Raw genomic sequence first — 57671 nt, forward strand, 5'->3', positions numbered from 1 at the left:
TCTTCTTGCAGGCGCCGCAAGGCTTTCCTGCTTCGTAAGCTCTCGTCGTTCGCTTCAGCGGCGACTTGATTAATATATCACATCCGCCTAGCTCATTGCAAGTACTTTTTTTGATTTGTTTTTGCAAACGAATTGGTGCTGTGTAACGCAAGGAGTAATTTAACACAAAGCCTGCCTAATGGTCAAGCTATTTCATTCCATGAGCTAGAAGAGCGTCCATTGAAGTCCGAGAACAAGCATAATTCCGGGAAGCCCCAGCAGAACAACAGTACCGATGGTAGCCGGATTAAGCGGAACTTCGAAACCTGATATCAGACCCGAATAATTGAGCAGGTACAGCGCCACCGCCGCTGCAGTGAGATGCAGCGCAAACCGCCGAAACCATATCCAGGATATCTTGTTTCTCAGTATCATGACAGCCAGCAATAATGAAGAGACAATTAATAGGACAAGCCATATGGTCTGCATACTGCCATCCCCCTTACGGATTGGCACCAGTCGCCATTCAATGCTTTGGCTTTTCTGAGAAGCATCTCATATCGTTTCTCGGCCGCTTCGATCGCGAAGATCGCGTAATCAATCTGATCTTTGCCTGAGGCATATTCAAAATGCCGCTGCGCGTTATCCCAATCACGCTTGGCAATCAGCAGCTCATCGTAAAGTTCCAGCATCTCCTGCTTCATTTTGCTTTCTTTCTCTATCATCGCCGCTCTCTCGCGCTGTTTCAGCCATTTATCCCACATTGCTAGTTCCCCTTTCGCTTGTCCATTGTATACATACCTGATTTTGTTTCAGCATGTAGTACAAATTTATGAACCAGCGCCGGAAAACAGAACGGAAAACAGAAAACCCCGCGAGTAAAATTCTCACAGGGTTTCTAAAGCTAGAAGATATGCGAAAAATTCTTTTGCTCCCAAGGGTAAACGGTTAATTCAATTCCCTTCTGCCTTCCAACGCTTTGGACAATGTGACCTCATCGGCATATTCCAAATCTCCGCCTACCGGCAGTCCATGCGCAATTCGCGTAACTTTGATACCAAAGGGTTTGACCAGTCGTGACAAATACATCGCGGTCGCTTCGCCTTCAATATTGGGGTTGGTTGCTAATATCATCTCCTGAACGCGCTCATCGCTAAGACGCCTCAGCAGCTCGGCAATCCGAATTTCTTCGGGTCCAATCCCTTCAATCGGCGAAATGGCTCCCTGCAGCACATGATACTGGCCCTGGAATTCTTTGGTTCTCTCCATCGCTACCAAGTCTCTGGATTCCTGCACCACACAGATAACCGAATTGTCTCTGCTCTTATCCTGACAAATCCGGCATGGATCGATATCGGTAATATTGCAGCAGACGGAGCAAAAATGAAGATTGCGTTTGACGCTGACCAGCGATTTGGCAAAATCAATAACATCGTCTTCCTTCATCTTCAGAACATGAAAGGCTAGCCGGGCTGCGGTTTTGGGACCGATACCCGGCAGTCGGCTGAAAGCATCAATAAGTTTGGCTATCGGTTCGGGATAATACAAAGCGCAGCTCCTTTACTTCAATACATCAGATTTAACCCGCTTATCTATAATCAAGAAGAAACCTGCATCCTCTTACGACGACACAAGTTTCTTCCCTTTGGATTATTGAAATATGCTTTAAAGAACCGGTTGTCGATTAGAACAAGCCTGGAATTTTCACGCCGCCGGTGTATTTGCCCAGATCTTTATTGGCCAGCTCATCGGCTTTGGAAATTGCATCATTGACTGCGGTCAATACAAGATCCTGCAGCATTTCAATATCATCCGGATCCACAGCTTCAGGCTTAATTATGATGCTTTGCACATTTTTATGGCCATTTACGACTACGGTGACAACACCGCCGCCAGCTGTTCCTTCAATGGTTTTCGTGCCCAGCTCTTCTTGAGCCTTAAGCATTTGTTCCTGCATTTTCTTCACTTGCTTCATCATTTGATTCATGTTATTCATGGTCTACACTCCTCGTGTTTGCTTAAATTGGAATCATTACGTCAGGAAGCATACATGTGAAATCTATGCTATAAGATATTTCAAGAAGAAACAATCGGCCAAGCAGCGGTTATCAACGATTATTTATCTTTGATGACCACGAGATCCTCACCGAATAACTTGACTGCCTCTTCGATCCATTCCGGTTCGGAGGGCGGGCCGCTCTGCTCATCAGGCTGCAGGAACAGAGGCTCAGCGGAAGATGCCGGTGCCGAGTCGGAGGCTGACTGCCAGTCCTTGAGCATGACTGTCGCGAGCTTCACAGGGCGGGAAAAGGACTCCTCCAGCACCTTCTCGATGACCTCCCGGTTGGCCGGCTTCTCTGTCGTTTCGCGATGCATCGTGTTCTTGAAAGCAATAAGCAATGTATTGTCTGCAGCCGATACCGGTTCCCCATCAACCAGCCAGGCGTGCACTGTAATACGCATCTCCTTGACCCGCTGCAAAATCTCGCTCCACTTCATGCGCACCTGGGCAATTGCTTGCCCTTCAGCAGCTGCAAGAAAGGGTTCCAGCTTCACATTCGAACGAACGGTTCCGCCTGAAGGTGAAGCAGCACCGCCGCGATTGCCGAATGCTGCGCCGCGTCCGCCTCGTGTCTGGCTTGAACCCGCCGCTTCTGCAGCAGCGCCTTTGGATTCATCGCCGGCAGGCTGAACACCGGTGCGCAGCAGCTGCTCCAGTCTGCGCTCCAAGGCCTCGACCCTTTGCTGCAGCCTCAGCATTTCCGGGGGAGCCGCAGCAGCGGACGCTTGAGCGGGCGCCGCGTTCGCTCCCCTGCCAGCATGATCGTCCGACGGACCTGAAGCCGGTGTCTCCGGAAGCGTGCAGATCTTCATCAGAGCGACTTCAAAGATCGTTTGAGGGAGCGTGGCATGACGGATCTCCGTTTGATATTGATTCAGTACATCAATCATTCGGAAAAGCCGCTCGGAGCTGAAAGCTTCAGCCATAGCTTTGAACTGCTCCTGATCTACAATCCGCTCCGTTGAGGCGCGGCCTTGCGGACCCAATTTTATAACGAGCAGGTCCCGAAAATAGTATACTAAATTCTCGAGGCATTTGTCCGCACTTTTGCCTGCCTGCATAAGTCCTTCGACTAACGGCAGTATTGCCCCGGCGTTACGGTCGCGTACGGCCTCAGCCAACTGGGCAAACTGCTCTGCCGCTAACCCCCCGGTTACTTCGACGGCATCGATAAGCGTAATCTGCTCTGCCGCATAAGCAGAAACCTGCTCCAGCAGGCTGATGGCATCACGCATTCCGCCATCGGAGAGACGTGCAATATAGGCCAGCGCCTCATCCTCCGCGCCAATCCCCTCTTCATCGCATATTCGGCGCAGCCGTTCTGTCTGCTCAGGCAGTGAAACCTGGCGGAAATCGAAGCGTTGGCAGCGCGAAATAATTGTAGCCGGCAGCTTATGCGGTTCCGTAGTCGCCAAGATGAAAATGACATGGCCCGGCGGTTCCTCCAGCGTTTTGAGCAGCGCATTAAACGCTTCTGTAGTAAGCATGTGAACCTCGTCAATAATATACACCTTGGTACGGACTTCAGATGGTGCGTATCTGACCTTGTCACGGATATCCCGAATCTCGTCAATACCCCGGTTGGATGCTGCATCAATCTCCACGACATCCATAACAGTTCCTGCAGTGATTCCGCGACATGCGTCGCATTCATTGCATGGCTCCGGCGCCGGCCCCCGCTCACAGTTAATTGCCTTGGCCAATACTTTAGCCGCCGTTGTCTTGCCTGTCCCTCGGGGACCGTTAAACAGATATGCATGCGACACCCGGTCTTCCCGGATCGCATTTTGCAGCGTCTGGATAATATGCTGCTGGCCGACCATGTCCTGGAACGTCTGTGGACGCCAGGCGCGATATAAAGCGATATGTGTCACACGGAACGTTCCTTTCGGCTCATTATGGGCATTGCCCGGTATTCTCATTATACACGAACCCGTCCGCCAAAAAAACCGTTAACCTGCGGGGTTTCTTTCTTTTCCCTCTATGCAATCGCTGCTGCTCCGCTGTTTACAGCGGTTCGGCGGGATAGACGTTAGATAAAAACAATTCCGCAAGAGAGCACCGCAGCCGGGGCCGGAGCTTTCAACAGGGCAGCATAATGGTAAAAAGAGCGCCTTCCTCTGTCGTATCCGCCCGGATCGATCCCCCGAAATCATGCAAAATCCGTTGGCAGACCGAAAGACCGAGTCCGGTTCCATTAGCCTTCGTCGTGACGAACGGATCGAATATTTTATCCAGCATGGACAGAGGAATTCCCGGTCCCGTATCCTGGATTTCAATCATCAGCCATCTCCCTTCACTGTTATTCTCCACTTGTGCATGTACTGTCAATGTCCCCCCGATGCTCATAGCTTCAATACCGTTTTTGCAAATATTCAGCAGCACCTGCTTCAACATCTCCGGATCAGCCTTAACAACGGGAAGCTCCGCCCCCCATTCCCATGACACCGATACGCTGTGAAGCAGGGCTTCGCTGGCAACCATCGGCATAATTTCACGAAATACGGCATCAATTTGAATAAGATCCTGGGTAACATGCCTGGGTTTGCTCAGCATAAGAAATTCACCGACGAGACTGTTGATCCGATCGAGCTCTGTGAGCATAATCTCCGTATACTCCACTTCTTTGGTCATTCCGCGCGCGGTCATTGTTTTTTGAAACATCTGCATAAATCCGCGTATCGCGGTGAGCGGATTGCGTATTTCGTGAGCGGCTCCAGCGGCAATCTGGCCAATCATCGCCAGGCGGTCGCTGCGCTGAACCTGCACCTCCAGCGATCGTAAATTGGTGACATCCTTGAACAAAATATAAGCGCCCTCCACCACGCCCCCGGAACTGTGAAAAAGTCCGACATCCATCAACAGTTCTGTCTGCTCGCTGCCCTGAATCCAGGTCATGGGATAATTCCGCACGGCCGGACCGCCTGCAAGTGCGCTTTGAATGAATTTGTATTCCTTGGAGGAGGCAAAGAAATGATGGAGCGGCTCATTCACAATGGCGGATTTCGATGCGCCAAGCAGTCTGCATGCCAGCGGGCTAATATCCAGAATGATCGACTCTGACGGGTGAAGCAGAATCACTCCAATGTGATCGTCCCGCAGCATCGTTTCTCCAAAGCGCTGGATCAGATTCCCTTCCTTTACAGGCTCCTGGCTGAAAAGAAGCAGCAAGTGGTGCAGGGCATGCCCGTTCTCCATTCTTAAAGGCATCACATGGAGGATGAGAGCTTCACCGTTGGCTTTTTTCAACTGCGTGGGAGCCGGTTTAATAATATTCCGGTTGCCGATGCTCAGCACATCCCCGCCCGTTTGTGTATTAAATAATTGGCTGTCGGAAAGAGATGATATGCTGCGATTGAGGATCGTCGAGGAGGTATAACCCGTTTCGCTTAAAAATAAGGAATTGCATTCCGTTATCATACCTTGATCATCCAGCACTAAAACCATAGTTCCGGGCAGATGACTGGAGTAATCATCAAGCATATCCATACTTATTGAGCCGGTTGGCAAGGATGGCGCTTTGTACATGGTGATCCCCTCTTTTTTAGTTTGCTGTTTCTTCCTTTCGTTCCATAATTACCAAATTCCTGCAGAAAAAGAAAAAAACATCCACACGAAGTCATATTACGCTTCGCTTGGATGTTTATGTTTTACTTAGGTGGCTGCTATAAAGTTAAACCGCGCACCTGTCTTCGATACATGCGACCCGGGCGGCAATTTTATTCCCAGCTCTGGCCAGGCACTCCCCCGGCACATGAACGTACCCGCTTACGGCTGCTTCCTTCCGGACCTGACCGGGTTCACAAGCGTCCATTGCGGAGGACCAAACCGTCAACACTGTTCCTAAAAACCAGCCCCGCATCGGCATAACCTCGGACAGGAATTCAACCTCGCTACAGCGGATTGCGAGTTACAGGGCACCGCTACCTCCCCGTCTAGCACGGCAGAAATAATTATAGCGTGTTCTGTCTTAAAGTGCAACTATAAGAAGAAATGACAGGTCCATTGGGAAACGCTGCTATGCCGTCTTTTTACAACCAGTCACAAAAAGAGGAACTCCCCCTACTTCTTCGAGGTAACAGATACCTTATAGCGCGGCATGTTTTTCTGCAGGGTGGATAATACTTTCTCCTTCAATTGCGCCTCATCCACATTCGGGGCAGCCTTGACCGACACCTTGAGCCTTGGGCCTTGAATCATAATGTTATAATCCGCAACTCCGGGAATTTCCTTCAGCTTCCGTTCCGCGAAATCGCCATCCGATCCATAATTGAGATCATTGCCGTTGCGATTGGGCAAATGGGGGTTGCTGTTGGAAAGGCCCATATAGCCGTCATGACCGTAAGAGCGGGTGTTCATATTGTTGCTGCCGTCTTTCTTCACCCCACATCCGGCGAGCGCGGCAAGTACGAGAAGCAGCGCCAGCCCGGCGGCAAGAACTGTAGATTTGCGTGAAAACTTCATAAAAAAACCTCCCTTTAGCCATAGGATGGCTAAGGGAGGCTCTTGTATTCTGCTAATTAAAGGCAGAGACGGTTCAATGGAATTAGATACCGTATTTTTTCTTGAATTTGTCGACGCGGCCGCCGGCATCCAGGAACTTTTGCTTACCCGTGAAGAACGGGTGACAAGCGGAACAAATCTCTACACGCAGGTTCTCTTTGATCGAACCTGATTCGAATGTGTTCCCGCAAGCGCAAGTAACCGTGGTGACGTGGTAGGTCGGATGAATACCTTGTTTCATCGTACACACCTCTTTCTGCCCTGAGTCACAGGCGGACCCAGAGTTAAAATACACACTCAGGCTAGTATAGCATGGCTTACGTGAAACGCGCAATGAATTCCTTTTGCTTACTAAAGCGGTGAATTCCCTATTTAACCGGCATAGGCGGAACATGCGTGTAGGAACCAATGACTACGTCAGGAAGTTCCTCCGCGAAGATGTCCAGCATTTGCTTCATTCCGTATATCTCGCCCTGCGGCTTCGGAATCAGCTCCAGGTAGCTCTCGGGATCAATGTTCAAGTTGCGCATTTGGATGAACTTCAAGCCTGTCCGTTTGATGAAGCCGATCATGGCTTCCATCTCTTCCTCACGATCGGTAACGCCGGGGAAAATCAAATAGTTGATTGACGTATATACCCCTTTGTCTGCCGCGTAACGGAGTGACTTTTCTACATTCTTCAGGTTATAGCCGCGCGGTTTGTAATACGCATTGTAGTGATCGTCCAAAGCGCTGATCGTGCTTACCCGCATCAGATTTAATCCGGCATCCACGATGCCGCGGATATGATCGGTCAATCCGGCATTTGTATTGATATTAATAAAACCAAGCTGCGTCTGATCGCGGACTCTCCGCATGGCATCTATAATAATCTTGGCTTGGGTCGAGGGCTCGCCCTCACAGCCTTGGCCGAAGCTGATGATCGCTTCAGGCGTGCGCAGATGCTCAAGCATGATGTCCACGATTTCATCGACAGTCGGCTTAAAGTTCATCCGTGTCTGCGGCGCCGGAAACCCACTGTCGTCCGGCTGTTCGGAAATACAGCCGAAACAGCCTGCGTTGCAGGAGAACGATACCGGTACCGCCCCTTCCCACCGCTGTAAAAATGTATTTGATGCCGTCAGACATTCATAGCCAAGGGCACAATTGGACAGATGCTTATAAAGACGATTGTCGGGATATTTGGAGAGCAATCGTTCCACCTGAAGGTTCAGCTCATCCGTGTCGCAGTTCAGAGGATTCCACCGCTCCGGATCGTCAGACTTATGTGCCGCTACATAGAAGCCATCATCCTTCCAGACGACAGCTGAATAGCCGAACAAGGGCAGCTTCTGCGTCTTGTCTGTCTTCATGTAGCTCGGAATGCACAACCGTGTAAATCCTTGCGGCAGAAGCGCTCCTACTGCCTGTACATCGCCAGGAAGCGGCCGCATCTCGCCGGAAGCCGCATGTATGCCGATTGGCCGCGTATGCGGCAATCCGACCAGTGTGGCTCCTTCCGGCAGCGGAATCAATTCATCTTCCATTAATTCTATAATCATGTCACCGCTTCGTCCAAGCGCTAACCAATCCGGATGATCGAACAAATTACCCTGTTCGTCCGCATATACGAGATTCATGTTGTCCTCCTTCTTCCCCTAGGAAACGGGGGTTGAACGGGTCGTTGGACGCCTTGCAGCGCTCGTTCCCGTGCTGCTGCTCCCTGAATTCGACGAGTGGCTGCTTTGCGGCCGTTTAGGCGGCTGTATCATCGCAGAGGTATCCAGCGAAGCCAGAAACTCTTCGTTCGTTTTTGTATCCGCGAGCTTCTTCAGGAACCCGTCGACAAATTCGATTGAATCATTCATGTTCTTACGAATCGCCCATACTTTATCCAGTTCTTCTTTGGTAAGCAGCATTTCTTCGCGCCTTGTTCCCGAACGGCGGATATCCATGGCCGGGAAGATGCGGCGGTCTGCCAGCTTGCGGTCCAGATGAAGCTCCATATTACCGGTTCCCTTGAATTCCTCATAAATAATATCATCCATACGCGAGCCCGTTTCAATAAGCGCCGTCGCCAGAATCGTCAAGCTTCCGCCCTCTTCGACATTACGCGCGGAACCGAAAAACCGTTTGGGGCGATGGAACGCAGCAGGATCGATACCGCCGCTGAGCGTCCGTCCAGAAGCCGGAACCACGAGATTGTAGGCACGTGCAAGCCGCGTTATGCTATCCATCAAAATAACAACATCTTTCTTGTGCTCTACCAGCCGCAGCGCCCGTTCCAGAACCAGCTCCGTAACCTTGATATGATTCTCCGGCAGTTCATCGAAGGTTGAGGCTACAACCTCTCCTTTGACCGAACGCGACATATCCGTTACTTCCTCCGGCCGCTCATCGATCAGCAGCACGAATAATTCAATTTCCGGGTGATTGGTGGAGATGCTGTTGGCAATTTCCTTGAGCAGCAAGGTCTTGCCCGCTTTCGGCGGAGCAACGATAAGTCCCCGCTGACCAAGTCCAACGGGTGCAAGCAGGTCCATAATGCGCGTGGATAGTTTGGATTGGGAAGTTTCAAGGACTAGCTTCTTTTCTGGATAAAGAGGAGTAAGGGCAGGAAAATGCAGACGTTCTCCGGCTTGTTCGGGGCTTTCTCCATTGACCGCGTTGACTTGAAGCAATCCGAAATAACGTTCGTTCTCCTTGGGAGGACGGCATTTGCCGGAAACCAAGTCGCCTGTTCGCAAGTCAAACTTGCGGATCTGGGATGCAGAAATATAAATATCTTCTGTGCTGGGCAAATAGTTGATCGGGCGGAGAAACCCGTATCCCTCTGACAGGATCTCAAGTACACCCTGCATAAACATGAGTCCGCCCTGCTCGGCTTGAGCGCGCAGGATGGCAAAAATCAATTCTTTCTTCTTCAATGTACCGTAATACGGTATCTGAAACTGTTTAGCCAGCTTGTACAGCTCGGTCAGCTTCAATTCTTCAAGATCGGCGATCTGAAGATCGGACATATTATCACCACTTCTTTTCAATGATCAAAATCCATCTTATTCCATCCATCATTGCCGGAATCGGCCTTGTCTATTCCAAAGCCGATTCTACTCTCGCATCCTACTCTTCTTTACTCTTGTCCTGCTCACGCCAAACATCCGCGCCAAGCATACGTAAATTATCCACCAGATTGTCATAACCTCTGTCTATATATTCAACTCCGGTTATTTCCGTCACGCCCTCAGGAACAGTCAGTGCCGCCACAACCAGGGCAGCTCCTGCCCGCAAATCGGCAGCACGTACTTTGGCCGCGGTAAGAGGTCCGCCTTCGACAATGGCCGATCTGCCCTCTACCCTGATATTGGCGCCCATTCTCGTTAATTCGGGAACATGCTTGAACCGGTTGCTGTAAATATAGTCGCTCAGAATACTAACGCCTTTCGTTTGGGTCAGCAGACTGGTCATCGGAGATTGCAAGTCGGTGGCAAATCCGGGGTACACAAGCGCTTTGACATCAATCGCTTCGTAGTCGGCCTGACCGACGATACGAATGGATTCATCCATTTCATACACATGAACGCCCATTTCCTGGAGCTTGGCTGTAACGGCCTCCATATGCTTGGGAATCACGTTATCAATAAGTACGTCGCCGCGGGTCGCCGCAGCGGCAATCATGTAGGTTCCTGCTTGAATGCGGTCGGGAATAATCGAGTGACGGCAACCATGCAAGCTGTCTGCTCCCTCAATACGGATCGTCTCTGTCCCGGCTCCTTTAATTTTCGCGCCCATGGCGTTAAGAAGAGTGGCAACATCTATAATTTCAGGCTCTTTTGCCGCGTTTTCGATAATCGTGGAACCTTTGGCCCGGGAGGCCGCAAGCATAATATTAATGGTTGCTCCAACACTGGCTACATCAAGATAAATTTTTGCACCCCGCAGCTCTTTGGCTACGATGCGAACCGATCCATGGTCATTCGTCACTTTGGCGCCAAGTGCTTCAAATCCTTTAATATGCTGTTCAATGGGCCTGGGCTCGAAATTACAGCCGCCGGGAAGACCGATTGTCGCTTCGCCAAAACGGCCAAGCATGGCACCCATCAAATAATAAGAGGCGCGAAGCAGCTTTACTTTTCCGTTAGGCATCGGGATGGATTGCATTCCGGATGGATCGATCGAAATCGCATCTCCGCTTCTTGTAACCGTTCCGCCAAGCTCACGCAGTATTTCACTGTAAACCGCTACGTCACTGATCAGCGGCAAGTTATCCAGAACAACTGTTGACTCCGCCAGGATGGCAGCTGGCAAAAGCGCGACTGCGCTGTTTTTTGCCCCGCTGATCTGCACGGTGCCCCGCAGCGATTTTCCGCCGCGTATCATTAATTTTTCCATCAGCCTCATTTTCCTCCCACTCGGAAGGGAGCAAAGGAAAAACCGCCGCATCCTTTGAAGAACGCTCGACGCCATTACTCACACCTTAAATATTACGGGACATTGAGTGAAAGAGGACATCGATTTTCATCAGGTACTATGTGGCGGTTTATACCATGCTCCGGATGTTACGCTTGATTGCTGCTGCCGAACAGCCGGATTTTTTCTTGAACAACTGCTTTCATAGCGTTACGGGCAGGTGTCAGATATTTACGCGGGTCAATCACGGAGGCGCTGGCGCCTAATGCTTCGCGGATTGCATTGGTGCATGCAACCTGATTCTCGGTATTAACGTTGATTTTGCCTACGCCGGCTGCAATGGACAGACGAATGGCTTCGTCTGGAACGCCCGAACCGCCATGCAAAACAACCGGTACCGGAATGGCATCAGCTACTTTTTGGATAATATCGTAGTGGATTTTCGGCTCGCCTTTGTACATACCGTGTGCGGTACCTACAGCAATCGCCAGACAATCAACACCGGTTTCTTCGTAGAAACGGATGGCTTCCTCAGGCTTGGCCATCGTAGCATCGGCTTCATCAACACTCAGATCATCCTCAACGCCGCCGATTGTACCCAGCTCGCCTTCAACGGAAACGCCCATTGCGCGTGCAGCTTTTACAACCTGCTTGGTCAATTCGATATTTTCTTCCAGTCCATAGTGGGAGCCGTCGAACATAACCGAGGAGAATCCTGCGCGGATACATTTCATGGCAACTTCAAAGCTGCTTCCGTGGTCAAGGTGGAGCGCGATCGGCAAGCCGGATTGTTTCGCGGCTGCTTGTGCGATGGCAACAGTGAATTCAATACCCATGTATTTCAGTGCGCCTTCGGATACACCATAAATAAACGGTGATTTTTCCTCCATTGCTGCTTCGACGATCGCCTGCGCGAACTCAAGGTTGTTCATGTTGAACTGGCCGACTGCGAATTTGTTGGCTTTGGCTTTCGGTAAAAATTCATTCATTGATACGAGTGGCATAGATTCTCTGTTCCTCCTAAAAGTTTTTGGCCCTGCTCCATCAAGCAATCAGCTTGCAAAAAGCCGCGAGCTTAAGGGTGTGAAGCATGGCTCTGACATGCGGTGCTTCTCTCTCCTGCGCGCCATTCTCCACAAACAAACACCCCTGAAATGAAGCAACGCCCCGCCACCTCCCGGTGATGGGTGAAAATCGTTTCTTCCTTCAAATCTATAAGAGAAAGCATTACGAAAAGCTGGACGTTTCCTATAGATTAATAAGATGGAGGTTATGCCTGCTGCGAGCTGCTTGTCGCTAACTGCGCTCTGGCGACCCAAGCATCTTCCCGCAAAAATACAGACAAGGAACGTAAGGCTCGTCCTTTTCCGGTATTTCCAGAAAGCTTGCAGCGGGAGCACTCTGCGGTAAAACGGAATAAATCACGGTTCTGCTTGTTATACCCCGCTAGTATACCACAACCGTTTATTGTTTGGTACAGGTCTTTGAAACGCTTGGCTCCGTGGTCAGCAGGCCTTCCACCGCCGCAGAAGCATTCCTCTCAAGCAAGCCAGCTGCTTAACCTCTAAAGAAAAAAGGCCCTGAATAATCAGGACCCTACTGCGTACCAGTTGTTGGATTCACCGCCGCGCAGCTGCAAATTAACGGCCATTCTCATCTCATCGATATCGAAAGGCTTGGTAAAATGCATCAGCGCACCGTGGTCGGTCGCCTCCTTGATCATGTCGAGCTCGCCATAAGCGGTCATCATGATCACCTTGATGTCTTTGTTAATGGCTTTGATGTGCTTCAAAATTTCCAGTCCGTCCATGCCTGGAATTTTCATATCTAGTAAGACAAGATGCGGCACGTCATTCCTTACGATCTCCAGCGCCAGTTTGCCGTTAGAGGCTTGAAAGGTCACATAACCCTCACTGCTAAATACTTCCATCAGCAAGACTCGAATACCGTTTTGGTCGTCGACGATTAACACTTTCTTCTTATCCAACTCGAAACCCTCCTACGAATGCGCTAAAATCCTGCCGCACGATTTGGTCAACTCTCCCATAATCGTTAATTTATTCGCGAAGTGGCATTCAATATCCTGCTTCATGCTGGAAAAAAAGTGAAAAACTACATCTTTCCTTCTAAACTCTCGGATCTTAGCAAAGCTGCCCTGACAAAACCGCGGAAAAGCGGCTGCGGGCGATTTGGTCTGGAGGTAAATTCGGGATGGAATTGTACGGCCAAAAACCAAGGGTGCTCCGGCAGCTCGATCATTTCAACCAGACGGCCATCCGGCGAAGTCCCCGAAATGCGCAGTCCGCCCGATTCGATGCGTTCGCGGTATTCATTATTGAATTCATAGCGGTGACGATGGCGCTCATATACAAGCTCGTCATTATATTCACGTTCGGCCAGCGAACCGGCAGCAAGCTTGCACGGATACAAGCCAAGGCGCATGGTTCCGCCCAAATCCTCGATATCCTTTTGTTCCGGCAATAGATCAATAACCGGATAGCCGGTGGAAGGGTTGATCTCCGAGCTGTTGGCATCGGCAAGCCCCGTGACATTGCGGGCAAACTCGATAACGGCTACCTGCATGCCGAGACAAATGCCGAAAAATGGTATCCGGTTCTCGCGGGCATAACGGATCGCCGTGATTTTGCCTTCAATCCCCCGGTCGCCGAAGCCGCCCGGCACCAGAATGCCATGAACGCCATCCAGCAAATCCGCTACATTCTCGCTTGCCACATCCTCCGCGCTAACCCAGCGCAGCTTCACATCCGCATCGGAATCAAAGCCTGCGTGGCTGAGCGATTCCACGATGCTCAGATAAGCGTCATGCAGCGCTACATACTTGCCGACAATGGCAATTTCCGTGGTCCGGCTGAGCTGCTTGACACGGGTGACCAGATTCTCCCACTCCGTCATATCCGGCGGAGGGGTGGTCAGCTTAAGGTGGTTGACGACGATCTCATCCAGACCCTGCTCGCGCAGGTTAAGAGGTACCTCGTACAAGGTGGAGGCATCGCGGCATTCCACAACTGCACTGGCATCGATATCGCAGAATAGAGCGATTTTACGCTTCAACTCGTCCGCAAGCGGGTATTCCGTCCGGCACACGATGACATTCGGCTGAATGCCAATGCTTCTGAGCTCCTTGACGCTGTGCTGGGTGGGCTTCGTTTTCTCTTCGCCCGCAGCTTTGATGAAAGGAATCAGCGTCACATGGATATACATCACGTTATCGCGTCCGATATCGCTTTTAATCTGGCGGATCGCTTCCAGAAACGGCAAGCTCTCAATATCCCCGACCGTACCGCCGATTTCTGTGATCACCACATCCGATCCCGTCTCCTTGCCAGCACGGAATACGCGTTCCTTGATTTCATTGGTGATGTGAGGAATGACCTGAACAGTGCCCCCAAGATACTCTCCGCGCCGCTCCTTGGTTATAACGGAGGAGTAAATTTTGCCTGTCGTGACGTTGCTGTTCTTGGACAGGTTGATGTCAATAAATCTCTCATAGTGGCCAAGATCAAGGTCAGTCTCCGCACCGTCATCGGTTACGAATACCTCCCCATGCTGATAGGGGCTCATCGTTCCCGGGTCCACGTTAATATAAGGATCAAACTTCTGAATCGTTACTTTCAAACCCCGGTTCTTGAGCAATCGGCCGAGCGATGCTGCCGTTATGCCCTTACCCAAAGACGACACGACACCGCCGGTTACAAAAATGTACTTGGTCACTGATGATACCCTCCACGCTAGGATGTTAAAGTATAGGATTGCCCAATTCCTTAATATGAAACGAATTCCACTGCCTTGCTGAAGGCGAAATTAGTTTCTGCAATTCAATGAAGTTCAGAGAAGAATAGATGAAGCTTGATCCTTCTGAACTTTCAGGAAGATACGGCTGGCGCCGTCTTCGGCGGCGAGACAAGCTTCTTCTCCCAAGAAATATAAGCAGAGCATGGTCGAAACCAACCTTCTTATATTTTGAAAAAAGGATAAAAAAAAGAAAAAAGTGACACCCGTATAGACGGGGCACTTTCTGGATTGGCTTATTACTTGCATGTCCGAACTTAAAGCCCATGCAATAGTTTACTCTTCGCGGCTATCCCCTGTCAAGACAAGAAGAAGGGTCTTCCGCCCCGTACAGAAGAATGGCTCGCCGTCGGTTAGCGGTTCGTCGGGATTTTCGCCAAAGCCTTTCTGGAATTGACAAGCGCTGGAGAATTATCTATTTATCGTCGTCCTCGTCGTCATCCTCAAAATCATCCGCTTCCTCGGAATCCTCGTCATCCGACGCCTCATCCTCATCCACGTCATCGGTATCCTCATCGATTTCTTCGTCGTCGATCAGTACCTCTTCGTCAACCTCAGCTTCCTCTTCCGCCTCGTCGAAGATTTCCTGATCTTCGTCATAGCTGTCGAAATCCTCTTCCTCGGCGGTGTAGGTTTCTTCTTCCTCGTCCGGATAAACCTCGTCATCCTCATCATCATCATTGATAATGCGAGGGCGTTTGGCGTTGCCCACCGGATCTTCGGAACGTTCCACCGGATACCAGCGTTTGAGGCCCCAGGTATTGTTACCAACACAGGCAAAACGACCGTCAATATTGATTTCCGTATATACTTGCGCAATCACTTGGTTGGTTTCATCTTGGGACAAGCCACGGATCTTGGCAATTTCCATCATGATATCCCGATAATAAAACGGCGTATTGGCCGCTTTAAGCAGTTCAAAAGCCAAATCAACCATTGGCATTTCCTTGACGCGTTCAGGATCGATCTTCAAGGTGATTTCGCTGCTCATTGGACACTTCCTCTCATGTCAATCTACTACAAAACTACGCAAACAATCCATTATCAACTTTTAGTAAAACCTATTTCTTTCAAAAAAGCAAGCGGCAGGCCTTTTGTATGTAAAAAGAAAAAGCGAAGGACAACCCTTCGCTTTGACTGTATCCTTCCGGATGATCCGGCTGCTGCCCACCCGGGATGCAAGAGCCGTTAAAGGACTCCTGATTTATTCTATGTACCTCAGCGGCGAATGACACGGTTATTCAGCCTAATTATAGGAAAAAAGGTCACTTGCTCATACGGCTTGCCGCTTGCCGTCATACAATACTGCAGCATAGTCCACCCGGGAGGAGAGGCCAGCCTTGGACAGAACCGCAATTCTCCGCCTGCTGCACAGTTCGCAAGCCCAGTCCTCGTCTCACGTTAAGCGCCGCATCATCCGCTTTGAGCAGCGCAGCGACTATCGGCGCTTCCTCCAGGAATGGTCGGAGCTGCGCGAGCCTCTTGCCGAAGAGCAGGCTCCCAGACATCTTCCATTAATTGAAGCTTTTTCACTTCCCATCCCCGATGAGCAGTTGAAAACCCGTTCCCGCGACGGCATCCTGATCGAGGATGACCCCCTGCTTCGCGTTCACGCCACGACAGTCAAGCAGACCGCACGCGAAAAGGGTATTCCCTGGGGTGTCAATGAAATTAAAGCTCCGCAAGCATGGGGCATGACAACGGGATACCGGGTTAGAATCGGCGTAATTGATACCGGTGTGGATTTCAGCCATCCCGACCTTAAGCATTCGCTTGCCCGCGGCATCAATTTGTTGAACCCTGCCGCACTTCCGCATGATGATAACGGGCACGGCACACATATTGCAGGAACGATTGCCGCGGCCAACCAGCTGCGCGGCATGATCGGGGTCGCTCCAAGATCCATCGTTTACCCTGTAAAAGCCTTCGATCATAACGGCAGCGCTTTTGTATCGGACATCATTCTGGGCATCGAATGGTGTGTCCGCAACCGGATGAATATTATTAACATGAGCTTCGGCATGAAAACGCGCAGCAAGTCACTGCTCCAAGCTGTGACCAATGCGTACAATGCCGGCGTTATTGTTGTCGCTTCTTCCGGAAATGACGGGAAAAGAAAGTCCGTCGACTATCCGGCCAAATATCCGCAGACCATTTCTGTCGGAGCCACTAACCGCCTGCGCCGTATTGCACCGTTCAGCAACCGTGGCATCTACATTGATATCTATGCTCCCGGAGATAAAATCATGTCGTCATGGCTGCGCGGAAAATATCATGAGATGAGCGGAACCTCCATGGCAACCTCGCATGTCAGCGGCGCCATTGCGCTGCTGCTGGCCCACCAGCCGGGACTTTCGCCGTCCGAGATCAAAGCCATATTAAAGCGTTCCATGCTCCCGCTGCGGGGCACAAAAGCTCCCCGGTTAACCGGGGAGCTGGATGTAATGCGCATGCTCGCATCCGCGGACCGGTAGGTCTGCGGTTTGCTTGCGATTCAACGCGCGGCAGCTGCCAAATCTACATACGTTCCGGCGCTGAGACGCCAATCAGGCGCAGAACCGTCGATAGCACTGTACGAACTGCGGCCAGCAGCGCCAGACGGGCTTGCGTCTGGGCAGCATCCTCGGTTATAACCCGCTCCGCCTTGTAATAGCTGTGGAACAGGGATGCCAGCTCATAGACATACCGGACAAGCCGGTGAGGCGCATACTGCTCGGCCGCTTCCGCGATTTCCTGCGGCAGCTCGCCCATTTTGCGCAGCAGATCGAATTCATGCTCCGTCGCAAGCCGGGTCAGATCCACCGATGCGGGCGACTGAAGCTGAATGTCCTGCTCCTGCGCCTGACGGAAGATGCTGCAGATGCGCGCATGGGCATATTGGACATAAAATACCGGATTTTCGTTGGATGTCGAAATAGCCAGATCCATGTCAAAGTCCAAATGCGAGTCCATGCTCCGCATGGAGAAAAAATAACGAATGGCGTCGATGCCCACTTCCGCCATCAAATCCTCCATCGTGACCGCCTTGCCGGTCCGTTTGGACATTTTCATCTTCTCGCCGTTCTGGAAGAGGCTGACCATCTGGGCAATCAGCACAACCAGCTTCTGCGGATCGTTGCCCAGCGCAGCCATCGCTGCTTTGACCCGGGGGATATAGCCGTGGTGGTCAGCGCCCCAAATATTGATCATCCGGTCGTAGCCGCGGGCGAATTTATCCCGGTGATAGGCAATATCCGGCGTCAGGTAGGTATAGGAACCGTCATTTTTCACCAAAACGCGGTTCTTGTCATCGCCATAAGGCATCGTGGACAGCCACGTGGCGCCTTCCTCTTCAAACACTTGCCCACGCTCACGCAGCGCCTCAAGCGCCGCTTCGACCTGTCCGCTCTCATACAGCTTCGTCTCACTGTACCATTCGTCGAATTCGACGCGGAATTCCGCCAGATCACGTTTGATCTTGTTTAACTCCCGCTCCAGGCCGTACGCGCGAAAGAATGCAAAACGCTCATCGTCCGGAATCGACAGCAGCCGGTCGCCTTCCGACTCGGCCAGCGCCTTGGCAAAGCCAATAATATCTTCGCCATAGTAACCGTCTTCCGGCATTTGGGCTTCCTGACCGAGCGCTTCCTTATAGCGGGCTTCAATAGAGTAAGCCAGGTTCGCTACCTGCTTGCCGGCATCATTAATGTAATATTCCCGTGTGACCCGGTAGCCGGCGAAATCCAGCAGATTACAAAGGACATCGCCCACAGCGGCGCCGCGGGCATGGCCCAGGTGCAGGCTGCCCGTCGGATTGGCACTGACGAACTCGACCTGGACGGACTGCCCGCCTCCTGCTTTCACACGGCCATATTCATGGCCTTGGCCCAGCACCTGACTGATCACAGGATAGAGATAGCTCTTGTCGATCCGGAAATTAATAAAGCCCGGTCCGGCAATCTCCGCGGACTGTATGGATGCCTTGCTTTTATCCAGATGGGCGAGTATGGCTTCCGCAATCTGGCGGGGATTCTTCTTGGCCAGCTTGCTGAGCAGCATGGCCGCATTGGTCGCCAAATCGCCATGCGACTTATCCTTGGGCACTTCCAGCACGAAGGAGGGAAGCTCCTCGCGTGCCGCCAGCCCGGCAGCTACCACCGCATCCGCTATCGCTTCTTTTACGAGTATATCCAGTACATCAATCGCATTTGCTTCCATTAAAAGATCCAGCTCCTCTTCATCATTCGCATTACTAAACAGGTAAACTTCTATTCTTCCGTCAGGACGGAAGCATGCCCGTCTTCCAGCTCTTCCGCACGCAGCCGGATGACAAACAACCCGGATGGCTGCTCGTCTACCCACAGTCTGTAATGCCATTCCAGCAGCATGGGCAGCGTCGGCGCCAGCGGTTCCTCCGCAGGCTCCGCCTGGGCCATATCTCCGCACTGCATCCACAGCAGCGTAGTATCCGTCTCCAGCTGGAAACGGATATGCGTCGAGGCGTAATGCCCCGAGCGGCGCGCTCCGGCCGCAAAGGACTGGTCCGATTCCACATCCCCGTGACGCTTGACGCTGAGCTCGCCTTCGCGCCAGCGAACGACCGTCCGCACCTGGCCATTCTCATCGGATTCGTCGTAGCGGACATAGACGGTGCGGTCTTTGCGGAACCATTCGCCGATGAAAGCATGCTTTTGCTGTTCTCCGTCGAGCTCGCTCGTTAGTTTGATTCGCACTTTCGCTCTGCCTGTCATCGTCGTTAGTCTCCTGTCCTGCTTCTTATGATACCTACTATATACAGGAGCAACAAGGATTTCAATGCCGCCGGAAGCAGCGGCTAAATCTGGCGGGGCGACTGGAGACCCAGCACAGTCAGCCCGCTGCGGATGACCTTGGCGCAGGCAGCCACAAGCACAAGCTTCGCCCGAGTCGCTTCCGGCGTCTCCGATAGAATCCGTTCCTGATGATAGAATCGGTTGAAGTCCTTGGCTGCGTCGAGCAAATATCTGGCCAAGATAGAAGGCTCATTCGCCTTGAGCGCATCGCGGATGGCATCCGGATAGGCGGTCAAGGTTTTGAGACAGGTCCATGCGGCGGGAAGGGATAAGAAGCCTGCCTCCTTTTGCAGAGCGCCATCCTTAACTGCCTGCATCGCTTCATCGATGGTCAAGCCGCCCTTGTCCAGCAGCTTATACGCCCTTGCCGCGGTATATTGCAAATAAGGACCGGTCTCCCCCTCAAAGCGAAGCGCCTCGTCCAGCGAGAAATTCACTTCCAGCTGCCTGCCGTGCTTCAAATCGCCGAAAATAATGGCGCCGATGCCGACAGCCTCGGCAATCTCCCGCCTGCCGGCAAGCTCCGGATTCTTATCGGCGATGAGCGCTTCCGCTTTGGCGACCGCTTCATCGAGCACCGTGTCAAGAAAGACCACTTGCCCTTTGCGTGTGGACATCTTGCGGCCTTCGAACTTCATTAATCCGAAGGCGACATGCTCGCAGCGATCCACGCCGTCCATTCCCATCCGCTGCAGAACGGCAAACACCTGCTGGAAGTGAAGCTTCTGTTCTGCACCAACCACATAAAGAAGGCGGTCGGCTCCCATCTCACGCTTCCGGTACAGCGCGGTGGCCAAATCGCGCGTCGGATAAATCGTCGAGCCGTCGGATTTCAAAATGAGGCAGGGCGGCATACCCTCTGCATCCAGCCGCACCACCTGAGCGCCGTCGCTCTCCTCAAGAAGCCCCTGTTCCGTGAGCTGACTCACAACCGCCGCCATTTTATCATTATAGAAGCTCTCTCCCAGCGTATGGTCAAAGGCAACCCCAAGACGCGTATACATCCTGTCGAATTCCTTCATGCTGAACGATACGAAAAACATCCACAACCGCTTTGCTTCCGCATCTGCGTTCTCAAGCTTCCAGAACCAGAGCCGCGCCGCATCCTCAAGCGAATGATCCCTCTCGGCCTCCTCATGAAAAAGCACATAGAGACGCAGGCTCTCGCGGATCGGCTCCCGTTGAAGCGCCGCTTCGTCGCCCCAGCGCGTGTAAGCCTCCATCAGCTTGCCGAACTGCGTTCCCCAATCCCCGATATGGTTGACCGTCATCACCTTATACCCCGACAAACGGTAGAGATTGGCGAGTGCATGGCCGATCATCGTTGAGCGCAGATGCGCCACTCCAAACGGCTTGGCGATATTGGGCGAGGACAGGTCGATGACGACCCGCTGCCCCTCTCCTTCCGAAGACTTGGCAAAATCACCGTCCAATAGGGTCTCAAACAGCTTTGGAGCAAAGCGGGCAGGTTCAAAAAACAGATTCAAATAGGGACCCTTGGCTTCTGCGAGCACACCGGCAGACGGATCCCGGACAAGCGGCGCAAGCTCCCCAGCGACGGCTGCAGGCGGACGCTTCCATTGGCGGGACAGCAGGTAGCAGGGGAACGCCACATCACCAAGCGCCGGATTCGGGGGAAGCTCCAACACAACAGCAATCTCCGCCTGCGAAAGCCCGGTATGAGGCTGCAGGAGCTCTGCCGCCCATTTCAGCAAAAGATTCATCTTATTCTCCTCCTTCGGATTTTTAACGGATGCTTATGTTGAAAAACACAAAAACCCCCGTCTCTGTAAAGAGACGGAGGTCTGGTCCGTGGTACCACTCTTCTGGCTCCCGCCTTGAATAGAAGGGGCCGGCCGGTTGGCCGGCTGCCTCTCCTCGTTAGCGGGGCCGCTTGAACACGGTAACGGGGTGACCGGATTATCCTACAGCGGCAGGCGCATTCGGACAATCAACTCCCGGGCCCGCTTCCCATGCCTCGCTGCACCGGCTTTCACCGCCCCGGCTCGCTGCTTGCAGCGCTTTGCAAAGTACTGTCCCGTTCATCGCTTGTAAGCTGTTATTTGTTTATTATATGCATCCGAAGAGAAATTGCAAGGGGAAGGTATAACCGCCCATTCATGCGACTTGCTGCCGGCTTCATGAACAGCATATACTAAACTGAACTGAACCAAACGGGATTTTCAATTTTATTTGGAGGACGGCAGGATCAATGAGCAAAGGAACCGCATTATTACGGCAGCGCAATGAAAAACGCACCCTGGCGCTGCTTCGCACCGGGGAACATCACTCCCGGCAGGAGCTGTCCAAGCTGCTCGGCTTAAGCAAAAACACCATTTCGCTCATAATCGACAGCTTCATCAAGCAGGGAATCGTCGAGGAAAAAGGGCTGGACGAGCAGAGCGGCGCAGGGCGGCCAAGAATCCAGCTGCAGCTGATTCCGGCTTTTCATACCGCAATCGGAATTTCCATTGCCCATTCAAGCTGCCAGTTTGTCGTCACCGATTACCGCTCCACCATTCTGGAGAGCGGCGAATGGACGATCCGGTCCATGCAGGCGGACCTTGTTATCGGGCAGCTGATCGGCTTGTGCGGCGGGCTTCTCGACAAATACCCCCAGACGCTCGGCATCGGTGCGGCGATACCTGCGCTGGTCGACCCCCACTTGGGCCTTGTGCACTTCTCGTCCCATCTGGACTGGCGGGACGTTCGGCTCAAGGAGCGGCTGGATGAGGGCCTCCCGGTGAAAACCATCGTCATGAACAATGTCAAAGCGTCTGCGCTGGCGGCTTCGTCTGCTGTCCCCCTGCCCCCTGGAGGCTCCGGCAATCTCTTCTATCTGCGGGTGGATCAAGGAGTGGGAGGAGCCCAGATTATTGACGGCCGCGTCTATGAAGGCGCAAGCTTCACTGCGGGTGAAATCGGTCATCTGTGCGTGCAGATGGACGGACCCCTGTGTGCCTGCGGACAGCGGGGATGCCTGGAGACGCTCGTCAGCATGCCTGCGGTGAGAGAACAACTGTTCGCCAGCTGCCCCTCGGCGAATCCGGAAGAAAGTCTGCTGTCACTGGTGACCAGACTTCAGCATGAAGCATGCGTCCTTGATCTGCTGCGTGCATCCGGTGAACATATCGGCTTCGCGCTGGCCCAAATCGTGAATCTGATGAACCCGCAGAACATCATCATCGACAGTCCTTTTGCCACACTCGACCCCTTCAAGCTGGCGGTCCAGCAGACCATGCAGCGAAGAGCGCTGCGAATTCCGCTCGCAAAGACGAGCCTGCAGTTCATCCGTAATGAGTTCTCTGCAAGCATTGGCGCCGCATATGCGGTCGTGCTGGATTTCGAGAAGGAGTAAACGGGTCAAGTTGTTCAGGTGCTCACTATTCTTAATTGGAAAGAAGGTCCCTTGCCATGTTGATCAGCGGAGCTGCAGAAAGTCCGTTCTCCTCCACTACGGGAGTCGTCGTAGCCGTCATCGATTCCGGGATTGACCCGGATCGGCTGCACCACGGTACCGCCATGCTGCCCGGAGTCAACCTCAGCGGCGACGGCGGCAGCGGGGACACCCGCGATTATGCCGGACACGGTACCGCCGTAGCGGCTACGATTGCCCGGATTGCCCCCGGCTCCCGGCTTCTGCCGGTGAAATTGATGAACCGGCGCGGCGTATTACGCGATACGGCCATGATTGAATCTGCCCTGGCGTGGATCATAGAGCACAGGGAAGAGCTCGGCATCGGCGTCGTCTGCGCCGCCTTCGCCGATTCGAGTCACCGCATCTCGGATGAGCCGCTGCGCGGATCGACGCTGCAGCGGCAGGTTGCTGCTTTGCGCGAAGCGGGCATCCCCACGGTAACCGCCGCAGGCAACTGGTACCCGGAGCACCGCGGCCGCAGCCTTCACGGCATGGCGTGGCCTGCCATTCTCCGTGAAACCGTCAGCGCAGGCGCGCTCGACAACGGGGAAGAAGGCGTCCGGCTCGCAAACACGAGCCAGCGCCTTCATCAAAGTCTTCATACAGGCTGCAGCACAACCTTGTTCACCCGGCCCGGAGATCCGGGAGAGACAAGCGGCGCTGCCGCTGTTGTCTCCGGATGCTTTGCCGCATTGCGGCAGGCTGATCCGGATGCTTCGGTCGATGCGCTGGTCGGGCGGCTGCTCCGTTTCGGCCGGGAAGCCGCTGACGAGAACGGCCTTCTCTGGCCTGTGATCGATCCTGGCGAGCTGTTCCTGGATTAATTTAATTGGTCAGGAGCTGCTGCTTCTGGGCTGTAATCGGCACACGGATCAGATTAAGCACGAAGGAGAGGCCTTTACCGCCCTCGCCCGCTGCGAGCAGGATCGCCTTCGTTTCCTCGTCGTCGTCCAGATTGGCGGACGATACGAGCGCCGCTCCCAGGTGATCGAACAAGCTTTGGATCCATGCCAGCGATTCCGTCGACTTCTCGTCGCCCGCGGAAGATGAGCTTGATTTGCTGTCATCATCGATAACCTTTCCGAACACGGCCGTGCGCATTATGAAGTGGATGACTTTGCCGACGACCTCGATGCCGGAGCCGGCTTTTTGCAGCTTTTTGCGATCAGGAGCCTCTTTCTTATTTCCCGCAACGAGGAGCGCAACCGTCTTGACCGACAGGATGCCCGTAATGGCCAGCATCGTCCATTCCATGGCCTCAACCTCCTCGCCCTTGTTCACATGCATGCCCAGCGCTTCCGTTGCCAGACCCAGCACGCCTAATCCTGCGCCAAGCCACAGCTGCCAAGCTTCAGCCGGCTTCGAACTGCCTCCTTCGCTTACAACATTGCCCTGCACGTATAACTGATATCCCGTAAGAATCATGCTCATGAATGAACCTACAAGTCCGCCCGCCCACGAAAATTTGCGCAGCCCGTCAACCCCCGACTGAACGGTTACATTCCCGAACGAAAGCGGAATGATATCACCTTTCTTGAAAGGCGCCTCTCCCAGCATGAGCTTGTAGGCTATGGTGGCCGGAATGGCGCAAAGCATCATCACGCCGTCAATCATCCGGAACGAGGTGTCGATATGGGCGCCCGGCGCGACGAACTCCACCAGCTTCTCGATAAACGGAAACCTCACTTTCGCGAACAGCGCGTCGCGGGCGACTCCGATCAGATTCTGCATCAAGTCGAGGGTCCGCAGAACAAAATCGCGCAAGCCCGCCAGTACGCCCTCGAGCACATCCGTTCCCACTGCAACAAGCACCTCTTTAACCGTTCCGAAACTGAGCTCTCCCGGCTTCGGCATCGCACCGTCGAACAGCCGGCCGATGTCCGTCTGCAGCTTATCCCACATGGTCAGAAGATCACTCATCTCATCGCCCAAGAGCCCCTCCACGAACTGCTCCGCCGCCGCCATCGCCTCTTCCGTCACGTCCGGACCTTCCACATGGACGATATCATCGGCGAGCTTTCCGATTTTCTGCGTGACCCATCCGACCACGCTGTTGCCGCTCACCTCGTCCAGCAGCTTCTGGATCGGAGCGGCCGCTTTGCCAATATCGTCGATAATGCTTTGTCCCGGACCTGGTCGGCTCGGCTTCACCGGAGCGGCGCCGCCCGCCGCCCGCCATTGTCCGATTTGCGCAATGGCTTTGTCGAAACCGCCCGCCGCTGCCGTCTTCATGCGGCCGACGGATTGTTTCAGGGATGTCAACGCTTCATCCGCCGCCTCCACCATTGCTCTGCGGACCAGCACGATATCTTCCCACTCGAGCAGAAATTTCAAGTAATCCCACAGCTTCTCCAGCCCCGTCTTTACCTGCGCCCATAACCATTTGAAGAAAGCACCCGCTTCCTCGAGCGTTGCGAGCACGAATTTCTTAATCTTGTCGCCGATGGCGCATATGAATTGGAACGCGCCTTCCGCTTTATGAAGCACGAAGGTCAAGCCCTCCTTCATTTTCTCCCCGATCCCCTCGAAGAAGTCGGCAATCGTATGGCCAAGATTGACGAAGAAATGCTCGGCGCTTTCCGCGGCCCCGATCAGCTTCGAAATGGCGTCGTCGTGGATAACGCGCACGCCCTGCGCATCCGATTGAATGCCCCAGCGGTACGCATCGGACAATGCATCTGCCCGCAGCACAGAGCTGAATGGGGCGCCGGCCGGAGCTGTCCGCACATCCGGAGCGGCTCCGTTCGAGGAGAGGGCGAGTCCGGCCGCCTGATTGAGCGAGGCGGCTACCGCATCCACCTGCCCCTTGTCCGGGCCGGTCCGGAAGTTGTCCGGCAGCAGCGGCATGTCGCCGCTTGGCGTCTTCACCGTCGCGGCGCGAAGCTCATCCGCTGTCATCGATTTGAACCGGTCGAACACCCCGGATGCCGGATTGACGTCGATGTGGCCGTCGACGCCGTCAACGGAGAAACGATAGACGGCCGGAGTCAGCGACTTCACCCGGTTGAACAGGCTGACGCCGCCGTTCAAATCGGTGAGCGTATCGACAGCCGCGCCAGGGCCGAGCATCACGGCATCTCCATTGAGCGAAACGCTGGACAGCACGGATGCCGTCACCGAAACTTTAACCGCCCGCTTCGGCGCACCTGCGTCATCCAGGACGCGAAGCGAGGTTCCGTAGCACGTTACCTGCATCACCTGGTCCGGATCGGATACATGCAAGGGGCTTTCCTGCCAGACGCCGGTTCTGTTATCCTGCCAGATGTATCCCGCATGGGCATCGGTATATACCGCCAGAACCGATGCCGTCGTATGTCGGTCTCCCGGGACCGGCGCCATTTCCTGCACTCCGCTCCGCAGCCGTAAGGGTGGTTCCCAATCCGTGTCCGCATTCGGACGCTTGACGACATTCAAATCGCCATTTTGCAGCAGCGCCCACAGGGAGACACTCCCGTCCGCTGCCTCGCCGACGATCACATCCTGTACATTCGCCGACGCCTCCGGAGCGACAATCTGTCTGACCCTGGCGTCCTCGGCATTATCCAGCTCCGCAGCAGGGATCAGGTGCAGGCCCTGTCCGCCAATATATAAATTTGTGCCGTTCTCCGTCATGACGCCCGTCTCCAGGACATTAGCTCCAGCCGGGCAGGGCAAACCCACGACGGGAGGTATGGTTGCAGGCTTGCCCCCGCCGTCGTATTCGGGGAATGGCCGGAAGGCCAGCACGCGGTCGCCGCTGCCTATGCCCAGCACATGCAGCCCTCCTCCGTATGTCGGATGAACGCCAGCCTCAAAATCAAGAACTTCTTCCAGCGTAACGGCCGGATTAAAAACGAGCGCGCCTGCGAATGATGCTGCTCTGTCACTGCGCAGCAGATACACGGCCTCGCTTGGCCCCCTGCTGCCTGCCAGCACGACCGTCCACAAATTATCGCCTTCATCCAATACCCGAATCCCTTCAACGCGGACATTTTCCCTTGTCCCGCAGTCCGACCAGGCGATCTGCTCCCAGTCGCTGCTTGCGCTGGATAAGTTATAGGCTGCGAATATGCGGCTTTGCGTCTGGCCGGGACCGGCATCGACCGCTACGGCGATCGTGATGCGGTCGTCATCGGTCCAGCCGGCGCCGACGGCCCGCACCTGCGGCGCCCCTCCCACAGCGGAAGCAAGCGACGCGCCAAGATCGGCCAAGCCCCAGCCGCTGTCCGCCTTATGGTCTTGACGCACAAGATAAAGCCCGTTCTGATTGCCGATCGTCAGCACCATCGGCGTCACAACGCCGGATTTGCGGTCGGGCAGCGCAATAACGCGCCGTTGAAATCTCCCGTGTGCAGCCGGATCGGCCAAGTCCTCGCGGCCAAACGTGCGGGCCGCCTCCATATGATCGATAATATCGTTCGAAACGGTAAACTGTATGGAATTCCCACTCACATCATTAGCGGATAATCGTACCACTCGCGGTTTGTTCATTGCGAGACTCCCTTCCTGTTCAAGATTATCAATCGGTTCATCATGGCGCTTTATAAATGACGTCCAGCAGCAGATCGCCGGTTTGGCTGGAAAAACGAAGATTCTGGAACGCGAACACGCCGCCGCCCGGTGGGATGAAGTGGCTTTGCGCCATGTCGACTTCCACATGGCCCAGAGCATTTTGCAGCGCGGTATGCAGTACGCTCACTTTATCGGCGACGATTCCGCCCAGCATCTCCAGCATGGTTCCTTTGCTGATGCCAAGCAGCTTCGGTATCCAGGATACGCCGTTCTCCACGACGCCGAAGCCGCTGGCATCGTCTTTGGTCTGCTTGAAATCGCCGATGCTGTAATTCAGCTGCGAATTCACGGAAAAATCGGATGTTCCTCCCGGAGTCGTCAGCATAACGGACCCGCTGACAGGCTGATTTCCCGCTGCTTCCAATCGGGCCGTTTCCGTGCCGAGAGGACCCAGCGTATGCTCCGTATACGAGAACGATCCATCGATACTGCCCGAGATATCCAGACGGTTCGTCCCCGGGACGATTGCGATTTCGAGCCAATAGCTGCGGGACTGCTCCACCTTCCGGTCAACGAGATCCCGGCTCTTATGGCTGCTGGAATCCTGGAAGACAAAGCGCCGCTTCAAGCCGTCGACAACGGGACTTGCGCCAAGCTCCTTCATAAATTGCGGCATCAGATAATTGTCCAGCAGCACTTCCTTGCGTATCGCCATGATGCCGGATACGAGTCCCTGCGTACCGTCGATCATCGCCGGATTGATCCAGTCATCTGAAAGCTTGATCCGCGCCGCATTACTATCATCCGGCAGATTCCGTCCCGAGAACATTCCGAGATAACTGAGCGTCGCAGCGTCAGCCGCCTTCCAATTGGCATGAACGTCAAACACGAAGTCCGTCATCGCAAACGTCGGGGTCTGATGCTTGGTGTTGCGCCGCACGACGGTACCGAGCATAAATTCGCCCATTTCGCCTTGAAGCAGATTGTTGAGACAGCTCAGCGTTCTGGTGCGGGCATATTGGGAGACGGCGGCCGGTATGGAGACGTTCTTGTTGTCCGACAGGAGCAGATCGACTTCCATCAGCTTCATAAATAAATATTCGATGGAAAAGACATCATCCGGCAGCCCGCTGGCATCGATCGTTTTCTGGGCCGTTTCGTACGCGGCCGGATCAATCGAGGCGATCGTCTCGAGATCGACCGGCTTTTTGTCCAAATCCGTAATGAACGATAAGCTCCAGTTGGAAATCGCTTGATCCGCAGCCTGCTCCTCGTCCTCGTCATAGTAATGGACATTGCCCGATTTCAATGTTAAAGTCACCTTCACCTGGCCGAGCTTCCCGTCCTCTACATTCAGGCTCACCTCGAGCGGAGCGATTTCGGCCGTCAAGCCGAATCTGGATGGAGTGCCGTCATTCTTCTTCGGATAAATGTCCAGCGTGTCGCTAAATTGCTTCCGCCGCTTCCACGCTTTCCACGCATAAGCCATTTGGCTGTTGATCGCCTTCTGGGAAATCGCCAGGCACAAATCGAAGTCCGTAAGCAGATTTTTACTGTCGTTCATATTCAATCTCTCCTTTGCAAAAGTTAGGGTGTGCTCTTCGTCCGGTCAATCGTTTTGCTGGTCAAATATCCGGCGTGACTGATGCCCAGCAGTGCCAGCAAGCCTTCGCTGACGGCCGGAAATTCAGTGAGACCACCGGGAGCCCGGCTGTTGAACAGCTGCAGCAGCAGCGCGGCATAGCTGGCCGCGGCAATGATCGTGAAGAAAAACATCTGCAGCTTCGCCATGTCGACAATATTCACGTTCTTCACTTCTTCCCCCTTGAACATATCGGTCCATGACGCATCGGAAAAGTTCGCATTGGCGTACAAAATGCCATCGCTTCCTTCGAGGTCCGCGGGCTGAAGCTTATCGGCCTCGTCAGGGGAAATCGTCTTGGCCTGCTTGGTCGTATGAATGAGCGGCGTTGCGACCAACGAAGTGAAGCTGATGCCCATAAGCGCCCATAAGTGCCAATCCATCGCGATATTGAGGGCGTTCCCGATATCCTGCAGCCCGTATATGCGCAGCGATGCTGCGGTGTAATAAGCGGACAGCAGCACGATCGTCCAAAGCACCGTCTGAAATCTCGACAAGCTGATTAAGTTGCGTTCATTCACGAGCAGACCCAGCGGTCTCCCCGTTATGCGCAAGCTGACGATCATAAAAAAGCAGGAGATGAGCGCGACCGATCCGATCCACAAAGCGCCCTGGCCGCGGCTTACCTGCTTGCTTAGATCAGCCGCCTGTTTCTGCGCCGCATGGGCAGCGGCTGGCTTCGGGTCGGCCTGGAGCGCGGCCAGAATCCGGTTTACTTCGGTTTTCATCAATGGGATATCAGAGAGTTCCTGCATCGTCAGCTCCCTGCCGAAGAGCTGCTGCTCCAGCTCGATAACGAGTGTTTTGGTCTCCGGTTTGGCCAGATTCACATAGGCCAGGACGCCTGGAAGAATGAGCAGCAGCAATAAAATGGCGAGCAGACCGGCAGCTCCGGTGAAGCCGATCTTCTTCGGCGAAGGTGCAAGCCGCACTTGTGCCATCGTTCCGGTCACTCTCCCTGCACCTGGAAGCCGCCGCCGCGGCCCGAAGTTATATTCGTGTCGACCGGTATGCCCGCTACCATAGCGCCCGCCAGCTGCTTGATATTCCAATCGCTGAACGAATCATAACCGCTCCAGCCCCTTGATTCGGCCAGCCAGGCGTATGCAATGCCGCCGCCAAAAGCATCCCGCATATGCCGGCAGGTAAGACCGGACCCGTAGATGCCGATGTCATACGACGTTCCAGCCGCTGCTTCCTCACGGAAAGATTCGATGACACCCTGCATATACCGGCTTACAGCACCGGACAGCTCCTCCTGCGAGGCATCGAAATCAACGGTAAAGTAAATCGGCGTGTTCGCAGGCTGACCGATGGAACGGGCATACCGGTGGGCATCGCAGCCGTCCCTTTTCCCGGCATCATACGAGAAATAGTCCGGTGAAGCGGGAAATCCGTTCTCCCATACCGCAACGAGATGCAGTCCCGCCCCGGACAAAGCCTCCGCCTCCTTGCGGGTCACATTCTTGCCCGGGTTGTTCCGGTTGTAATACCTGCATACAAAGTCATAACCCGCTTCCTTGATGGCAGCGGCGAGCGAATGGCAGTTGACCGTCGTATCGACGCCTTTTCCCATTGACGCTCCTCCCTTCTTCCTTTGGATTAAATAGTCTTTCTGATTCAGTTATACAGGGAATGATTGTCATCCCGACAGTTACGGATGTCGGGATTCTTGTCATATGACAAGAAAAAAACCGGCCCTGATAAGGGCCGGCGTGTCTATCGCTATTTATAATTGCAACTGTTTCAGCACAAGCATCGCCTTCGCCCGGTCGCTTACCCCGATCTTCGAGTAAATGACACTGACATAATTGCGGATGGTGCCCTCATGCATATACAGCGCTTTGGCAATTTGCTTGTTGGTCAGCCCCTGCGCCATAAGACTTGAGATTTCCGCCTCGCGCCCGGTCAGGCGGATTTCGTTCTGAATGGCTTGAAGAGAACCGCTTGTAAGCTCCGTGGCCGCCGAAAGCCTGGTCAAATTCGCAGCCAGCTTGGCGGCGATAACGGCAGGCATCATCAGCTGCCCGGCTGCGGCGTCGCGTATCGCCTCGATCAGGCGCCTGCCCTCCATGTCCTTCAGCAGGTAACCGCTGGCTCCGTGGCCGAGACCGTCCAGGATATATTGATCCTCGGCGAAGGTAGAAAGCAGAAGGATCACGGTATCCGGCGATTCTTCCTTCAACCGCTTCGTGCATTCAATTCCGTTCATGACAGGCATCTGGATATCGAGCAAAACCACATCCGGCTTCGTCGCACGGGCGGTCTCAAGCGCCTGAAGACCGTTCTCCGCCGTGCCGACCACCTCCAAATCAGGCTGGAGCTCCAGAATCGTCTGCAGGCCGTCCCTCATCAGCGCCTGATCGTCGACAATCAATATGCGCAAAGGCATCATGTTCCCTGCCCCGATTCCGGTACCGGCAGCCGGATGCGCAGCTCCGCGCCTTCATCCGCAGCCGCCTGCAAAGCTAACGTGCCATGCACAAACTCCACCTGGTTGCGCAGCGCAGTGAGGCCGAATCCGTAGCGGAAGCCATCAGGATCCAGACCGTTGTTGCGGAGAGTAAAATCGATGAGGCCGCCGCCGCAGGTCAGCCGGAAATGGAAGCAGGTGCTTCTCCCATGGCGGATGCCGTTCGTCAGCCCTTCCTGCAGCGCATGGCAGATCAGCTTGATTTGATAGAACGTCAGCTGCGGCAGCGGCTCGATCCGGCAGTTGATTTGAACGCCCGCGTACGCCTCGGTCTCCCGGACAAGCCGTTCAAGGTCCTTATGCAGATCGATTGTCTCCCGCTGCTCGGCCAGTTGATGGACAGAGCTGCGGATTTCGTCCAGACCTTTGCGGACGAGCTGCTGCGCCAGCTCCATTTTTTCCGAAGCCCGCAATGCGTCGATTTCGATCAGATATTTGCCTGCTTCGAGCTGCACCACAGCCGTCGTAAGCGTATGGCCGACGACGTTGTGAATGTCTCTGGCGATGCGGTTGCGTTCCTCCAGCACCGAGATTTCCATCATCGCCTCGTAAGCCTGCCGAATGGATGCCTGCAGTTCTCTCGCCCGCAGCTCCAGTTCCTGCGTCCGCTCGCGCACTTTCTCCTCCAGGGTTTCCTTGTCGGCGACGACTCCGCTGAGAAACTGGTAGGTGCGGATCGAGGTGTACACCGTGCTGAACAGCTTGGTGCTGGTCAATTCCGTTTTTTCCTTATAATCGCTGATATCGTAGGCTCGAATGACCGTATGCTCCGGCGCCTGCCCCGGCTGACCCGTCCGCAGAATGATGCGGACAAGCTGATTGCCCAGCTCCTCGCGCAAAACCCTGACGAGCGTCAGTCCGGAATCGTCCCGCTCCATTACAACGTCAAGCAGCACCACGGCAATATCCGGATGCTTCCCCAGAAACCCGATCGCTTCGGAAGCGGAGTACGCGCTGATAAACTGCAATTTTCTGCCCTCGAACATATGTCTTTCCAGCACCAGCTTCGTTACCCTGTGAATATCCCGGTCATCGTCGACAATCAAAAATTTCCAATAGCGGACCGCCTCCTGATCCGCCGGCTCTTCATCAGGCAGCAGCAGCATATCGGAAGCCTCTAAAACCGTATCGTTCATCCCGCTCCCTCCATCTGTACGCTTTGTAATGGCAGCACCATCTGAAACGCTGTCCCATAGCCCGGGACGCTGTCGCACACAATCGTACCTCCCCAGGTTTGCACCACCAGGTTGTACACGATGCTAAGACCAAGACCGGTCCCGCCTTGGCCGCGTTTGGTCGTGACGAACGGATCGAAGATCCGCGGCAGTAAGCGGGGCTCGATGCCCGTGCCGTCGTCCGAGAAGGTGACGATCAGCGACTGTCCATCGGATTCAGCCCGAATGACAATCGTTCCTTCCTGCGATTCGTCGTATGCATGCAGCAGCGAATTCAACAGCAAGTTCGTGATGATTTGGAATAAAGCGCCCGGGTACCCGTCAATCTCCAGCGAGTCGTCGACGTTCAGGACGATCCGGTGACGGCTTTGCTTTATTTTTGGCGAAAGGCTCAGCAAAATATCACCGATATAGGCCTTCACCCGGAATGAACGCCGCTGCTCGAACGTCTGATCAACGGCAACCTGCTTGAAGCTGGAAATCAGCTTCTCGGTGCGCTGTAAATTATCCAGCAGGATGGATGCCGTCTCCCCGCACTCGGCAAAATACGCTTCCAGATCGCTCCGCCGCAGCACTCCCTGACTGTAGCTGTCCAGCAGCTCCTTCGACCTCTCCACCAAATGGGATGATGCCGTCACGCCAATCCCGACCGGAGTGTTGATTTCATGCGCAACGCCCGCCACGAGCTCGCCAAGCGAAGCAAGCTTCTCCGACTGGATAAGCCGGTTTCTCGCCTGCCGGAGGGAGGCCAGCGTCTCCTCGAGCTGCTCGGTCCGCTCCTTCACCCGCTGCTCCAGCGTCTGGTTCCATTTCGCGAGCTGCAGATGCAGCCGAATTCGCGCCATCAGCTCGCGCTTGACGACGGGCTTCGTCACATAGTCGTTGGCGCCGGCGTCGAAGCCTTCGATTAAATCGCTGTCCAGCGGCTTGGCCGTTAAAAAAATGACCGGCAGCTCGTTGGCCGAATACAGCCTGCGAATGCGCGAGCATACTTCGAAGCCTGTCATTTTGGGAAGCATGACGTCGAGCACCGCAAGATCCGGCTTATCGCCGCCCTCGATGAGATGAAGCGCCTGGATCGGGTCTGACGCCTCGATAACGGTATAGCCTGCCATCGTCAAATGATTGCGCAGCACTTGAAGATTGACCGGATCGTCATCCAGGATCAGGATCCGTTCCGGGCGTCCGCTTTTGCCACCTGCCGTTGTCTCCCATGACTCCTGCGGCGTTACGCCGCTTGCTTGAACGGCGGCGATGTCTGCCGGCAGGCTCTCGAAAGTCTCAGTCCGCTGCGGCTGAGGGTGCCGGGACGGCCTTTGCAGCGTGAAGACGATGCTTGCCCCGCCGCCGGTCGGAGAATCCACGCCGATCCTTCCCCCATGCAGCTCGACGAGCTTCTTGGTAACGGAGAGACCAAGCCCCGTGCCTTCGTGCGCAGCGCCCTCTCCCTGTTCATAAGCGGTAAAAATACGTTCCCGCAATTCATCCGGAATGCCCATTCCCGTATCCGTCACCCGTATTTCCACTTCATCCCCAAGAGCCGAGGCGGTGACCGTAATGCTGCCAGATTCCGTAAATTTGACCGAATTCCCGATCAGATTATGCAAAATTTGCTGCAGCCGGTTCCCGTCGGCCAGCACGGCAAGCTGCTCCGGCACTTCGTTGACCAGCTTGACCTTCTTCCCGGGCAGCGTCGGTTCATTCAGCTGCAGCACCGTGCCGACGACGCTGCGCAAATCGATTTCCGCCCGGTGCAATTTCAGCTCTCTGTTGTTTAATTGGGCATAATCCAGCACGTCCCCCACCAGAGTGGCCAGCCGCCGCCCGCTCGCGATGACAAGCTGCAGGTTGCGGACAGCCTGATCCGGCAGTTCCCCGGCCACCCCGTCGATCAACGACTCGGATAGTCCGATCATGCCGTGAAGAGGAGTTCTCAGTTCATGGGACGTTTGGGCAAGAAACTCGTCCTTCAGCTTATCCATAGCGAGCAGCCTGCTGGACATCTGCTCGACTTCGGTGAACGCCCGGACAAATCTGCGTGCCAGAATGAGCGACTGCATCGAGATGAAAACAAGCAAGCCATAAGGAGCCAGCGATCCCAGATGCGTCTTCTCGCTCATGTATAGAAAATCATGCAGAATGGTTCCCGCCAAAGCGGCATAACCGATCAGAAAAACCAGCGTGCCCGCCTGCCGGTCCCGCATCGCCCGAACCAGTACAAATAAGGTATATGCGATCAGGGCGCAGGTGAATAACTCGAACGGTATCAATATTTTGTCATACCACCGCTGCGGGGTCAGCAAGCAAAACAGCGTCGCGCCGCCGCCCGCCGCCTGGGTAACCGTAACCGCCCTGCGGGCAAAATACCGCGGATATAACGTCTGTACGAACATGGCAATCATGACAAGACCAAAGAAGAATACGGCATAAGGAACTTTGCAAAACAGCTCCCAATTCAGGCCCGGGAACCAGTTGTAAATGTACCGGTCATTGACAAACAGAATGCGGATCGCCACAAGCAGCGAAAAGATTCCCAGATACAGGGCGGAACGCTCACGCCTCCGCAGAATGAACAGCACCAGATGGTAAAGCGCCATAATGGTGCAGGCTCCGAACGAGACAAATGTCCCCTCCATATTCTTTCTGTATAACGTTTCGATCTGTGCCGAAGTGCCGAGCTGTATATTGTTCTGGAAGCCGCTCTTCGTGTAGCTGTAATTCGACAGCTGTACTACAATTTCCAGCATATCTTGACCGGAAGACAGGCGAATCGGCGCCGTTTGCACGATTTGTCTGGCAACCGCGCTCTTCGCATCCGTCCCGACTGTCCCTGCAGACGCAAGAGGCTCGCCGTTAACCCATATCCGGTAAGCCGTAAAAATATTATTTATCTTAAGCGCCAGGGCGCTTTCTTCCGGTTTCACATGAACCTGCAGACGCAGCGTCGCATAACCGCCGGCAGGGAAGCTGAGATCCTTCACCGCCTCGCGATTCCAATATCCTGGTGATGTAAAATATCCGGTAAGTCCGGGCTTCCTGGGCTCCCGAAAATCATCCGGCGTCAGCAGCTGCGACCAATAAAATTCCCACTCTCCGCCTAGGGAAACCGCCCCTTCCCGCTGAAAGTCCCAGCCCGACAAGTCGAGGGTGCCGGCCTTCGCCCGGGAATCCGGATGCGGCTCCCCGCCGCTTGAAGCCATACTGCAGCCGGCCAGCCCGATAATGACAAGGGCAAGCAGCGTCAGCAGCCGCATGGTTTTAGACATCATTGAGGAGAAGCAGCTCGTCGCTTAACCGATAGCCGGCATTCAGCGGCAGGTCGGTTCTGTTCGAGAAATCGATCGGCTGATAGCTGTTGGACGGCTCAGAACGGTCCATGATGCCCAGGCGCATATAGGTTTCAGCCACCAGCTCGCTGCAGAAAAAGCTGGATGTGCCTGCCTGGATATGGAGCTTTCCTTCCAGCAGCTCAAAGGCCATCCGTTCGAGCGAAGGGAACGACGCTCCGTGCACCTCGTTGATAAACTGCGTGAGCTTATCCGGGATTTGCGCGTTCCGGTCCCCCTCCAGCAGGCGGAAGGCGAACAGGGCATCGTATTGATCGCTGACATCCGTCGCGATGCGCTCCCGCAGCAGCACAAGCATCGGTCCTGTCTTGATATGGTGCAGCTCCACATCCGGAAGCGTCTGTGTCGTGGTGGATTCCCAGAACAGCAGCTCTTCCACGTCCGGCAGCTTGACGACCATGCCGATATGCGACCAGAGCGAGCCCTCGACCGCCTCTACCTGGATCGCTTCGGGAAAGATTCCGTGGCAAAGCAGCAAATCCCCCGTTTGCAGTTTTCCTTTGATTTCGTCATAAGTAACGCGCCTGCTGTTCATAAATCCCCTTCCCTTCGGTGGAAAATTTTAGCTGTCATCCTATTCTATCAAAACATTGATTGACCGTGGAGAGGGAACTTCCAGCAGAGAAAAAGGATTGACGGGCAGAGGCGCGCATGATACTTTAATAGCAATTAGTCCTAATGTAGGACAAATTGACGGACAAGGGAGGATGATCGGAATGAGCTTAACTAAAGGGCTTGTAAAAAACCGGACTGTCGAGCTGTTGAAGGTGGAGGTTTATGAGAATCGGCTGGCAATGGGCCACTCGGCCGCTGAAGCGGCAGCGGCCAAGATGAAGGAGCTCCTGGCGAAGCAGGACGGGATTCGCATGGTTTTTGCCGCGGCGCCTTCCCAGAATGAATTCCTGCAAGCGCTCCGCACGACCGACGGCCTGGACTGGTCCCGCGTTACCGCCTTCCATATGGATGAATATATCGGATTATCTCCAGAGGCGCCGGAACGGTTCAGCGCATTTCTGCGCAACGGGCTCTTCGATCTGGTTCATCCCGGCACGGTTCATCTGATTGACAGCAGCTCCTCCGCAGTGGAGGAATGCCTGCGTTATGCCTCTTTGCTGCAGCAGCAGCCAATTGATATTGTCTGTCTGGGCATCGGGGAGAACGGGCATATTGCCTTCAATGATCCGCCGGTTGCCGACTTTAAGGATAATGTATTTGTGAAAAGCGTCGAGCTGGATGAGATCTGCAGGCAGCAGCAGGTCAACGACGGCTGCTTCCCCAATCTGGACGCTGTTCCCACTCACGCCATTACTCTGACGATTCCCGCCCTGTTCTCCGGAGCCCACTTGTTCTGTATGGTGCCGGGCCGGACGAAGGCGGCAGCTGTCGCAGCGACCTTGAACGGCCCTGTCACGACGGATTGCCCTTCTTCCATTCTGCGCAGGCATCCGGACTGCACCCTTTATACCGACACCGACTCGTATGGAAAGCAGGACTGAGAGATGTCCTATCCAGAAACGACGGTTATCCGGGGAATTCATTATATAAGCGGCGAGCCATTTGCCGTGACCATGAAGAGCGGCGTCATCAGCGGGATTCATCGGGAAGAGCGGACTGCCGGCGACGAGCTGCTGCCCTGGCTTGCGCCAGGCTTCGTCGACCTGCAGATCAACGGCTGCAGGGGACTGGACTTCAACACGATTCCCATTGCAAAAGAGACCACCATGCAGGTGACGAGGGCTTTGTGGGAGGAAGGTGTTACTTCGTATTACCCGACGGTCATTACCAACGGGGACGACGCCATTGAACAGGCGGTCCGCAGAATTGCCGGGGACTGTCTCGAGGATCCCGTGTCTGAGGCCGGAGTTGCGGGGATTCACCTGGAGGGACCTTTTATATCTCCGGAGGACGGCCCCCGGGGCGCACATGGCCAATCACATACCAAAGCTCCCGACTGGGAGCTGTTTCAGCGCTGGCAGGACGCTGCCCGGGGGAAAATCAAACTGATTACGCTATCGCCGGAATGGCCGGGTACGGCAAGCTTTATCGAGAAGTGCGCGAAGACGGGCGTGCAGGTCTCCATTGGCCATACAGCGGCTGCGGAGGAACAGATCAGAGAGGCTGCCGCAGCCGGCGCCCGCTTATCGACGCATCTGGGCAATGGCGCGCATCTGATGCTGCCCCGCCATCCGAACTATTTATGGGCGCAGCTGGCCGAGGAGGAGCTGTGGACATGCATTATCGCCGACGGATTCCATCTGCCCGATTCCGTGCTTAAAGTCGTCCGCAGCGTCAAAGGAAAACGAACCATACTCGTCAGCGATGCTGTTTATTTATGCGGTATGGCCCCAGGAACATATGAGAACCATATTGGCGGAAGGGTTGTCCTGACGCCGGAGGGAAGATTGCATCTGGAGCAAAATCCCCGCTTGCTTGCAGGATCGGCCCAAATGCTGCATCGCGGAATAAGCCATATCGCGGGAAGAGGGATTGCCCCCCTCTCCGAGGCTTGCGATATGGCCTCGATTCACCCGTCTGCCCTCATGGGACTTGCATCAGCGGGCGGCTTGACGATTGGCGCCCCTGCGGATCTGGTGGCGTTCGAATGGTCGGGCCATCAGTTGAATGTCCTGCAGACGTATAAGCACGGCAGCTTAGTCTATACACGTCCGCAAGCGGACCATTAAGTGCTGCACGCGGCGACGATGGCGGCGGCTCAGTTCCGGCTTCGTTTCAGAGGCGCGGCGACGGCCGCCCGTCCAGCTTCTCGATTTTCTCGCAAATCTCGTGCTGCCACTGTGTATCTCCCGTCATGGACGCAAGCAGCGATAGATTGTACAAATTAGCCAGCTGCCTGCAGTAAGAAGCATTGACAGCCATGCAGTGCTCAAAATCAGCCTGCTCCTCTTCGCTTAAGCGGCGCCGCCCTTTCAGGGTCCACAGCTCCGCCAAGCGCTCATGTATCGGAAAAATTCCCATCTGCTTTTCGCCTCCTCTACCAGCCATTATGGCCAAAAGAAGAACAAAATCTTCCTGCCCGCAGATTAATGAAGGGAAGAACCTGGCAGAAGCCTTCATCCAGAGGATATATTGATGCTGGTATGATCACTTTATACAGAGACGGCCTGCTGCGTTCTCATATTCGGCATCTGTCATGGCATCCGCATATAGTCTACGATGGGCTGCCACGCTTCAATTCTGTCCTCTGTCGTCCGCATCCGGGCTGTCGGGATCGGACTTGTAGACGGCAGGCGCAGCAGGCTCACTCTGTCGTTCATGGCATGCCCGGCAAAATGCTTCTTGTACGTGTCATATGACTTGTTTCCGTTGAAGGCGAGCGCGCGGATAGCGGGATATTCAGCCAGCAGCCCCGGCAAATCATTGGGAACGGCTTCGCGGATGCTGGAATCCAGACTGCCCTCACGCTCGCAGGCTGCGATCACATCCCACAGCGCAACGCCCCGCTCCTGCGCAAAAGCCAACCGCTGCCCATAATCCCCGGCAACCGCAAGCCCCGCCAAACCATACAGCACCGGCCAGAAATGATTGCGCGGATGGCCGTAGTACTGATGCTTCGCCAGCGAAGCGGTGCCCGGCATACTGCCCAGCACCAGCAATGTCGATTGCCCGTCAATAATCGGCGGAAACGATTGAACCTCCATTCACACACACCTCCATTTTTGCATCTGAAGCATCTGAAAACAAAAACAACCGATAGCCGGGTTCAATACCGGAATATCGGCTGCAATAGCACGTTTATAAAAGAATCTACTTGATAAACCCGAGCAGAATCTCGCGGATCACTTTCGCCGCCACGATCTGGGTTTGCTCGGTCGGATCATACGCCGGAGCCACCTCAACGAGGTCGCAGCCCACGATGTTAATGCCCGCGCGCGCGATGGCATGTACGGATTCAATCAATTCCTTCGACGTGATGCCGCCCGCTTCCGCGGTACCGGTACCCGGCGCGCAGGAAGGGTCAAGCACATCAATATCGATCGTCAGGTAGACCGGACGGCCCGCAAGCTCGGGCAGCACCTTCTTAAGCGGTTCAAGCACCTCGAACGGATGGAAATTGATGTTCTCGCGGGCAAACTGCCATTCCTCGCGCGAGCCCGAGCGGATACCGAACTGATAGATATTGTTGCCGCCGATCAGGCCAGCCGCCTTACGCAGTGGAGTCGAGTGGGACAGCGGCTCTCCTTCATACTGCTCGCGGAGGTCGGCATGCGCATCGAAATGAATGATAGCAAGATCCGGATATTTGGCATAAACCTCCTGAAAGATTGGCCAGGATACGAGATGCTCGCCGCCAAGGCCCACCGGCATCTTGCCGTCCTTCAGCACATCGCGAACGAATTCGCCAATGATATCAAGGGAACGCGCCGCATTGCCGAACGGCAGCAGCAGATCGCCCGCATCGAAGTATTCGATATCCTCCAGACTGCGGTCCAAATAAGGGCTGTATTCCTCCAGGCCGACGGATACCTCGCGGATGCGCGGCGGTCCAAAACGCGAGCCCGGACGGAACGAGACGGTAAAGTCCATCGGCATGCCGTAGATAACAGCCTTGGAAGCGGCGTAATCCTCGGAGCTGAGAATGAACACATTGCCGGAATATTTTTGATCCAGTTTCATATGGTTGTTATCCTCTCTGCCCTACTTAATAAGGTCTTCCACGAATCTAGGCAGTACAAAAGCCGCTTTGTGCAGGCGCGGGGTGTAATATTTGGTGTCGATTTCCGGAATTGCGGACTCGTCCACCTCAAGAGGATCATATTTTTTGCTGCCCATTGTAAAGGTCCACAGACCGCTCGGATAAGTCGGCACATTCGCCCAATATACGCGGACGATCGGGAATACTTCCTTCACATCGCGGTTGACGCTTTCGATCAGATCCGCTTTGAACCAAGGGTTATCCGTTTGCGCAACGAAAATGCCGTCTTCCTTGAGCGCATCGTAGATGCCTTGGTAGAAGCCGCGGGTAAACAGGTTGACAGCCGGACCAACCGGCTCGGTGGAATCCACCATAATGACGTCATATGCGTTCTTGTGATCATGAATATGCATGAAGCCGTCGTTCACGATAACCTCTACACGGGGGTTGTCCAGCTCGCCTGCAATGTTAGGCAGGTATTTCTTCGAATATTCAATAACCTTGCCGTCAATATCGACCAGTACAGCCTTCTCCACCTTCGGATGCTTCATGATCTCGCGGATTACGCCGCCGTCTCCGCCGCCGACTACCAGCACATTTTTAGGATTGGGATGCGTAACCAGCGCGGGATGCGCAACCATTTCGTGATAAACGAACTCGTCCCTGTCCGTTGTCATGACCATGCCGTCCAGAACGAGCATCGTGCCGAATTCTTCGGTTTCGATCATGTCCAGCTTCTGAAAGTCGGTTTGCTCGCTAACATAGGTTTCTTTTATTTTCGCGGTAATGCCATAGGTTTCGGTTTGTTTCTCGGTGTACCACAATTCCATAATGGTTGTCCCTACCTTCATTTTATATACAGGCTCAAATGATATCCTCATGGTTCATACGGCCCATTCTACCTCGTCAATGGTTCAATCTGTATTATAGTAGAACCCCGCGAAAATGCAACCTTTGCAGCAGCCCCTCACAAAAAATTAATGTGACATTTGCCGATTGATGAATAGCCCGTCCTACTAATTTCCATACTAAGGGAAGAAGAAGATGCATAAACGGTTTTCACATAAGGGGACCAATTGGATGAAAATAACAGGTTCAGGGCAGGGTGGAGCAAAGCGCCGACTGCCCTTTCGTATTCGCCTCGAAAAATGGATGCCGCTGCTGCGCCGCGTAAAACGCCTCTTCATCTATGCGGGCGCAGCGTTCGCGCTGCTGTTGGTCGCGGCCTTCGCCTTCCTGTTCTATTTGCGCACGCAGGCGCTGCCCGTCTCCTCCATCAGCCAGACCTCGCAGATGCTGGACCTGCAGGGCAATGTGATCGATACCTTCCACGCGGAGGAGAACAGGCAGTCCGTTCCGCTTAAATCCATATCGCCCTATCTGATCGAATCGACATTGGCGATCGAGGATCAGCGGTTCTATGACCATCTCGGCTTCGATATCAGAGGAATGGCGCGCGCGGCTGTCGTCAATATCGAGCATTTGAAAGCCAAACAGGGGGCCAGCACGCTTACCCAGCAGCTTGCCCGAAATCTGTATTTGTCCCATGAGCGGACTTGGTCGCGCAAGCTGAAGGAAGCGATGTATACGGTTCAACTGGAAATGACCTACTCCAAGGACGAGATTCTTTCGCTTTATTTGAATCAGATTTATTACGGTCACGGTGCTTACGGAGCGGAAGCCGCAGCGCAGCTGTATTACGGCAAGCATGCTTCCGCGCTGACGCTTGCGGAGAGCGCCATGCTTGCGGGCATTCCGAAGGGGCCGAAATATTATTCGCCCTACAGCGATATGAAGAATGCCAAGGACCGGCAGAAGACAATTCTGGGCACGATGGTCGATCAAGGCATCATCACGCGCACCATTGCGGACAAGGCCGGCGCCGAGGTGCTGAAATTTCAGCCGTTGGGCACAAGCAAGCAGGATGGAACCGCGCCGTATTTCCGCGATTATGTTCATCTGGTTGCCGTTGACAAGCTCGGGATTGACGAGCGGCTGCTGAGCGAGGGCGGTATCCGCATCTTTACGACACTCGATGGGGATGCCCAGCGGGCGGCCGAGGACGCCGTCGCGGCAGGCATTCCCGCAACCTCGGAGCAGCAGGCGGCGCTCGTATCCATTGATCCGAGGAACGGCTATATCAAGGCGATGGTCGGGGGCCGCGATTACAAAACCAATCAATTCAACCGCGCTTTCGCCAATACGCGCCAGCCCGGATCCTCCTTCAAGCCGGTGCTGTATCTGACGGCGCTTCAGGAAGGAGCCATGACGCCTGTATCCCGCTTCAAAAGCGCGCCGACGGTCTTTACCTACGATGAAGGCCGTAAAACTTACGCCCCGAGCAACTATAACGACAAGTACACCGGCGACTTTATTGATATGCGGCAGGCGATCGCCAGCTCCGACAATATCTATGCCGTGAACACCATTATGGCTGTGGGACCGGAGAAGGTTATTGCGATGGCGCGGCGGCTGGGGATCGACAGCCCCATGCAGCCTCTCCCTTCGCTGGCGCTGGGCACCTTTCCAATCAGCCCCTTCGAGATGGCTTCGGCCTTCGGCACCTTTGCCAATGCCGGCGTCCACGTGGAGCCGACGGCGATCCTGCGCATCGAGGACAGCAAGGGCGAGGTGCTGTATCAGGCCAAGCCGGAGTCCGCGCAGGTGGTCTCCCCGGCGCAGACGTATGTGCTGACCAGTCTGATGGAGAGCGTATTTGACACTGGCGGCACAGGGAGCCGCGTCGCGGCAATGATCAAGCGGCCCGTCGCAGGCAAGACAGGAACGACGGCGACCGATGCCTGGCTGGTCGGCTATACGCCGGAGCTTGCCACCGCCGTCTGGGTCGGCTACGACAAGGACCGCAAGCTGACCACGGCTGAAGCGCACCGCGCCGCGCCGATCTTCGCCTCCTATACGGAGAAGGCTCTTGAAGCCGTGCCGCCCAAGCTGTTTCCGATGCCAAGCGGCGTCGTGTCCGTCTATATCGACCCCACCAGCGGCAAGCTGGCCGCGAACTCCTGTGCCAGCAAGCGGCTGGAGACCTTCGTCAGCGGCACCCAGCCGACTGAGGTATGCGGCGACCACGGGGATACCGCTCCTGCAGCGGCCGGCGACGGCGCGGCGCATGAAGAGACCTCGTGGTGGAAGCAGCTTAAGCGCTGGTGGACGGATTAGGATTGGCCTGTCTTGGGGATTTCCGACTGGTCAGTCCTAGATGATTGCCGCCGTTCCTGGGGATGGCGGCACAACGCGCAGGTCGAAGGTAGTTCTCAAAGGGACGGGCGTATTGCAGCAAGGTTTTTCCGGCTTCTATGGCCGATTTCCGGAGCTGCTGTTCGTGTAGGCGGGATTTTCCTAGCTGCGAGAGGTCGTTGGAGCTCTGTGGTCGTATTACCGGCACTGCAGCAAGATTTTTCCGGCTTCTATGGCCGATTTCCGGAGCTGCGGTCCGTGTAGGCGGAACTTTCCTTGCTGTAGAGGTCGTTGGAGCTCTGTGGTCGTATTACCGGCACTGCAGCAAGGTTTTTCCGGCTTCTATGGCCGATTTCTGAAGTTGTGCTTCGTGTAGGCGGGATTTTCCTTGCTGCAGAGGTCGTTGGAGCCCTGTGGGCGTATTACCCGCACTGCAGCAAGGTTATTCCGGCTTCTATGGCCGATTTCCGGAGCTGCGGTTCGTGTAGGCGGGATTTTCCTTGCTGCAGCTGCAGTTTGGGTTTTTCGGGTAATAGGCCAGCACCGCAGCTATGTATCTGAGAACATAAGATTGGAAAGTCTATTGAGAACTGCCATCGTTACCGTTTAGATGAATGCTGACGACAAGTCGGCTGACCGAGAAATAATTTTGAAGCTGGGCTGCAAATCACCCGTAAAATATTTCAAAGGCTCTACTGGCTGACTCCATCATCTACAGGCACACACAGGCTTCTCAAGAGTATAGGCAAAATTTGTACTGGTGAATTCAAAAAAGGTCTCCTGCCTAAGGAGACCTTCTTCAAGTTCAGGAGCAGCGAAGCGGGCGGGCGCATGCAGTAACCTATAAATCGAACGGTCAGAGCATACTTTGCAGGAAAACTGCCATAAGCGGGAAGCCTGCTTCGGAAGCAACTGTCCGCCGTCCCGTGTCAGCGGAATCTCCGCCATTACATCTGCATTCAAAGATCAAAGCGACAATAACGAACGAAGAGCACAGCCGGTTGTCAACCGGAGTTTTAGATGCTTCTGCCAATATAGATTGGGTTGGTCAAACATGTCATAACCGTGCGTTCCATTTCCTTAATATAACGCCTGGACTCCACCCGGTAGAATAAACGGTCAGCCGATCCCTCGAAGGAGAAAACAGCCTGCTCATCATCCGTTGTCCATTCGGCCTCAACGCCCCGGTCGGACCAGAGACTGATCCGGTCTCCCTGCAGCTTGCTGGCTTCAATAAGCAGCGGCACAGCTGCCGCAGGACTTACCGGGGCAATCGTATCGCCGATACCCTGCATGCCCGATGACAATGTGATGAAGCTGTCATCCGGATCCGCGGACAGCACTACGCGGCCCTTGCGTATGCCATTCAGCAAGCCCTCTACTGTCTCCGACTCGGTCCAGATCGAGGACACCGGTCTGCCGTGCATGACCAAGCGCTCGGCGCGATGCGTATCGCTGCCGCCAAGGGCCACAATCCGTTCTCCCCTGCTGAGCTGCTCCTGCCACCAGCGCACGGCCCTCTCATTCAGCTCGCGCCAGGGCCCATTCCACACTTCAATGGCGTCATAAGGAACATCGAAGCCTAGCTCCCAAGGGCAGAGGTCGCAGAACGGATGATTCAGGGATACGAATGCGCCCATATCGCGCGCCTTCCAAAGCTCAGACGCAGCGGCATCCGGCGTCAGAACGCGAAAATCGCCGAGCGCATCAAGCTGGCCGAGCAGATTGGCATGCCCTCTGTAGCTTGTCAGCTCTACGCCTGGAATCAAAAGCAGACGGTCGTCATTGGCGAGCGTGAAGCGGTTCTGCGATGCCGTATTATGATCCGTCAGAGCGATAAATTCAAGGCCGCGCCGGGCGCATAGCTCGATCGTTTCGGCAGCGGTATAGCTGCCGTCGCTGTGAATGGTGTGCATATGCAAATCACCCTTCATCCATCGGCTGTAAGCGGGCACGGCGGTTATTTCCACCGTAACCCTGCAGCCAGCCTCCGGCACGCGGTACGCTCCAAGCAGTACCGCCCACGTTCCGGCAGGCAGCGGCCCCGCCAAATAACCGGGGGTCGCTTTCTCCACACCGGCGAAGAAGGAATCACGCGCGCCTCCGCTCCAGCCCACAATCCGCTCCGGTGATTTCAAGCCGATATCGACAACGGAACCAGCGGAACGGTTATCATAGTGGTAACGGATTTCTATCCGTTCAAACCGCTCATTTGCCACCTCGAAGGGAACCTCTATATAAGTCTGCTCCTCTTCCTTCGTGATAAACCGTTCTTGAATCAAATGAAGGGTTCCCGGCTGCGCTTCATGCTGCGTGAATGATTTTGCCACTATAACCTCTCCTCCTTTATTCCTTGTTCGCTCCAAGCATAATGCCCTTCATGAAATATTTCTGCACAAACGGGTAAACCGCGAGCAGCGGAATAATGCTGATCAGAATGCCCGCCATCCGCACATTGGTCGTCACCAGATAATTGCTGGATACGGAGCTGGTATCGATAATCATCGATTTCAGCGCCACCTGCAGCGTATATTTCATATTGTCATTAATGAACATGACTGCAGGGGTGAACATATTCCAGCGTCCGACGAACTCGAAGAGGGTGACCGTAGCCAGGCCTGCCGTTGCCAGACGCATATACATCGTCAGAAAAATACGGAATTCCCCGGCGCCGTCGATCTTGGCCGATTCGGACATCTCATAGGGAACATTCATAAAGAAATTACGCATAAGCAGGATGGAGAAGCCGGACACGAGGCCCGACAAAACCAGTACAGACAATGTGTTTATCAAATGCAAATCCTTGTTCACGACATACAGCGGAATCATCACGGCTTCCTGCGGCACCATCATGGTGATCAGAATAAACGTAACCATTACCTTCCGGCCGGGCACATGCGGATGAATCAATACATAGCCCGCAAGCGCCGACAGCAGCACATGCAAAACAGTTCCAACCACGGTAACGATCGCGCTGTTCATCAGCGGCCGCCAAATATCAAGGCTTTTCCATACTATGGTGAAGCCTTCGACGCTGAATTCTTTCGGAAACAGGATAATGTCCGGCTGCATGGACGCAAGTCCGGAGGAAAACGCCAGCGATATGACGTTCAGGAACGGAATAATCATTGTCAGCATCAGAACAAGCAGAAAAATAATATTCAGCGCGTCAAAGCATTTATTTTTCCAGCCCAGTCGGTCAAATCGTTCTCCATTCATGGTTTACACCTCATCAAAACGCGTTAGTCGGCGGACAATTAATGTGAGCACAAGCGTCATCAGGACAACAAAGAAGCTCGCCGCTGCCGCAGGGCCGATCTTGATATCCAGAATCCCTTTCTGGAAGGTATACATCATCAATACATCAACCTTGGTCGCAATCGACGGGTTGCGCAGAATAAATACCTGATCGAAAATACGCAGAATACCCAATGTGTTGAGCAGAAAAATAACCTTCATCGTGCCGCTCAACTGGGGCAGGGTGACATAACAAAGCTGCTGCCACCTGGAAGCCCCGTCCATCCGGGCCGCCTCATACAGTGAGGGACTTATGGAAATGATACCTGCAAGGAACAAAATACAGAAATAGCCCATATCCTTCCAGGTGGCAAGCACGATCATAATCCAGCGGGCCCAGCTCGACTCCGCCAGGAAATGAATCGGCGCAATGCCGGCCAGCTTGCCAAGCAGCAGATTAACCAGACCGTTATCGGGAGACAGCAGGAAGATCCAGATGCCCCCGACGACGACCCATGAGAGAAGGTGAGGAATATAAATAATCAGCTGCGCCAGTTTTTTGTACCAGGTTTGCAGCACTTCATTCAAAGATAAAGCGATAATCAGCGGAGCGATGAAGCTGAGCAGCAGAATACCGCCGCCGATGATGATCGTATTCCAGAAAGCCTCCCAGAAGGAGGGGTCAGCCCACACCAGCTTATAATTATCAAAGCCGACGTAGGGCCGGACACCCATCAGTTTATAATCCTGGAAGCTGATCTGCAGCCCTTTGATGAGTGGGTAGTAGCCATACAGAAGAAAGTAGACCACTACCGGCACCATCATGAGATAAAGAGCCCCATATTTTCTGATGTTTCTCATCTCTTTAACACGTCCAATCCTTCAAACCGGCTTTATGATGATTGCGGTGTTATGTCTATCAGTCGATTAATTTTTTGGCTAACAATTCATCGTGCATCTTCTGGACTGCTTCGTCTGCCGGCATTTGACCCGCCATCGCTTTGAGCGCATAATTCTGAATGATTTTCTCCGCGTCCGCCCAGCCCGGCTGCGCCAGTTCAAGCGTCGCATACTGCTTCACAAGATCCTGCGCTTCCTGCACGCCCGGCAGCTTAGGGAAAGCCGGCTTCACATTCTCGTTGTACCAGAACGGCACGCCGTGATCCATGCTGTGCTCCTTGCCCAGATCCGTCAGTGTAATCGTCGAACCTTCCTTCGTATAATCCAGGCCCTCGACGCCAAGGCTGCCAAGCGTAATGCCCTCCTCCGAATTCCAGTACTCCAGGAATTTCTTGGCTGCATCCGGATGCTCGGCATTGCTTGGGATGATCCAGAAATCAGGGTCGCCGCGGCGCATCATGATCGTTCCATCGGGACCGGGAATGCTCGCGATCCCTTTTGCTTCGAATGTTGTATTCGGATCTTCCTGCTGGCGCAGGTTGTTGAATGTGCCCACCCATGCATCCCAGTATGTGACCATACCGACGCGGTCGGCGAGGAACAGGTTGCGCATTTTACCCGTGTCATTCGTAATGAAGTTCGGATCCATAATGCCTTCCTTGGTCAGCTTCGCGAACCACTCATACATCGGAATTGCCGCTTCTGTCGCATACGGAATCGTGCGCTTGCCATCCTGCATCACATACCGGTATTTGAGGCCGGCAGCGCTCATGAAAGCTTGAATGTCATAAAGTCCCGACGTGCTGAGTCCATACGTGTCATCCTTGCCGTTGCCGTCAGGATCCTTCTCCTTGAAGGCCTTGAGCACGTTATAATATTCATCCAGAGTCTTCGGTTCGGACAGCTTCAGCTTGTCCAGCCAGTCTTTGCGGATAATCGGCATCGTCCCGCCCTGGAACTTGGAGAAAACAGCTACGATTTTGCCGTCTTTATCCTTTAATTGATCCCATTCTGCTGCAGGAATTACCTTCGGATCGGAAAGGACGGGAGATGATGTAACGAAGTCCGTCAGATCGGAGACCACGCCCTGATCGACAAACTCGCTTAATTTGCCCAGATCGCTTAGTTCAATCAGATCGTATTTCTCGCCGGAGCCCAGCGCCGTCAGCACCTTCTGGTCGTAGTCGCTCGCCGGCTTCTCCAGAGTAGCTTCAATGCCTGTTTGCGCCTTGATGGTTTCTTCGAATTTCACGTTCTCGTCCGGCGTTTTGCCGCCAACATTAGCGGTCAGAATACGCAGCTTCATGTCCCCGGCAGGGGGTGTTGTTGAATTGCCGGCTGCACTGTTATTTGCTGCCGCATTTCCGGATGAATTGGAATTGCCGGCGGCGTTATTCGTTGTATTGGCGTTTCCGCAGGCGGAGAGCAGGAGCGTGCTTGCCAATGCCAGTGCAGAAGCGGTCTTCATCATCTTGTTCATTTTGTTTTTTTCCTCCTAAAAGTTTCTGTTAAACGGAATGGAACCTTCTTTATCGCAAAGCATTTAACGGGCTTTGCAAGCTTGCATTTAAGCTATCTGTCTATATTGGCTTGCGGGCCGCCGCGCAGGAACCGCGCAGTATCAGCTCTGTTGGCACCAGGACCCTCTTCGCTGTTTTCGTTGGCTTCGTCAGCTGTTCAATGAGCAGGCGGGCCGCTTCGATGCCTAGCTGCTCGGAATGGAGTCTGGCTCCGGTTAAAGGAGGGGAGAATTCCGGGGAAAATACGGAATCATCGCTAAACGCCAATACCGACAGGTCCTCCGGTATGCGCAAATTCAGTTTCTCCGCTGCCTTATAAACGCCAAGCGCCATAACGTCCGTATCGGCGATGACCGCCGTGATGGAAGGAAACTCCTTCAGCTTGGCGAGCGTCATTCGGTAACCGAACTCATAAGATGTTGGCCCTGGCACCGGTATGTTGAGCAGTAATCTTGGCACGGGAGTGAGTCCCTTTGTACGAAAGGCCGATCTGTATCCAAACTCCCGGTCCTCTGCAACCGTCCGCCCCGGAGCAGCATTGAGGAACAAAATATCCTGGTGCTCCATGGACAACAGGTATTGGGTAACCTGGGCCGCCATGCCTGCATTGTCATTATCCACGTAGCTTACCTGAGCCTCGAAAGAAATCGGTGGACGTCCGACAAGGACAATAGGCACTCCTTCCGCCATTTTATCTTCCACGCGTGTATCTCCGACGGACGGATCGAGTACAATTTCCCCATCCACGGGATTCGACGCGATGTTCTCCAGCTGGCTTGAGTAATCCGGCGACAGCGTATTGACCAGCAAGCGGTAGCCGTGTTCATAGCAAATTCGTAAAACACCATTCAATAAGGACAGGTGAAACTGGCTGAATTTGGCGGATTCTCCCATCATATTGAGTCCAATAATCCGTGTGGAGCGGTTCGCCAGGCTTCTCGCCCAGTAGTTCGGCTTATAATTTAATTCCTTGGCAGCGGCCAGCACCCGCTCGGATACTGCTTTGCTGATGGGCCGTTTCTTGCTGAAGACGTTGGACACAGTCCCTTTTGAAACTCCCGACGCCTTCGCAACATCATCTATTGTTGCCAACCATATCCAGCCTCGCTTTCCCTGCAGCATTCACGCTGTACATGTTTTCTTAACGATGAAGCAGAATAATCTTTCGCTTCGGACTGCTTAAGATTAAACCGGTTTTGTTAGTGGGGTTTCAATTAGAGATGAATTTTATGTAAAGGACCTGAAAATTCTCTTTAAATAGTGGCTTTTTCTTCTATACGAGGGGTAAACGGGTAAAATAAAGGGAAAATAATCATTAAACCGTTTTAATGAACCGGTGATTTTCCCCATAAAAAATGCCATCTATCCTGCCGCAATAGGGCATAATAGATGGCTTTTATTCAGGTGAAGATATAAACTTAGCCGCCAGAAGAGCAGCGAATTCCGCTTTTTCACATAATAAGTATAACCGGGTTTAACGGCTGTAATTGTTGTACTTGTGGGCATTTAAGGAGTTATGAGTACGGAATGTATCATACGCGCGCAAGTCCCGCTGAGCATCCGAATCGACCATGACGAGGGTTTTCCCGCTGTCCACGTAGTCATTGTACTCCTTCGCCTCGTCCTCCGGAATTCCCAGTCCAATCAGGCCCCCTACGATTCCGCCTGCACCCGCGCCAACGGCCAGACCCGTTAATGTTGCGGCAATTGGGCCAGCGGCGAGGATTGGGCCGATACCCGGAATGGGAATCAGAAACAGCCCTGCCAGGAGTCCGGTCACACCGCCAACCACGCCGCCCGTAGTGGCACCTGCTGCAAGTCCGGTCTCCGCATTGGTAGCCGTCTCCTCAGAAACCTCCTCCATGACCTCGTTATTTTTGGCTACGATTGAAATATCATCAGAGGAATATCCTTGGCTTTTCAAATCGTCGATCGCTCTTACCGCTTCATCGTGGGTACTGAACACGCCTACAATTTTCTTATCCATGATTATAACGCCTCCTATTCATTAGTCAACCCTAAATCTGGTAAAGCCTTTCTATTTCCAATTACACGGGGTGGCAGGTTTTCAAACAACCGCCGTTTTTTAACAACCAAAAAATCGCGCACCTCCAGGAAGCCTAAGCGGAGGTGCGCGATTGTTCATGATCGATATCTAAGATATAACGATTATCTGCAATCCTTGAGAAAAACTAAAGTTTGGCAATCATCTGCGCCGCTTCTGCCCGGGTTGCAGGGCTTTGGGGAGCAAATCTGTTTTCTCCCTGACCATTGATAAAACCCCGATTATAAGCCGCATCCACATAATCCCTGGCCCATTCGCTGATCGACATCCTGTCGGCGAAGCCAGCGGATTGCCCCTTGCTGATAGAATCGCCTGCTGCAATCTCATAGGCTTTCATGAGCATAACAGCGCCGCGGAGCGTTACGCGTTGGATTGAAAGCCAAGCGACGATGCCCGCCTGCAGCTGTTGCTTCAATTAAGCCAGCCCCTGCTTCAGCTCTTCCGGCGAGCGGTCCCACCACTCTTCGTTGTTGGCGATCAGCAATTTGCGCAGCGCAGCCTTCTCCTCGGCTGAGAGCTCACTCAGCACGAAGCGCCGCTTGATTGCATAGTCCAGATTGTTCACATGCTGGGCGAGGATCTTCCACCCGCGGCGCGCCTCCGTATCCACGAGCATCGGGCAGGCCGTCGCTCCCGCATAATAAGAGCCTTCCTCATTCCGGTCAACCGCTACCCACACAATCCAGCAAAGACGACCGTTCGGTACCGTTTCTTTATCCGGGCTGAACTTGATGCCCTTCTCCACCTTGCTCTTGGCGTGCATGGCGCCTACATCAATATAAGCCTCGCCCTGATCGATAATGACGCATGACACCGCGCTGAGGTCGATCGTTCCCGCCCCGAAGCCCCGATGCTCCTTATTGCTCACCACATTGAGCGAGAGCTGCCTCTTCTCTTTCTTCTCCGGCGCAGGCGCCGCCTGTTCCGGGTTCTTATCCTGTCCTTGATCCTGTTCGGTCATCTGTGGTTCCACTCTCCTTCTCTGCAAGCCCGTATATGCCGCCAGGAAAAAACGGCTGCCGCCGCCCTCTGGCAGTTAAGCCAGGTTTCTTCCCTCAGAAATATAAGCAAAGTATGATGAAATCTTATACTTTCTTATATTTTAAAAGCATCGCCCGTTTATTGCCGCGCATGCTCGCCAATGATTCCAAATCCCGCGTCCGACAAGGCTTCTTCGCCTGTCCACACTTTAATTCCATTTTAGCTAATAATCCGGGAAAAGCCAACATATACATGCTGTAGATGCTTGTCAACGGGAGGGAATGGTTCAATGACGCCACGTCACACCAAACGTTTGCTGCTCCTTGCAATAGCTGCCGTCCTGCTCGGCGTGAGTGCCCAGTATGGATTCGGGGATGCCTGGGCTTCGCAATATACGTATGCTTTTGCCCCCGACAAAACAGATACGTCGCCCAAGACACCTCCGCCGCGCATCAATATGCCGGAACCCGACCCGGTGGTGCAGCCCGGGCCGGATGCGCCGCTCAGCAAGCGGGTCGTCGAGTACCAGATTGATGTCCGGCTGCAGGAAGATACGCATACGCTGCAGGGTCTGCAGACGATCACATGGACAAACCCGGGCAAACAGCAGGTGTCCGAGATGTATTTTCACCTGTACCCCAACGCATTCCAGTCCAAAGACTCGACGTTCATGCGCGAATCCGGCGGCCAGCTCAGGAATGACAAGGCCACGGAAGCAAGCCTCGGCTACATGCGGATCAATTCGCTGGTCACCAGCGAGAATGACAGCCTTCTGCCAAGGCTTCATTATGTGCAGCCCGATGACGGCAATGCGAATGATCAAACGTTGGCCAAGCTCCGCCTGCCCGAGCCGGTAGCGCCCGGAAGAAGCGTCACCCTCAAAATGGCCTTCGAGGTCAAGCTTCCGGAAGTCTTTGCACGAATGGGCTACATGGGGGATTTCGTTATGGCCGGCCAATGGTTTCCGAAGCTTGCCGCGTATGAGACGGTAGGCACCAGGGGGAGAACGACCGAAGGCTGGGATGCCCATCAGTACCATGGCAATTCTGAATTTTACAGCGACTTCGGCATTTACAGCGTAAAAATCAATGTGCCCGCCTCCTACAAGGTTGCCGCAACCGGATTCCAGACGAAGCCTGCCGCAGCTGACAACAAACGGAAAATCTTCTCCTTCTATGCGGACGATGTTCATGATTTCGGCTGGAGCGCCTCTCCCGACTTTGTCTATGCGGAAGAACCGTTCTCGACCGACAATGTCCCCGGTGTCCGCATCAAGCTGTACCTCGACCCGCTGCATGCCAAGTTCAAGGACCGCTACATGCATGCCGCCAAATCAGCGTTGGCCAAGTATTCCCAGTGGTACGGGGCTTATCCCTATTCCACACTCTCGATCGTCGTCCCCCCCAAAGGCGGCAACGGGGCGGGAGGAATGGAATATCCGACCTTGATCACTTCGTTCGCCGCCGAGACGGACAATCCCGGCTACGATCTGGAGCGCACCGTCGTTCACGAGATCGGCCATCAATATTGGTACGGCATGGTCGCATCCAATGAGTTCGAAGAAGCCTGGCTGGATGAAGGCTTCACCTCCTACTCCGAGGACAAGGTGATGGAGAGCGAATACGGCGTAGCTCCCAATCTTCCTGTGGAAGCCAGCTACATGACCGATCCCGCACCGCTCAAGCAGCTTTCCTGGTCCTACCACAGCCATAATCATTATGCGGAAAATGTGTACATGCGGGCCAAGCTCGTCCTGTTCGGCATCGAGAAACAGGTCGGTCCGAAGATCATGAGCAAGATCATGCGGACGTACTTCCAGAAATACAAGTTCAAGCATCCGTCCACGGCGGATTTCCAGCATGTTGTGGAGCAGGTCACCAAGACCAAGTGGAACGATTATTTCAGCCAGTTTGTCTACGGCAATCAGATGTCCGACTATTCGGTTGAATCGATTGCGGTCAAGCCTGTGAAGGAAAACGGCACTGTGAAGTATGAGTCAACCGTGCTGATCCGCAAGAATGGCGGCAGCTACGGACCTGTCCCGATTGTTTTCCAGTTTGCCGACGGGACGACCCTGCCGAAGGTTTGGGATGCGGCGCAGATGCACATTCAATATAAGCTGGTGCATTCCTCTCCTTTGCTTTGGGCAGCGATTGATCCACAGAATGAGAACGTGCTCGACAACAAGCATATTAACAATTTCATGAAAGCCGAGCTTCCGGAGAAGGTACAAACGCGCTGGAGCATTGGCGTCGCCAAGCTGCTGGAGGGGATCTTCACTTCCCTTGCCTGGTAGCCTGGCGGCCTGGAGCCGGCAGGTACCCGCCAAACAAATGGAGAAAAAAGGAGGTGAAGGCTTGCATGAACCATCATGTGAAGCAAGGCTGGCATCTGACGATGAAGCATTTTTACATCATTATTATGCTGTTCCTGTACGAGCTGCTGTGGGGCTTCTTCCTCTACCGTTCGGTTGAAGGAATTATGGTCCCGCTGCTGAAGCGTTACCCGGACAGCGCACCCTCGGACGGAGCTGTGGCGCTTTTCCTGACGGAGGCGCAGTTCCAGCTGCTCAAGACCGATCTCATTCGTCCCTATATCTGGCTCTTCGCAAGTCTGCTGCTCGGGCGCATGCTCCTGACCCCGTTCCTGAACGCCGGGCTGTTCCATTCCCTGCATCATGCCCAGGATGAGAACGGCACAAGATTTATCAAAGGAATCCGAACGGCGTGGAAGCCGATTGCACTGCTTTACGGCATCGAAACGGCCTTGACGCTGGCTCCGGGCGTTTGGCTGCTGCCCAAAGCGCTTGATGCCCTGCTCAGCAGCGGCAGTCTGGCGGACATCGCCAACAAGGTCGGGCCCTGGGCCGGCGGTTGGCTGGTGTGGGCGGCTCTGCTCCACCTGCTCTTCCTCGCCATGCAGTTCGGCGTTGTGTCCGGAAACGGCGCGCTTCGCTCATTCTGGGGCGGGGTGCGGCATCTTATTCCGCTGGCCGGCATCTCGCTGCTAATGTGGGCCATTGGAATGGCGCTCAGTCTGACCATGGCCTCGGCCTCTATGCTCTGGGCCGGATTGATTGCACTCATTTTGCATCAAAGCTATCATCTGGTTCGTACGGTTATGAAAGTGTGGACAGTAGCCTCGCAATATGAAGTATGGCATTCCAAGCAGACCTGACCACCGCTCTTACTAGCGAAACAGGCAGCAGGCAGAAGTCGGTTCAGTTGCCGGTGAGAACTTAAAAATATTAAAGAGGGATCAGCCGTTTTGATGCGGTTGGTCCCTCTTTGTTTTGAAAATATGACATCTGAAAGGCGAATTAGAGAAACAGGCGCAGTCAGATATTGTCGATAATGCGGGTGAAATTGGAAGCATTCATCTGCCGGTATGGACTTAAGTCTCAAGTTTAGACCACAAAAAAAAGGCTCCTGCAAATGCCGGAAGGCCCTTTCGCATTTTTTGCAATAAGATAACGAGACGAGTTGTCAAAAAGTTTCACTCTAATAATTCTAATTTGTGAACAAATTGTGAATTTGGAAGGAGATTCGCTAAAAAAACAGAATTAGTATGCCAGCATGAAAAAATTGCCGAATTCTCTTGGATGAGAAGCGGGGGAACCATCTTGGGTGAATTGATCCCGACATTTGCTGCAACGAATGTCAGAGGGTATCATAGGGAGCCTTCAACCGAACCCCACAGCTAACCTCGCAGGCAACCGGAAGGGGTCACATTTTTTGAAAAAAGTTTCTGCACTACTCATCGGTCTAGCATTGGTACTCTTGTTCCAAGTTGGGAGCGCACTAGCAGACTCCAAAATGGACGGCGTTATCAGTGATGTGATCGGCACTCCTTACCGCACGGCAGGGACGACTACCAAAGGATTTGACTGCTCCGGATTTACGATGTACGTGTTTGACAAACTCGGCGTCTCGATCTCGCATTCATCCTCCGCCCAGTCCAAGCTGGGCAAGAAAGTAGTCAAGGACGACTTGATTGCTGGTGATCTCGTATTCTTTAATACGAATGGTCGCGGCATTTCGCACGTCGGCATTTATGTTGGAGACGGCAAGTTTGCTCATTCCTCCTCCAGCAAGGGCGTTACCATTAGCAGCCTCAGTGACTCTTACTACGTTAAACGCTATGTTACTGCCCGCCGCGTAATGAGCCCTGAGACATTCGAGAAATACGCTGACGAACCTTCTGATGAATTGGTTGACAGCGAAGACGCTGGTTGATCAGTGTCAATGAGCGTTCGCTAACGAATGCTGATGCATAGCCGCAGCAGCTTGTCCGATTGGACAAGCTGCTGCGGCTTTTGCTTTTTCATTTGGGTGTATGAAATAAGAAGCGGCACTTATATATACCCCGTATGTTCCGGTATTCAAACAGTCCCGTGCATGCTGGATGCCGTCAAAATGGACCCGATAGACCCGGGCGTTGTGCGAAGGGTGCCGGCGAATCTCGCAATCGGAGGGAAAATGGGTATAATATAACCACAATCCCAACCTTGATGTATGAATGAAAGGAGCTGTTAGGTGATGGCAGAGCTTTCCCCTGCGCTGCAGGTGTTTCATCCGACTCTTGCGGGGTGGTTCCGGCAGGCCTTCGGCGAGCCGACCGATATTCAGCTGGACGCCTGGGCTTCAATTATGGACAATCATCATACGCTCATCGCAGCACCCACCGGCTCCGGTAAAACACTTGCGGCGCTGCTGCCCTGCCTGAACGGGATCGCAGTGGGCAAAATCGCCGCCACGGCCCCGGGCAGCAGCTGGAAGCCAGGTGTGCGCACACTTTATATTACGCCCTTGAAGGCGCTTAATAATGATATTCAGTACCATATCATCGGCTTTATGGAGGCCATTGAACGTTTCCATGAAGAGCATCAAAGAGCGGAGACCCTCGCTTGGCCGGGAGTACGCTCAGCCGTGCGGACCGGGGATACGTCCTCAAGCGAGCGCGCCAGAATGGTGCGCAATCCGCCGGATGTGCTGGTTACCACCCCTGAATCGTTCTACCTCC

48 protein-coding genes, 1 other RNA gene and 1 riboswitch (1 of these 50 running past the window's edge) are annotated in these 57671 nt (G+C 54.1%); of the genes, 10 read left to right on the forward strand and 39 right to left on the reverse strand.

From position 1 onward, the window contains the following. Nucleotides 1-204 precede the first annotated feature (204 nt). The 16 genes from AC0YOB_RS32765 to rpoE all read right to left on the reverse strand — a co-directional run bounded on the left by AC0YOB_RS32765 (nt 205) and on the right by rpoE (nt 15731). Nucleotides 205-468, reverse strand: coding sequence for a pro-sigmaK processing inhibitor BofA family protein (locus AC0YOB_RS32765; RefSeq protein WP_475796364.1), 264 nt, complete (start codon nt 466-468; stop codon nt 205-207). Continuing rightward, entirely contained in the window at nt 441-671 is a 231-nt protein-coding gene (locus AC0YOB_RS32770) for a DUF2508 family protein (RefSeq protein WP_475796469.1), read from the reverse strand. The genes AC0YOB_RS32765 and AC0YOB_RS32770 overlap by 28 nt, the downstream gene beginning before the upstream one ends. 256 nt (nt 672-927) lie before the next feature. After that, nucleotides 928-1527 carry a recombination mediator RecR gene (gene recR, locus AC0YOB_RS32775; protein ID WP_210046143.1) on the reverse strand — a complete coding sequence of 200 codons (600 nt, stop codon included), beginning with the start codon at nt 1525-1527 and terminating at the stop codon, nt 928-930. Nucleotides 1528-1663: 136 nt separating this feature from the next. Next, nucleotides 1664-1975: a YbaB/EbfC family nucleoid-associated protein gene (locus AC0YOB_RS32780; protein WP_210046144.1), complete on the reverse strand. Its 312-nt coding sequence runs from the start codon at nt 1973-1975 to the stop codon at nt 1664-1666. A 119-nt stretch (nt 1976-2094) separates the two neighbouring features. Then, complete coding sequence (dnaX, locus tag AC0YOB_RS32785) at nt 2095-3915, reverse strand: DNA polymerase III subunit gamma/tau (RefSeq protein ID WP_475796470.1); 1821 nt, start codon at nt 3913-3915, stop codon at nt 2095-2097. Between the two features lie 208 nt (nt 3916-4123). Then, complete coding sequence (locus AC0YOB_RS32790) at nt 4124-5569, reverse strand: ATP-binding protein (RefSeq protein WP_475796365.1); 1446 nt, start codon at nt 5567-5569, stop codon at nt 4124-4126. 150 nt (nt 5570-5719) lie between these two features. Then, an RNA gene (gene ffs, locus AC0YOB_RS32795) (signal recognition particle sRNA large type) lies at nt 5720-5985 on the reverse strand. A gap of 118 nt (nt 5986-6103) precedes the next feature. Continuing rightward, complete coding sequence (locus AC0YOB_RS32800; RefSeq protein WP_475796366.1) at nt 6104-6505, reverse strand: YhcN/YlaJ family sporulation lipoprotein; 402 nt, start codon at nt 6503-6505, stop codon at nt 6104-6106. Between the two features lie 82 nt (nt 6506-6587). After that, nucleotides 6588-6785, reverse strand: coding sequence for a 50S ribosomal protein L31 (rpmE, locus tag AC0YOB_RS32805; protein ID WP_210046148.1), 198 nt, complete (start codon nt 6783-6785; stop codon nt 6588-6590). Nucleotides 6786-6912: 127 nt separating this feature from the next. After that, nucleotides 6913-8163: a radical SAM family protein gene (locus AC0YOB_RS32810; RefSeq protein ID WP_210046149.1), complete on the reverse strand. Its 1251-nt coding sequence runs from the start codon at nt 8161-8163 to the stop codon at nt 6913-6915. Between the two features lie 18 nt (nt 8164-8181). Further along, nucleotides 8182-9543: a transcription termination factor Rho gene (rho, locus tag AC0YOB_RS32815; RefSeq protein ID WP_475772101.1), complete on the reverse strand. Its 1362-nt coding sequence runs from the start codon at nt 9541-9543 to the stop codon at nt 8182-8184. Between the two features lie 100 nt (nt 9544-9643). Next, nucleotides 9644-10912 (reverse strand): UDP-N-acetylglucosamine 1-carboxyvinyltransferase, encoded by a 1269-nt coding sequence (locus tag AC0YOB_RS32820; RefSeq protein WP_475796367.1) that lies wholly within the window; start codon nt 10910-10912, stop codon nt 9644-9646. A gap of 167 nt (nt 10913-11079) precedes the next feature. After that, nucleotides 11080-11934, reverse strand: a complete 855-nt coding sequence (gene fba, locus AC0YOB_RS32825; RefSeq protein ID WP_475772100.1) for a class II fructose-1,6-bisphosphate aldolase — start codon at nt 11932-11934, stop codon at nt 11080-11082. 584 nt (nt 11935-12518) lie between these two features. After that, a complete protein-coding gene (locus tag AC0YOB_RS32830) occupies nt 12519-12917 on the reverse strand; it encodes a response regulator (RefSeq protein ID WP_210046153.1) in 399 nt (132 codons plus the stop codon). Nucleotides 12918-13042: 125 nt separating this feature from the next. Next, entirely contained in the window at nt 13043-14662 is a 1620-nt protein-coding gene (locus tag AC0YOB_RS32835) for a CTP synthase (RefSeq protein ID WP_475796368.1), read from the reverse strand. A gap of 493 nt (nt 14663-15155) precedes the next feature. Beyond that, nucleotides 15156-15731, reverse strand: coding sequence for a DNA-directed RNA polymerase subunit delta (rpoE, locus tag AC0YOB_RS32840; RefSeq protein WP_475772098.1), 576 nt, complete (start codon nt 15729-15731; stop codon nt 15156-15158). 349 nt (nt 15732-16080) lie between these two features. Between rpoE and AC0YOB_RS32845 the strand changes: the two genes are divergently transcribed. Continuing rightward, nucleotides 16081-17214, forward strand: a complete 1134-nt coding sequence (locus AC0YOB_RS32845) for a S8 family peptidase (RefSeq protein ID WP_475796369.1) — start codon at nt 16081-16083, stop codon at nt 17212-17214. A gap of 43 nt (nt 17215-17257) precedes the next feature. Here AC0YOB_RS32845 and argS (AC0YOB_RS32850) read toward each other — a convergent pair whose 3' ends face one another. From argS (AC0YOB_RS32850) to argS (AC0YOB_RS32860), 3 genes are all read right to left on the reverse strand, one after another. Next, nucleotides 17258-18937, reverse strand: coding sequence for an arginine--tRNA ligase (gene argS, locus AC0YOB_RS32850; protein ID WP_475796370.1), 1680 nt, complete (start codon nt 18935-18937; stop codon nt 17258-17260). 50 nt (nt 18938-18987) lie between these two features. Then, nucleotides 18988-19470: a YwiB family protein gene (locus AC0YOB_RS32855; protein WP_475796371.1), complete on the reverse strand. Its 483-nt coding sequence runs from the start codon at nt 19468-19470 to the stop codon at nt 18988-18990. Nucleotides 19471-19553: 83 nt separating this feature from the next. Beyond that, nucleotides 19554-21275, reverse strand: coding sequence for an arginine--tRNA ligase (gene argS, locus AC0YOB_RS32860; RefSeq protein ID WP_475796372.1), 1722 nt, complete (start codon nt 21273-21275; stop codon nt 19554-19556). A gap of 488 nt (nt 21276-21763) precedes the next feature. Between argS (AC0YOB_RS32860) and AC0YOB_RS32865 the strand changes: the two genes are divergently transcribed. Both AC0YOB_RS32865 and AC0YOB_RS32870 read left to right on the forward strand, forming a co-directional pair. Then, nucleotides 21764-22909: an ROK family protein gene (locus AC0YOB_RS32865; protein ID WP_475796373.1), complete on the forward strand. Its 1146-nt coding sequence runs from the start codon at nt 21764-21766 to the stop codon at nt 22907-22909. Between the two features lie 56 nt (nt 22910-22965). Beyond that, nucleotides 22966-23793: a S8 family serine peptidase gene (locus AC0YOB_RS32870; protein WP_475796374.1), complete on the forward strand. Its 828-nt coding sequence runs from the start codon at nt 22966-22968 to the stop codon at nt 23791-23793. A gap of 1 nt (nt 23794) precedes the next feature. Here the strand turns inward: AC0YOB_RS32870 and AC0YOB_RS32875 are convergent, their stop codons facing one another. The 8 genes from AC0YOB_RS32875 to AC0YOB_RS32910 form a co-directional block, all read right to left on the reverse strand. Then, nucleotides 23795-27439 (reverse strand): hypothetical protein, encoded by a 3645-nt coding sequence (locus AC0YOB_RS32875; protein WP_475796375.1) that lies wholly within the window; start codon nt 27437-27439, stop codon nt 23795-23797. Between the two features lie 40 nt (nt 27440-27479). Continuing rightward, nucleotides 27480-29024, reverse strand: coding sequence for a hypothetical protein (locus tag AC0YOB_RS32880; protein ID WP_475796376.1), 1545 nt, complete (start codon nt 29022-29024; stop codon nt 27480-27482). Between the two features lie 23 nt (nt 29025-29047). Continuing rightward, complete coding sequence (locus tag AC0YOB_RS32885; RefSeq protein WP_475796377.1) at nt 29048-30043, reverse strand: hypothetical protein; 996 nt, start codon at nt 30041-30043, stop codon at nt 29048-29050. Between the two features lie 8 nt (nt 30044-30051). Next, nucleotides 30052-30678: a glycoside hydrolase domain-containing protein gene (locus AC0YOB_RS32890; RefSeq protein ID WP_475796378.1), complete on the reverse strand. Its 627-nt coding sequence runs from the start codon at nt 30676-30678 to the stop codon at nt 30052-30054. Nucleotides 30679-30831: 153 nt separating this feature from the next. After that, nucleotides 30832-31497, reverse strand: a complete 666-nt coding sequence (locus tag AC0YOB_RS32895) for a response regulator (RefSeq protein ID WP_475796379.1) — start codon at nt 31495-31497, stop codon at nt 30832-30834. After that, nucleotides 31494-32711, reverse strand: coding sequence for an ATP-binding response regulator (locus AC0YOB_RS32900; RefSeq protein ID WP_475796380.1), 1218 nt, complete (start codon nt 32709-32711; stop codon nt 31494-31496). The genes AC0YOB_RS32895 and AC0YOB_RS32900 overlap by 4 nt, the downstream gene beginning before the upstream one ends. Beyond that, nucleotides 32708-36019, reverse strand: coding sequence for an ATP-binding protein (locus AC0YOB_RS32905; protein WP_475796381.1), 3312 nt, complete (start codon nt 36017-36019; stop codon nt 32708-32710). Before AC0YOB_RS32905 ends, AC0YOB_RS32900 begins: the two co-directional genes overlap by 4 nt. Continuing rightward, complete coding sequence (locus tag AC0YOB_RS32910) at nt 36009-36632, reverse strand: hypothetical protein (protein WP_475796382.1); 624 nt, start codon at nt 36630-36632, stop codon at nt 36009-36011. Before AC0YOB_RS32910 ends, AC0YOB_RS32905 begins: the two co-directional genes overlap by 11 nt. Nucleotides 36633-36813: 181 nt before the next feature. Between AC0YOB_RS32910 and AC0YOB_RS32915 the strand changes: the two genes are divergently transcribed. Together AC0YOB_RS32915 and AC0YOB_RS32920 are read left to right on the forward strand one after the other, a co-directional pair. Then, the gene (locus tag AC0YOB_RS32915) at nt 36814-37593 is read left to right on the forward strand and encodes a glucosamine-6-phosphate deaminase (RefSeq protein ID WP_475796383.1); all 780 of its coding nucleotides are present in this window, start codon (nt 36814-36816) and stop codon (nt 37591-37593) included. Nucleotides 37594-37596: 3 nt separating this feature from the next. Next, nucleotides 37597-38781, forward strand: a complete 1185-nt coding sequence (locus AC0YOB_RS32920) for an N-acetylglucosamine-6-phosphate deacetylase (RefSeq protein ID WP_475796384.1) — start codon at nt 37597-37599, stop codon at nt 38779-38781. 46 nt (nt 38782-38827) lie between these two features. Here the strand turns inward: AC0YOB_RS32920 and AC0YOB_RS32925 are convergent, their stop codons facing one another. The 4 genes from AC0YOB_RS32925 to speE all read right to left on the reverse strand — a co-directional run bounded on the left by AC0YOB_RS32925 (nt 38828) and on the right by speE (nt 41581). After that, the gene (locus tag AC0YOB_RS32925; protein WP_210046172.1) at nt 38828-39073 is read right to left on the reverse strand and encodes a DUF7667 family protein; all 246 of its coding nucleotides are present in this window, start codon (nt 39071-39073) and stop codon (nt 38828-38830) included. A 173-nt stretch (nt 39074-39246) separates the two neighbouring features. Continuing rightward, nucleotides 39247-39756 (reverse strand): DNA-deoxyinosine glycosylase, encoded by a 510-nt coding sequence (locus tag AC0YOB_RS32930; protein ID WP_475796385.1) that lies wholly within the window; start codon nt 39754-39756, stop codon nt 39247-39249. Nucleotides 39757-39862: 106 nt separating this feature from the next. Beyond that, complete coding sequence (speB, locus tag AC0YOB_RS32935; protein WP_475796386.1) at nt 39863-40732, reverse strand: agmatinase; 870 nt, start codon at nt 40730-40732, stop codon at nt 39863-39865. A 21-nt stretch (nt 40733-40753) separates the two neighbouring features. Next, entirely contained in the window at nt 40754-41581 is an 828-nt protein-coding gene (speE, locus tag AC0YOB_RS32940) for a polyamine aminopropyltransferase (protein WP_475796471.1), read from the reverse strand. A gap of 250 nt (nt 41582-41831) precedes the next feature. Between speE and AC0YOB_RS32945 the strand changes: the two genes are divergently transcribed. Continuing rightward, nucleotides 41832-43928, forward strand: coding sequence for a transglycosylase domain-containing protein (locus tag AC0YOB_RS32945; protein ID WP_475796387.1), 2097 nt, complete (start codon nt 41832-41834; stop codon nt 43926-43928). A gap of 1034 nt (nt 43929-44962) precedes the next feature. Here the strand turns inward: AC0YOB_RS32945 and AC0YOB_RS32950 are convergent. From AC0YOB_RS32950 to AC0YOB_RS32985, 8 genes are all read right to left on the reverse strand, one after another. Continuing rightward, nucleotides 44963-46276, reverse strand: a complete 1314-nt coding sequence (locus AC0YOB_RS32950; protein ID WP_475796388.1) for a CehA/McbA family metallohydrolase — start codon at nt 46274-46276, stop codon at nt 44963-44965. 16 nt (nt 46277-46292) lie between these two features. Continuing rightward, nucleotides 46293-47165 (reverse strand): carbohydrate ABC transporter permease, encoded by an 873-nt coding sequence (locus AC0YOB_RS32955; RefSeq protein ID WP_210046178.1) that lies wholly within the window; start codon nt 47163-47165, stop codon nt 46293-46295. 3 nt (nt 47166-47168) lie between these two features. Beyond that, a complete protein-coding gene (locus AC0YOB_RS32960) occupies nt 47169-48044 on the reverse strand; it encodes an ABC transporter permease subunit (protein ID WP_475796389.1) in 876 nt (291 codons plus the stop codon). Nucleotides 48045-48102: 58 nt separating this feature from the next. Further along, nucleotides 48103-49563: an extracellular solute-binding protein gene (locus AC0YOB_RS32965; protein WP_475796390.1), complete on the reverse strand. Its 1461-nt coding sequence runs from the start codon at nt 49561-49563 to the stop codon at nt 48103-48105. A 100-nt stretch (nt 49564-49663) separates the two neighbouring features. Further along, the gene (locus AC0YOB_RS32970; RefSeq protein ID WP_475796391.1) at nt 49664-50695 is read right to left on the reverse strand and encodes a LacI family DNA-binding transcriptional regulator; all 1032 of its coding nucleotides are present in this window, start codon (nt 50693-50695) and stop codon (nt 49664-49666) included. 382 nt (nt 50696-51077) lie between these two features. Continuing rightward, on the reverse strand, nt 51078-51590 hold the full coding sequence (locus tag AC0YOB_RS32975; protein WP_475796392.1) for a general stress protein: 513 nt from the start codon (nt 51588-51590) through the stop codon (nt 51078-51080). A 205-nt stretch (nt 51591-51795) separates the two neighbouring features. After that, on the reverse strand, nt 51796-52083 hold the full coding sequence (locus AC0YOB_RS32980; protein WP_475796393.1) for an S-layer homology domain-containing protein: 288 nt from the start codon (nt 52081-52083) through the stop codon (nt 51796-51798). After that, nucleotides 52084-52629, reverse strand: coding sequence for a YwhD family protein (locus AC0YOB_RS32985; RefSeq protein ID WP_475772076.1), 546 nt, complete (start codon nt 52627-52629; stop codon nt 52084-52086). Between the two features lie 309 nt (nt 52630-52938). On the opposite strand from AC0YOB_RS32985, the gene AC0YOB_RS32990 reads away from it, so the two are divergent. The 4 genes from AC0YOB_RS32990 to AC0YOB_RS33005 form a co-directional block, all read left to right on the forward strand. Further along, nucleotides 52939-54945 carry a M1 family metallopeptidase gene (locus tag AC0YOB_RS32990; protein ID WP_475796394.1) on the forward strand — a complete coding sequence of 669 codons (2007 nt, stop codon included), beginning with the start codon at nt 52939-52941 and terminating at the stop codon, nt 54943-54945. A 65-nt stretch (nt 54946-55010) separates the two neighbouring features. Continuing rightward, the gene (locus AC0YOB_RS32995) at nt 55011-55826 is read left to right on the forward strand and encodes a hypothetical protein (protein ID WP_475796395.1); all 816 of its coding nucleotides are present in this window, start codon (nt 55011-55013) and stop codon (nt 55824-55826) included. A gap of 398 nt (nt 55827-56224) precedes the next feature. Then, a riboswitch (cyclic di-AMP (ydaO/yuaA leader) is annotated at nt 56225-56378 on the forward strand. A gap of 5 nt (nt 56379-56383) precedes the next feature. Then, nucleotides 56384-56884 carry a C40 family peptidase gene (locus AC0YOB_RS33000; RefSeq protein ID WP_379114235.1) on the forward strand — a complete coding sequence of 167 codons (501 nt, stop codon included), beginning with the start codon at nt 56384-56386 and terminating at the stop codon, nt 56882-56884. Nucleotides 56885-57187: 303 nt separating this feature from the next. Then, a protein-coding gene (locus tag AC0YOB_RS33005) for a DEAD/DEAH box helicase (protein ID WP_475796396.1) crosses the window boundary here: on the forward strand, nt 57188-57671 show its beginning. Its footprint extends 4247 nt past the window's final position; 484 of the gene's 4731 nt are visible here — the first part of the coding sequence; the start codon lies at nt 57188-57190; its stop codon lies off the right edge, out of view.

The organism is Paenibacillus sp. JT31N17 (genome assembly GCF_056269255.1).

Bases quoted from the DNA above. Each gene is read 5' to 3' on its own strand.
- AC0YOB_RS32905 (WP_475796381.1), bottom strand. From the start codon at position 36,019: ATGATGTCTAAAACCATGCGGCTGCTGACGCTGCTTGCCCTTGTCATT.
- AC0YOB_RS32895 (WP_475796379.1), bottom strand. From the start codon at position 31,497: ATGATGCCTTTGCGCATATTGATTGTCGACGATCAGGCGCTGATGAGG.
- AC0YOB_RS32900 (WP_475796380.1), bottom strand. From the start codon at position 32,711: ATGAACGATACGGTTTTAGAGGCTTCCGATATGCTGCTGCTGCCTGAT.
- AC0YOB_RS32915 (WP_475796383.1), top strand. From the start codon at position 36,814: ATGAGCTTAACTAAAGGGCTTGTAAAAAACCGGACTGTCGAGCTGTTG.
- rho (WP_475772101.1), bottom strand. From the start codon at position 9,543: ATGTCCGATCTTCAGATCGCCGATCTTGAAGAATTGAAGCTGACCGAG.
- AC0YOB_RS32955 (WP_210046178.1), bottom strand. From the start codon at position 47,165: ATGAATGGAGAACGATTTGACCGACTGGGCTGGAAAAATAAATGCTTT.
- AC0YOB_RS32930 (WP_475796385.1), bottom strand. From the start codon at position 39,756: ATGGAGGTTCAATCGTTTCCGCCGATTATTGACGGGCAATCGACATTG.
- speE (WP_475796471.1), bottom strand. From the start codon at position 41,581: ATGGAATTGTGGTACACCGAGAAACAAACCGAAACCTATGGCATTACC.
- AC0YOB_RS32865 (WP_475796373.1), top strand. From the start codon at position 21,764: ATGAGCAAAGGAACCGCATTATTACGGCAGCGCAATGAAAAACGCACC.
- fba (WP_475772100.1), bottom strand. From the start codon at position 11,934: ATGCCACTCGTATCAATGAATGAATTTTTACCGAAAGCCAAAGCCAAC.
- AC0YOB_RS32870 (WP_475796374.1), top strand. From the start codon at position 22,966: ATGTTGATCAGCGGAGCTGCAGAAAGTCCGTTCTCCTCCACTACGGGA.
- AC0YOB_RS32810 (WP_210046149.1), bottom strand. From the start codon at position 8,163: ATGAATCTCGTATATGCGGACGAACAGGGTAATTTGTTCGATCATCCG.
- speB (WP_475796386.1), bottom strand. From the start codon at position 40,732: ATGAAACTGGATCAAAAATATTCCGGCAATGTGTTCATTCTCAGCTCC.
- AC0YOB_RS32790 (WP_475796365.1), bottom strand. From the start codon at position 5,569: ATGTACAAAGCGCCATCCTTGCCAACCGGCTCAATAAGTATGGATATG.
- rpmE (WP_210046148.1), bottom strand. From the start codon at position 6,785: ATGAAACAAGGTATTCATCCGACCTACCACGTCACCACGGTTACTTGC.
- AC0YOB_RS32965 (WP_475796390.1), bottom strand. From the start codon at position 49,563: ATGAACAAGATGATGAAGACCGCTTCTGCACTGGCATTGGCAAGCACG.
- AC0YOB_RS32975 (WP_475796392.1), bottom strand. From the start codon at position 51,590: ATGGATAAGAAAATTGTAGGCGTGTTCAGTACCCACGATGAAGCGGTA.
- AC0YOB_RS32855 (WP_475796371.1), bottom strand. From the start codon at position 19,470: ATGACAGGCAGAGCGAAAGTGCGAATCAAACTAACGAGCGAGCTCGAC.
- rpoE (WP_475772098.1), bottom strand. From the start codon at position 15,731: ATGAGCAGCGAAATCACCTTGAAGATCGATCCTGAACGCGTCAAGGAA.
- AC0YOB_RS32910 (WP_475796382.1), bottom strand. From the start codon at position 36,632: ATGAACAGCAGGCGCGTTACTTATGACGAAATCAAAGGAAAACTGCAA.
- AC0YOB_RS32960 (WP_475796389.1), bottom strand. From the start codon at position 48,044: ATGAGAAACATCAGAAAATATGGGGCTCTTTATCTCATGATGGTGCCG.
- AC0YOB_RS32920 (WP_475796384.1), top strand. From the start codon at position 37,597: ATGTCCTATCCAGAAACGACGGTTATCCGGGGAATTCATTATATAAGC.
- AC0YOB_RS32945 (WP_475796387.1), top strand. From the start codon at position 41,832: ATGAAAATAACAGGTTCAGGGCAGGGTGGAGCAAAGCGCCGACTGCCC.
- AC0YOB_RS32985 (WP_475772076.1), bottom strand. From the start codon at position 52,629: ATGACCGAACAGGATCAAGGACAGGATAAGAACCCGGAACAGGCGGCG.
- AC0YOB_RS32880 (WP_475796376.1), bottom strand. From the start codon at position 29,024: ATGAACGACAGTAAAAATCTGCTTACGGACTTCGATTTGTGCCTGGCG.
- AC0YOB_RS32875 (WP_475796375.1), bottom strand. From the start codon at position 27,439: ATGAACAAACCGCGAGTGGTACGATTATCCGCTAATGATGTGAGTGGG.
- AC0YOB_RS32800 (WP_475796366.1), bottom strand. From the start codon at position 6,505: ATGAAGTTTTCACGCAAATCTACAGTTCTTGCCGCCGGGCTGGCGCTG.
- argS (WP_475796370.1), bottom strand. From the start codon at position 18,937: ATGGAAGCAAATGCGATTGATGTACTGGATATACTCGTAAAAGAAGCG.
- AC0YOB_RS32765 (WP_475796364.1), bottom strand. From the start codon at position 468: ATGCAGACCATATGGCTTGTCCTATTAATTGTCTCTTCATTATTGCTG.
- AC0YOB_RS32925 (WP_210046172.1), bottom strand. From the start codon at position 39,073: ATGGGAATTTTTCCGATACATGAGCGCTTGGCGGAGCTGTGGACCCTG.
- argS (WP_475796372.1), bottom strand. From the start codon at position 21,275: ATGAATCTTTTGCTGAAATGGGCGGCAGAGCTCCTGCAGCCTCATACC.
- AC0YOB_RS32890 (WP_475796378.1), bottom strand. From the start codon at position 30,678: ATGGGAAAAGGCGTCGATACGACGGTCAACTGCCATTCGCTCGCCGCT.
- AC0YOB_RS32885 (WP_475796377.1), bottom strand. From the start codon at position 30,043: ATGGCACAAGTGCGGCTTGCACCTTCGCCGAAGAAGATCGGCTTCACC.
- AC0YOB_RS32820 (WP_475796367.1), bottom strand. From the start codon at position 10,912: ATGGAAAAATTAATGATACGCGGCGGAAAATCGCTGCGGGGCACCGTG.
- AC0YOB_RS32780 (WP_210046144.1), bottom strand. From the start codon at position 1,975: ATGAATAACATGAATCAAATGATGAAGCAAGTGAAGAAAATGCAGGAA.
- AC0YOB_RS32995 (WP_475796395.1), top strand. From the start codon at position 55,011: ATGAACCATCATGTGAAGCAAGGCTGGCATCTGACGATGAAGCATTTT.
- AC0YOB_RS32990 (WP_475796394.1), top strand. From the start codon at position 52,939: ATGACGCCACGTCACACCAAACGTTTGCTGCTCCTTGCAATAGCTGCC.
- AC0YOB_RS32770 (WP_475796469.1), bottom strand. From the start codon at position 671: ATGCTGGAACTTTACGATGAGCTGCTGATTGCCAAGCGTGATTGGGAT.